Source organism: Streptomyces sp. NPDC019890, from assembly GCF_044903445.1.
Taxonomy (GTDB): Bacteria; Actinomycetota; Actinomycetes; order Streptomycetales; family Streptomycetaceae; genus Streptomyces.
Genome location: NZ_JBJDQK010000010.1, coordinates 57122 through 110950, shown reverse-complemented (window position 1 = coordinate 110950; position 53829 = coordinate 57122). Strand labels below are relative to the sequence as shown.

Sequence of the window (53829 nt, the reverse complement as noted above, 5' to 3'; positions counted from 1 at the left end):
GAAGGCCCGCAGCACATTCGGCCCGGAGGGCAGATAGGTGCGTCCCGCCGCGATTTCCGTGCGCAGGAAGTCGCCCATCGCGGCGATGCGTTCGGCCACCGGCGCGAGGGCGTCGGCCCACCCCGGTTCGACGATTTCTTTCAACGGTCGTGCCACGGAGCGTCACTCTACTGGTGCGGCGACCACGCCCCTCAACCCATGGCCGCAGCCCGTACACAGAGGACGTCGGGCAGATGCGAGGCGAGGAGTTGCCAGCTGTCCCCGTCGTCCGCGCTCGCGTAGACCTCGCCGTTGCGATTGCCGAAGTAGACCCCGGCCGGATCGGCGTCGTCCGTGCGCAGTGCGTCCCGCAGCACCGTGCCGAAGTGGTCACCCTCGGGCAGCCCGGCCGACAGCGCCTCCCAGCTGCCGCCCGCGTCGTTCGTACGGTAGACGCGACAGCGGCGTCCGGCAGGCACCCGGTCGCTGTCCGCCGTGATCGGGAAGACATAAGCCGTATCGGGACGGTGCGGATGGGCGGCCACCGCGAAGCCGAAGTCCGAGGGCAGGCCCGCGCCGATGTCGGTCCACTTGGCTCCCGCGTCGTCGCTTCGGTACACACCCCAGTGGTTCTGCAGATACAGCCGGTCCAGATCGCCCGCGTCCTGCGCGATCTTGTGGACGCACTGGCCGAACTCCGGGTTGGGGTCGGGCAGGAAGACGGCCGAAACCCCTTGGTTGGACGGCGCCCAGCTCGCACCGCCGTCCTTGGAGCGGAACACCCCGGCCGCCGACACCGCGACCGTCACCGCCTGCGGGTCCCGGTGGTCGGTCACCACCGTGTGCACCGCCTCACCGCCGCCGCCGGGCACCCACTTCGTACGGCTCGGATGCTCCCACAGCGGCCGTACGAGATCGAAGGTCTCCCCGCCGTCGTCCGAGCGGAACAGCGCGGCCGGCTCCGTGCCCGCGTACACCACGTCCGGCGCGGCGGGGCCGGCCGGATGCAGCTGCCAGACCCGCTCCACGGACGCCCCCGTGTCCTTGGGGAACTTCACGGCCGGTTTCGGTGGCTCGACCCAGGTCCTGCCCAGGTCGTCGGAGTGGAACACCGAAGGACCCCAGTGCTCGCTGTCGCCGCCGACCAGTAGCCGGGGCACGGCACGGCGTGCATCGATCCCGATCGAGTACACGGCCTGGGCATTGAAGTGGGGGCCGTCGAACTCCCATGTGCCGCCGCGCCGGTGGCCGATGAAGAGCCCTTTTCGAGTGCCTACGGTCAGAAGTACGTCGGTCATTGCCTTGTGCCTCCATGACGCCTTTGTCGCGGATTGCTTCGGTTATGGGGCAAGTCTGCACCCGCCCACTGACAGCTCAGTCGACGACGGAACCGCCGGTGATGTTGATCGCGGTGGCCGTCATCGAGCGGGCCATGTCGCTGGCGGCGAAGACGGCCGCATTCCCCACGTCGGCGAGCGATGCCGCCCTCCCCAGCAGGGTCTTCCCCGCGATCTCCTCGGTGATCGCGTCGGCCCAGTCGAAACCGGTGGGGATCGTCTCCGGCACCCCGCCGGTCTGGAGCGCGAGGACACGGATGCCGTGCGGGCCGAGCTCGGCGGCCAGATTCCGGCGGAGGGACTCCAGGGCCCCGAAGGCCACCTGGAGGCCGCCCATGAAGTGGTTGCGCGGTGGGTCGCCGTAGCCGCCGAAGGCGAGGATCACCCCGGACTTCTGCCGGATCATGTGCCGTGCCGCGGCCCTGGAGGTGAGAAACACGGTACGTACGGCGTTGTGCACCGGCTGTTCGAAGTCCGCGAGGGCCATCTCGGCGAGCGGCGTCCCCTGGACGTCCCCGTACGAGATCAGGTTGAACGAGATGTCGAGGCTGCCGGCCCGTTCGACCACGGCGTCGGCGTGCCGGTCGACCGCCGCTTCGTCGAGCGCGTCGACCTGATCGGTCTCGGCCGCGCCCCCCGCGGCGCGGATGGCCTCGGCCACCTCCTCCAGGCTCTTGCGGGTGCGTCCTGCGAGGTGGACGCGGGCACCCTCACGGGCGAAGGCACGGCCGACCGCACCGCCGATCGCACCTCCGCCTCCGTAAATGACGGCGTTCTTGTTCTCGAGCAGCACGATGCGCCTCCTCGGTACGGACCACTCAGTGCAGACCGGCCGCGGCCCCGGAACTCATCGGTGCCGCTGCTACCAGTTCACCGGAGGTGTCCGCCGCCCGCGTGCACCTGGGCGGGATCTCGTACAACCCGGGTCTCAGCGGTGTGCGGGGGTGTCGACCACGCGGAAGGTGGCGAGACCGGGGTCCGCCGCGCCCCGTACGTATCCGCTCGGTGCGGCGACGGTGCGATGGAAGAAGTCGACGAGCTCGGGGGTGATGACCTCGCCGGGCAGCACATTGGGGATGCCGGGCGGATAGGCGGAGAGCGTGTCGGCACTGATGCGGCCGACTGCCCGGTCGGCGGGAACGGCCCGGCTGGGGGCGAGGAAGGCCTCCCGGGTGGTCATGCGGACCGGGCCCGGTTCGGGCAGTCGCAGTCGCGGGGGCTCCGCGGACGGAGCGAGGAGATCCGGAAGGGCGTGCAGCGCCTGTACGAAACGGGCGGTGTCCGGGGACGAGCCCGCCCCGACCACGGCCACGACTGCCGCGTCCGTCGCCACCTCCACCAGGATCTGGTGGTCCTTCATGAGCTGCCAGCGCGCCTCGTGGCCACGGATCCCGCCGGTCCGGGTGTTGATCGCGACACGCAGCGGATCGGCGGCGGCGATGTCGGCGAAACGCCCGAAGTCGTCGCTCACCACCGAGAACCGGCCCGCCGCGCGCACCGCGGCGCGCATGACGTCGGCCGCCTCGACGGACGCGGCGATCGCGTCGGCCGAGTTGGCGAGAGTCTGCCGCGCGGTGTCCAGGGAGGCGAGGAGCAGGGAGCTGGCGCTGGTCGACTGGGTCAGGTGGAACACTCGGTCGACGAGCGGTTCCAGCACATCCGCGAACGGGCCGTCGGCGAGGTGCAGCATCGCGGACTGCGTGAGACTGCCGCCGAGCTTGTGCGTACTGGAGACGACGATGTCCGCCCCCTGCGCCAGGGCGTTGGCCGGCAGGTCCGGATGGAAGCCGAAGTGGGCTCCCCATGCCTCGTCGACGATGAGCGGTACGCCCGCGCGGTGCGACACCTCCGCCAGGGCCCGCACATCGGCCACTGCCCCGAAGTAGCTGGGCGTCACGACATATGCGGCGGCCGCCTCCGGGTGGGCGGCGAGCGCGCCGGCGAGATCGTCGGCGGTGATGCCGTGGGCGATGCCGAGCGACGGGTCGACGGACGGCTGGACGAAGGCGGCCCGCTGGCCCGAGAGGACGAGTCCGTCGATGACGCTCGAGTGCACGCTCCGCTGGACGACCAGGGTCTCGCCGAGGGCACGCGAGACCAGGGTGGCCATGCGATTGCCCTGCGAGGCTCCATTGGTGAGGAACCAGGTGCGCCGGGCGCCCCAGGCCTGAGCGGCCAGGACGAGCGCGCGGTCCAGGGGGCTGCCGGGACCGAGGTCGATTCCGTCGAGCAGCGGAGGGACGTCGAGCGCCAGTGGCGCGGATCCCACCAACTCGGCGAGCGCGCCGAAGCGATGGGGTGCCGCACTGTGTCCGGGGACGTTCAGCCGCAGCCAGTCGGTCTCGGAGTGCGCCCTGAGGGCCTCGGCATACGGGGCGATGAGCTGTGGCTCGGCCGAGGGTCGGACGTTGGCCGGAGGGGCGGTGCTCGTGGTCATGTACGAGACATTGGCAGCGCGCTGGACGTAGAAGAACCCTGCAGTTATCTGTAGATGTACAGAGAACTTCTACAGCTGGATGCACAGTGTTCGATCTTCGCCATCTCCAGGTGCTGCGGGCCATCGCCCGCGAGGGCTCGCTCGCGGCGGCCGCGCGATCCCTGCACCACAGCCACCCGACCATCGCGCACCACCTGACGACTCTTGAGGCGCACTTCGGCGCGCGGCTGGTCCACCGGGGGCCGCGCGGCACCGCGCTCACCGAGGTCGGTGAGGCCCTGCTGCCGCATGCCGAAGCCATCCTGGAACGGATGCTGCTCGCCGAGCGGGAGACGCGCGACGTCGTGGCGCACGGCTCGTGCGCCCTGCGCGTCGGTACGTTCCCCACGGCGGGCGCTCTGCTGCTGCCGCCCGCGGTCAGAACGCTGCACGAGGCCGGGGTGCAGGTCTCGCTCACCGAGGGGGAGCTGCCCGAGCTGCTGCGCGGGCTGCGTTCGCGCCAGCTGGATCTGTCGCTCGTCTTCTCGCAGCCGGGTGACCGCCTCGATCTGGAGGAGGAGTTCACGGTCCACCCGTTGCTCGAGGACCCGCTGCTCCTGGTGCTGCCGGTCGATCATCCGCAGGCCGCCCTGGAGCGCGTCCCGCTCGACGCCCTGCGTACGGACAAGTGGATCATGGGTACGACGGACTGGGACCCCTGCGACCGTGCGCTGTCGTGGGCGTGCGCGCAGCACGGCTTCGAGCCCGTGCACGGGATGCGGACCGACGACTATGCCGTGATGCAGGGGTTTGTCGCCGCCGGGATCGGCGTGGCGCTGGCACCGAGGCTGGGGCTGAACAATCCGCGTACCGACATCGCGGTCCGCCCGGTCGCGGGGCCGCCGCTGGTCCGGCAGATCGGCGTTGCGATGCTGCACGCGACAGCGGCGCGCAGCGCCGGGCAACTGCTCGCGGCACTGCGCGCCGAGTCGGTACGTATTCGGTCGCGCTGGTCGGGTCGCGCGGGTGAGGTCCATGCGTGAGGCTCACGCACGGCCCCGTGCGGGAGGTGTGTCAGGCCCCGTGCGCGAGCCCCTTGCGTGCGTGGCTCCTCAGCCGCGGATTTCCTGAGTGCAGCATTTCGCCCCGCCGCCCGCCTTGCGGAACTCGGAGAGATCCACGGGGACGGGCACATACCCGTGCGCCTCGATGCTGTCGATGAGTCCCGTCGCGTCCTGCGCGATCACCACATTGCGCCCGTCGGATATGGAGTTGAGCCCGAAGGCCAGCGCATCCTCGCGAGCGGAGACGACGGCATCGGGGAAGAGCGCCTTCAGGACCTTCTGGCTGCCCTCCGAGAAAGCACCCGGGTAGTAGGCGATATTGCTCTCGTCGAGAGCGAAGAGCGCCGTGTCCAGGTGGTAGAAGTGCGGGTCGACCAGGTGCAGGCTCACCGTCGGCGTGCCGAAGAATTCCTGGGCCTCGTGATGGGCGGCAGGCAGAGTGCGGAACCCGGTGCCGGCGAGGATGAATCCGCCGACGGGAGTGAAGTCGCCTTCTCCTTCGCAGGTGTGGGAGGGGACGCGCGTCTCGAAACCCGCGCCCTCGAACCAGGTGCGGTAGTGGGCGGCCTCCGGTTGCCGCTCCCGAGCGTGGAACTGGGCGCCGAACACCTTCCCGTCGAGTACGAGCGCCGAATTGGCCGCGAACACCATGTCGGGGAGATCGACGACCGGTTCGACCGTGTCGACGGTATGACCCAGCTCCCGATAAAGGGATACGAGCCCGTCCCACTGCTTGTGTGCCAATGCTGTGTCGACCGGCTCGACGGACGTCATCCAGGGGTTGATGGAGTACCGGACGTCGAAGTGCTCCGGAGGGCAGACAAGATACCGACGCTGCTTCGCTGTTCGGACGGACGGCATCCTCGTGTTCCTTTCCTTGGGCCGCGGGATGCCGACCACGCTAGAGATTGGTGACGGACAGCAACAAGATGAATGAGTTGCGTGTTCTCGCAACTATGTTGCGTATAAGAGGCCTGGAGCCACCACTTGTTACGTCAGGTCCGGCGCGATGCGTCCGGAGCCGGCCTCGGGGCTGCTCGGAAGAAGGTGCGTGAGCACGATGAAGGTGTTGGTGGCCTTCACAAAGGGCTCCGACCGGATCCGTTCGAGGACGTCCTCGAAATGTGCGACGTCGAGCGCCCTGATGTGCAGGATCGCGTCTGCCCGGCCGGTGACCGTCACGGCCGACTGGATCTCGGGGTGAATACGCACCACGTCCGCCAGCCGCCTGGGCGGAGCCGCGTCGTCGCAGAACACCTCCACATAGGCCTCGGTGTGCCAGCCCAGGGCCGAGGGCTTCACCACCGTGGTGAAGCCTGTGATCACTTCTTGCTCCCGAAGGCGGTCCACCCGGCGTTTCACGGCGGGCGCCGAGAGGCCGATCGACGCGCCGATCTCCCGCAGGCTCGCGCGCGCGTCGGCCATCAGCGCCGCGATGATCTTGCGGTCGAGTTCGTCCAGGTCAGCTCCGCGCCGGGACATGGCGTCATCTCCTCTCGCAGTTCGCGGTGATCCTGTCACCCCTTGCCCCGAAACGCGCGTGCGGGCTCCTCGCTGCGCACGCGCGGGGCCCCTTACGCGTCTCGTACGAGATTTATCGTATTACGGCGAGTGTCAAACTACGAAGGAATTCGTACAATGGAAACCCCGGATGAAGTGGAGCCGCCGCCGTGACCACCGCGACAAGCCCCCGCGTGCTCGCTCACCCCACCCGCGACGAGATCCGACTGGAGAACGTGCTCCATGCGCTCTCCGAGCCGATGCGGCTGCGTGTGGTGCGCGAGCTCGCGACGGCAGAGGGCGACCTGTCCTGTTCGCACTTCGACCTGCCCGTGACCAAGTCGACCACCACCCACCACTTCCGCGTGCTGCGTGAGAACGGCGTGATCCAGCAGATCTACCAGGGCACGGCCAAGATGAACGGGCTGCGCCGCGCCGACCTGGACGCGCTCTTCCCCGGCCTGCTGGACAGCGTCCTCGCCGCCGCGGGGCGACAGGCGGAGCGCCATGGCGACAGCTGACGCCGTCCCCGGGCGGCGGCGCCCGACGCTCCGCAGGCCGCCACGGCCTGCGCCACCGCCCGCTCGATTCAGCCGGCCATGCCGTCTCCCGCCGCAGTCAACAGCCCCGGCCAGTCGGCGATCTTGACGGACCCTCGGCCGAGCGTCACGCCCAGCGCCGACTCCGCCGCCTCGATCGCCAGCCAGCCCGGCCACTGGACGGGGCGGTGTCCCGACTCCCGCAGCGCCGCCAGCGGATCGGCGGCGACCGGACGCAGGGCGAGCACTGCCGCGTCGTCGAGCAGTGAGGCCACCGTCTCCTTGGCGCACGGCCGGTTGGTGCCGATCACCCCGGTCGGTCCACGCTTGATCCACCCCGCCACATACTCCCCGGGGGACGGAACCCCTTCCCGCAGCACCCGTCCACCGGTGTGCGGCACTGTCCCGTGCCGCTCGTCGAACGGCAGCCCGGCCAGCGGCACGCCCCGGTAGCCGACCGCCCGCAGCACCAGCTGCGCCGCGATCTCCTCGTACGCTCCGGTGCCCCGCACGCCGCCCTCGCCGTCCGGAACGGTGCGCTCGAACCGTACGGCCGCCACCCGGCCGGCGTCTTCGAGCAGCTCCACCGGGCGCAGGAAGAACCGCAGATGTATCCGGCGCTCCTGGCCCCGGGCGGGCTGCGCCGCCCAGCCGCGTACGACATCGAGATTGCGCCGGTTGACCGCGGGCAGGGCAGCGGCGGCCGAAGGGTCCGCGTACGCGGGGTCCAGTGCGAGATCGGCGGGCTCGACCACCACCTCGGCCGAGGGCAGCGCGCCGAGCTCCCGCAACTCCTTGGTGGTGAACTTCGCCTGTGAGGGGCCGCGCCTGCCCACCATGTGCACCTCGCGGACCCGGCTCAGCCCGAGAGCGCCGAGCGCCGCCTGCGGCACATCGGTGGGGCGCAGCTCGTCCGCACCCCGGGCGAGGATGCGGGCGACATCCACGGCCACATTCCCGACGCCGATCACCACGGCCGAACTCGCCCCGAGTGCAAAGCCGTTGCCCGCCGAGTCTGGGTGCGCGCTGTACCAGGAGACGAAGTCGGTGGCCGAGTGGCTGCCGGGCAGATCCTCGCCCGGAATGCCGAGCCTGCGGTCCCGGGCGGCCCCGACGCAGTACACGACCGCGTGGTAGAGGTCCAGCAGCCGCTCGGGACCGAGCCCGTGCGTGCCCACCTCCACATTGCCGATGAAGTCGATCCGCTCGTGCTCCAGCACGGTGCGCAGATTGTTCTGGAGGGACTTGATCTTCTCGTGGTCGGGCGCGACTCCGTAGCGCACGAGTCCGTAGGGGCAGGGGAGCCTGTCCAGTACGTGCACCCGCACGTCCGGTACCCGGCTCTGCTGGACGAGATCCTGCGCGGCGTAGACCCCGCTGGGTCCCGATCCGACGACGGCGACGCGAAGCACAGCTGCGCTCCTTCCCGCAGGGGGACTCCAGCATTGCACCGGTGTGCGCGGCTGGGGAGATGCCGCTGACGGGGTCCCTTGGGGCGACATGGCGCGCGTGCCGCCCTTGAGACTGATGATTTGCCTGGTTACGTGCTAATTGTGCAAGAAACTACGTTTCTTAACGCTAATGATCAGTATGACCCGGGTGGGCCGGTGCCCTGCCCGCCCGTCTGGGAGCTTCAGGGTCAGGGCATGGTCACCCGCGGCGCGGGATGCGCGCAGGCGCCGCACGACCTTCCCCCGCCCTGGTTCAATGTCCGGCTGACCTTTGCGGACGGCGCGTGGATCGACGTACTCGCAGTCGTCGACGGCGAACGGCTCGCCATCGAGGATCTGCGGGCGGACCCGCCGCTGCCACTGGAGAGCTTCGCGGCGCTCGCCGGCCGGATCGAGGACCCGCTGGGGCACGCGTGCGGGGTGACAGTGCCGGAGCCGCCCGACGGCCCCGCGAGCGCGCCGGAACGGTACGCCGGTTCGGGGGGCACGTTTCAGCCGAAATCGCAGCCGCCGGAGTGGGCCGCGGCCCCCGCCGCCGCGCCGACGGCCGTGCCGGGATGGGACGCCGTCCCGTCGGCCGCGCCGGTATCGGATTCCGGCCCTGCGGCCGCGCCGCGATCGGACGCCGTCTCAGCATCCGCTCAGGTATCGCACTTCGGCGCCACCGGCCCGCCCCGGTCAGCGGCGCCGGAAAGGGGCGCCGTTCCCGCATCCGCTCCGGTAACGGGCGACCCGCACGCGGGTGCTCCGCCGTCGGCCCGGCGGCGGGCGCGGCCGGCCGTGCCGCGTGGCAGAGGCGGCCGGCGGATCGCGGCCGACGCCTACCGGGCCGCGCAGCAGGACGGTCGCGACCCCGTGCTCGCGGTCATGGGTGCGACCGGCCGCAGCCGCCGCAAGGCGCTGCGCCTCATCGCGGGCGCCCGTGACGAGGGCTATCTCCCGCCCCGCCGCAGCCGCCGCCGGTCCAACCCCGCACAGGCGCCCGTCACATCGAGCGCATCCGGTTGATCTCGCTCGTCTGCTGGGCGATCACATCGCCGGCCATCTCCTCGATCAGGACGTTGTTGCCCTCCGAGAGCACCTCCGTGGCCATGTTGAGCGCCCCCTGATGGTGAGTGATCATCAGCTTCAGGAAGAGTTCGTCGAACGCCTTGCCCTTCGCGGCGCGCAACTGCGCCAGTTGGGCCGGGGTGGCCATCCCCGGCATCGCCGCCCCGCCGTGGTTGTGGCCGCTCTTCCCCTTCGCCCCGCCGTTGTTTTTCAGCCAGCCCTGCATCGCGCCCATCTCCGGCTTCTGCGCCGCGGCGATGCGCTCCGCCAGTCGTTTGACCTGCGTGGATCCCGCGCGACTCGGCGCCAGGGCGGCCATCTCCAGTGCCTGGCCGTGGTGCGTGATCATCATCTGTGCGTAGGAGAAGTCGGCCGAGTTGGGGGAGTCGTCGGGTGCGGCCTTCGCGGCCTCTTCCGCCGAGAGTGTCTTCGCCGGCTCGCCCGGTTTGCCCGGCGCCACCACTGACGGTCCGGCACCCCCCTTGGCCTCGGCGGGAGCGTCGGAGCCCGACTCGCAGGCGCCCAGGGCGAGTACGGCGGCAGCAACCGCGGCCAGGGCGAGCGCCCTGCGGACACGCGCGGTCCTACGGCGGTTCAACACTGAGACCTCCTGGGGCACTTGGGGTGTCTGGGGACCGTCCTAGCATGCTTCCGCACGGTGATGATCAAAAACTTTCATTACGTCTCTGTTGCCATCTGTTGAGATGAGCATGCAAAGGACGATACTGCCGAGGTCCGTGAACCGTTCGACTGCGAACGGATACAAGGGAGGACGCAGTGACCCTGTTGCACACCACCCGAGTGCGGCGCAGACGTCTGGGCGTGGCGGCAGCCGCGGCCGGACTCCTCGCCACTCTGCTGACGGCCGGACCCGCGGCCGCCACGCCGGACCCCGGGGACACCCCCGCCCGGGGAAAGGTCTTATCGGGACAGGCCGCCGACACCAAGGCGGCCATCAAGAGCGGCGAGATACCCCCGGTGGACGCGGTCGTCCACAGCGACAATGTCGAACACCTCATCAACATCCCCAAGGACGCCCTCAAGGGCACCAACTCCGACCTGGCCTTCCAGGGCAAGTACGCCTACGCCGGCAATTACGACGGCTTCCGGATCTTCGACATCAGCAACCCGAGGGCCCCCGAGACCGTCGCGCAGGTCCTGTGTCCCGGGTCGCAGAACGATGTCTCCGTCTCCGGTGACCTGCTCTTCCTCTCCACCGACTCCTCGCGCAGCGACAACTCGTGCAACAGCACCACGCAGCCCGCGACGGAGAAGTCGTCCTGGGAGGGCATGAAGATCTTCGACATCAGCGACAAGCGCAACCCGAAGTACGTCGCCGCCGTCGAGACCTTCTGCGGTTCCCACACGCACACGCTGGTGCCGGAGCGCCGCAACGTCTACATCTACGTCTCCTCGTACTCGCCGAGCGCGACCTTCCCGGACTGCCAGCCGCCGCACGACGGAATCTCCGTCATCAAGGTGCCGCGCAAGGCCCCCGAGAAGGCGGCGGTGGTGAACTTCCCGGTGCTCTTCCCGGGTGAGGGCCCGGACGGCGGCGGAAACCCGGGATCGCCCACCAACCCGGGCGTCTCCAAGACCACCGGCTGCCACGACATCACGGTGCTCCCGTCCAAGGACCTGGCTGCCGGCGCCTGCATGGGTGACGGCATCCTGTTCGACATCAAGGACCCCGAGCACCCGAAGGTCATCGACCAGGTCCAGGACAATGTGAACTTCGCGTTCTGGCACTCGGCGACCTTCAACCAGAGGGCCAACAAGGTCGTCTTCACCGACGAGCTCGGCGGCGGCGGCGCGGCCACCTGCAACGCCACGGTCGGCCCGAACCGCGGCGCCGACGGCATCTACGACATCGTTGGCAGAGGCGACCATCGCAAGCTGGTCTTCCGCAGCTACTACAAGATCCCCCGCCATCAGGCGGACACCGAGAACTGCGTCGCCCACAACGGCTCGCTGATCCCGGTCAAGGGCCGCGACCTCATGGTCCAGGCCTGGTACCAGGGCGGCGTCTCGGTCTGGGACTTCACCGACTCCGCCAAGCCCAAGGAGATCGCCTACTTCGAGCGCGGCCCGCTGAGCGCGGACACGCTGGTGGGCGGCGGTGCCTGGTCGGCGTACTACTACAACGGCTACATCTACGCGAACGACATCGCCAAGGGCTTCGACGTGCTGAAGCTCGACGACCGGCGGACCAATCCGGCGAAGCGGGTGCGGCTGCACGAGCTCAATGTGCAGACCCAGCCCGACTACTTCGACCGCGACTGATCGAGCAGGTCCCGGGAATCCGGGGCGCCGACATACGTTCCGCCGGGCGGCTCCCCGCCCGGCGGAACGCCGAGCTCCCAGTCCAGCCCGTACCGTTGGAAAAGGTCCGTGCGCAACCGGGCGCGCGGCATGGGCACTCCCGGCAGCAGAATCGCGAAGACCGCGCCCATCAACTGGGCCCGCAGCAGCGGATAGTCGGCGTCGACGTCATGCGATCCGTACCGCTCCACCGTCTCGCGCAGCAGGGCGGCGAGCCGCTGCTGCTCCGGGCACTGCACAAACCCCTCGGCCTGCAGTACCCCGGACATGTGCGTCCGCATCAGTACGGGATGGTCGACCGCGAGTCCGAGAATGGCGTCGATCGCCCTGGCCAGCAGCTCCCGCCCGTCGTCGGTGCGCGGCTCGCGCTCCAGCGCCGCCGCCAGCGTGAGATGCATCAGGCGGTGCACGGCCGACTGCAGGAGCTGGCGTTTCCCCGGGAAGTAGTACGAGACAAGGCCGCGCGCCGAACCCGCCCTGTCGGCGATGTCGGCCAGCGTCGTCGCCTCGTACCCGCGCTCTCCGACCAGCTCCACGGTCGCCTGCAGAAGCCGCTCCCGGGAACGCCGACGAAGCTCTTCATTGACCGATGCGCTCCGCGGGGACATGCTTGACTCCTGCGTTGACTGGCTCTGAGCCAATATACTCAGGGTGTCCCGCTGTAGGGCCCTCAGGGCCTGGTCAGCGGGCGTGCTGCCCGAACCGGGCGACGCGGGGGATCGTCCGGTTCGGGTGGTTTTGTCATGCCTTCAGTGTGCCTCTGTGCCTCGATTCGAAGCTCTGGCCCCCCGTCTTCCAGCCAGCGAGTCCGTTCAGTCGATGAGCCCGAGCACCGGGCGCAGCCCCGCCGGACGCTCGTCCACCGGCAGATGGTCCACGAAATGGACGGCACACCCGAGATCCGCGGCCCCCGCGTCCGCGGTCCTGTCGTCGCCGACCATCAGGACCTCGCCCGGGGTCCGGCCCAGCGCCTCGCACGCCGCGCGGAAGAGCCGCACATCGGGTTTCTGCACACCGTGCTCGTACGACAGGGCATACGCGTCCACCCACACGTCCAGGCCGTGGGCGCGGAAGACCGGCCGCGGATCCCAGCCGATATTGCTCACCACCGCGACACCCACACCCCGCTCCCGCAGTGTGCTCAGCACCTCCGCCGCATCGGGGTAGGGGCGCCAGGCGGCGGGCTTCATATGGCGTTCGTAGAGCGCGTCGTACAGACCCGGATCCGGCAGCTCCACCTGGCGGGCGAGACCGGTGTAGGCGGCCCGGTGCCGCTCCGCGCTCTCGTCGCGGGTCCGCCACAACTCGGCGAGATGCGGCGGCATCCGGCGCGGGAACGAGCCGCCCGGGAGCGCGCCGGTGTCCGCCAGCTGATCGGCGTACCGGGCCAGTTCGGCCTGGGGCAGACTGCTGCCCCGCTCGTCCAGCACTGCGCGCAGCCAGTCCCGTACCGGTTCGATCCGAAAGAGTGTTCCGGAGAAGTCGAAGAGCACACCCTTGATCGCCATAAGTGCGATCATTCCGGGGTCAGCGCTCCCGGTTCAAGACCACACGTTCGTACGCGGCGATCGAGAGGGCAACCCAACAGGCGCCGATCAGCCAGCCGCCCAGCACGTCCGACGGCCAGTGCACGCCAAGGTAGAGCCGGGTGAAGCCCACACCGGCGACGGAGACGGCCGCCGCCGCCACGCTCAGTCGCCAGAGCCACTTTTCCGCTCCGTACCGCCTGAGCAGCCACAGCAGCAGCCCGCAGGTGACCGTGGCGGTCACGGCATGGCCGGAGGGGAAGGCCGCGTAGTGGGCGGAGTCGACCGGATCCAGCCAGTGCGGCCGCTGCCTGCCGACGGCGGACTTCAGCCCCTGCTGGAGGAAGCTGCCCACCGCGCTCGTCGCGGCGACCCACCCCGCGAGCAGCCACTCCCGCTTCCGCAGCAGCCAGATGACGGCAGCGGCGGTCAGTGCACGCATCGTCCAGGGGTCCCACACCCAGTCGGTGAGCACCCGGTTGACCCGGGTGAGTGCCGGCTCGTGCACCGCCCAGTGGTGCAGCCCGTCCGCGACCGTGCGGTCGAAAGAGATCAGGGGGGAGAAAGACACCGCCACCAGGATCAGCAGCGCGGCCGACAGGACGGCGAGCACCACGCAGGTTCTGGCAGCCGCGGAGAGGGAGGGGCGCGGAGGCGGAGTGGGGGGCGCCGGTCGCGGTAGGTGCATGGGGGAGATCATCGCTGCCGAGCGTCGCGGAAGGCTAGCGGGTGTCTTTTGGATCAGGCCGGATCAGTGAGCGGGGTCTGGCGATGGGGGCACCTCCCGTGCCCGAAGGGCTACGGGGGAGCATCGCAAGGCGGAGGATGGGGGTCCCCCCGCCGAAGGCAGGGGGAGAGTCCATGCGGAGCGTAGGCGACTGACGACAACGCAGCGTGGGGGTACCTCCCGTGCCCGAAGGGCTACGGGGGAGTGCCGTGCCAGGGCACGCGAGCCCGGCAAGATCCGAAAGACACCCCCTCAGCTCAGCGCGCGCAGCCCCGGTCCGAAGGCCACCAGCAGCGGGACGACGGGGACCAGCGCGGCTGCCGCGGTGAGCCCCAGCCGATGGCGCGGGGTCAGTCGCGGCGCCGGGGTCAGCAGCCGGTTCACCCGCTGCGGCAGCTGGGCGTCCGGAGTGGGGCAGGGGCCGAACACCCCGCGGTCCTCGTTGAGTTCGACCAGGGCAAGCGCGATCGTCAGCCGGCCGAAGCGCCTGGAGGCGACGTCGTCGGCGGCCAACTCGACCAGCCGGTGCATCTCGTCGCGGAACGCCGCGAACACCGGGATCTGCGGAAAGCCGCCTGCGAGCGCGGCGGAACAGTGCAGCAGCCAGTCGTGCCGGGCCCGGGCGTGTCCCTGCTCGTGCGCCAGTACGGCATCGAGCTGACGGCCCTTCAGGCGCCGCAACGCGGCCGTCGTGATGACCAGTTGGGGTGCCGCTCCCGACAGCCACCAGGCGTCCGGCCGCTTGCCCTCCAGGACGACGAGAGGCTCGCTGCCCGGCTCCTCACCCGGCAGCCGCGGGGAGCGCACCAGAAGTTCCCTGCGCCGCTGCTTGCGCCGGACACGGGCGCGGTGGATCTCCTGGGTGAGCTTCGCGCCGGTCCACAGGCCGCCGCAGGCCAGGATCACGGCGAGGACGGCGGCCCACGGCTCGTCCGCGCCGAGGGCGTAGGCCTCGACGACGGCATGCGGCGCGGACGCGAAGACATGACCCCGTACGAGCTGCCAGGCGGCCGCCGCGCTGAATGTCATGGAGAGCGCGAAGCACAGCAACACGGCCGCCACGACGCACTGCCAGACCCACAGGGCAAGCACGGGCTCGCGCTCCGGCCACTCCGCGCGCGCCACGAGCCGCGGGGCCACGACGGCGGCCAGGGCGCCGAGCAGCAGCAGCGCGAGGGAGACCCACATGGCGCCAGCCTATGAGCGCGGTGCTACCTGCGGGTATGGCCTTGCACGCCAAGTGATGTACGACACGGTTGCGCTGCCGCTGTCAGCGTGGCGCTCAGAGAGCGAGCAGCATCGCCAGCATGGCGAGGCCCATGGCGAGCCGGCAGGCCGGCGCCAGCTCGGGGCGCGCGCCCCAGGAGACCGTCACCGCACCGCCCGCGGGGGAGGTCACGGGTACCAGCCGGACGCCCGAACGCAGCACATACACGGCGTAGTACGCCAGCAGCGCGCCGGTGAGCAGCGGGACCCCGGCGGCCGAGTGCCCGGCATGGACCCCACCGCCGGTGGTCATCGCCACCGCCATGTAGATCATCGCGAGCGAGCCCACGGCGTGGTGCACATGGTGGCTGCCGCGGTGCGCGGGCCGCAGGGCGCGCAGTGCTGCCGCGCCGAAGACCGCCGCGTACACCACCCACGCCCAGCCGGGCAGCGCGAACACGGCCGCCGGCACCGCCATCACCGCCATCCCCAGGCTCATCAGCGCCTCGCCGCCGGCCGCCGCGCGGGTCTCGCCGGAGCAACTGCGCATCCGCACCAGGCAGTACGCGGCCGTCGCCCCGCACAGCGTCACGAGCAACCAGCCGGACAGCGCGGGTCCGTGCACGGTGCACCTCCCCCTTCGGCGGTGTCGAGGGGTCGATGCCCGGCCGCCGTGGGGCTCACGCGAGCGCACGGGGGTGCAGGGGGAGCACGGGGCGTGGTGCGCGCCCGTGAACAGTGCTTCAGGGGCGGTGGCGCAGCGGATGGTCGGCGGGGACCTCGACAATCGCGATCCGGTGGCCGTCCGGGTCGGCGATCCACATTTCGATCAGCCCCCACGGCTCACGCCGGGGCGGCCGCAGCACCTCTACGTCCTGCCCCACCAGCTCGGCGTGCACCGCGGCCGCGTCCGCCACCTGGAGCCAAAGCTCGGGCCCGGTCGCCGCGGGTGCCTCCGAGCGCCCCGACACCTCGAGAAACCCGCCGCCCAGGAAGTACACGGTGCCCCGCTCGGGGCCCGTCCCGAACTCGCGGTAGACCGGCAGGCCGAGTGTCTGCCCGTAGAACCGCCGGGACCGCTCGGGGTCGGTCGGGCGCAACAGGATCCGGCTGCTCAGCACATGCACCATAAGCAAACCCTAGGTCCTGCCCGGGATAGTCTCGGGACACTTGTGCCGAGCCGAGATGGGAAGACCGCACCATGGACACCGCACCGCCCCGGGACTCCGCCGCTCTCACCTACCGCGACGCCGTCGAGGCCGACGTCCCGGCGCTCGTCCCGCTGATCGAGTCCGCGTACCGCGGCGACGCGAGCCGGGCCGGGTGGACCACCGAGGCGGACATCCTCGAAGGGCGGCGCACCGATCCGGAGGGCGTCCGCGCGGTCATAACGGCCCCCGGCAGCACCCTCCTCGTCGTGGAGCGTGACGGTCGGGTGATCGCCTGCTGCCAGCTCGAACACCGCGGTGAGGCCGCCTACTTCGGCATGTTCGCGGTCCGCCCCGAGCTGCAGGGCACAGGCTTCGGACGGCGGATCCTCGCCGAGGCCGAGCGCACAGCGCGCGAGCGCTGGAGTGTGCGCGAGATGCACATGACCGTGATCTCGGTCCGTGAGGAACTGATCGCCTGGTACGAGCGCCGCGGCTACCGCCGTACGGGAAGGATGAGCCCCTTCCCGTACGGCGAGGAGCGCTTCGGCATCCCGCAGCGCGACGATCTGGCCTTCGAGCTCCTGGTGAAGGACCTGTAAGGCCCTGCAAGCCTCCGAGGTCTTTACATAAGGACGGCAGCGAGGCCGCTCAGGCCGTGAAACGGCCGGTGCGCCGGATCTCGGGGAAGTCGGTGGTCGCGCCGTCCAGCTCAAGGGCGCGCACCAGCCGCAGGTGCTCCTGGGTGTTCACCACCCAGCCGATGACCTGCAGCCCCTCGCCGTGCGCGTGCTCGACGGTCTCCAGGGTCAGCCTGCGGATGTTCAGTGCGAGCGACGCGGCGCCGACCGCCTTCGCCCGGTCCACGATGTCGGCGCCCCAGCGGCTGGCGATGAGCACCGTCCGCGCCCCCGGAACCAGCTTGGCGATCTCGGCGATCGCGTCGTCGTGGAAGGACGACACCTCGACGCGGTGGACGAGATCGCGGCTGAGCATCACCTCGGCGAGCACCCGCGCCGCGGCCACGTCCTTGATCTCCGCCTGGAGCGGCGCCCGCACCGCGTCCAGTACCTCCTCGAAAACCGGCACCCGCTCGCCGTCCCCGGCGTCGAGCTCCCGCAGCTCGGCGAGGGTCTTGTCCGCGATGGGGCCGGTTCCGTCGGTCGTGCGGTCCACGTCGGCGTCGTGCATGACGGCGAGCGCGCCGTCCTTGCTCAGGTGCAGATCCAGTTCGATGGCGTCCATACCGGACTGTTCGGCCCGGACGAAGGAGCGCAGGGTGTTCTCCGGCTCGACGCCCATGACCCCGCGATGACCGATGGTGAGGAAAGTCAAGATTCTCTCGCTTCCGTCGACGGCGGCTCCCGCGCGGCGCATCCCGGCAGCCGCACGGCAAGCACGCAGCCTAACGGCCTGCCTCTGTGATGGAACCGGTCTCGCGCGGCGGAGTGGAGTGGTCCGCTCTGGCTCCCGCGATCCCCAGGACGAAACCGGTGATCAGGGCTGCGGCAAGGACGGCACGGGTGCTCACGCGGCGGGCTCCGGGGCGATTTTGGCGAGATACGGACCCTCCCGTCCTACCGGTGGCGGGCTGCCCGTCGCGAACCGCGTCACCCGCCAGTGGGCGCGTCCTGCGCGGCTTGACGCCCCGCCGAGCCCGCCCCGCCGAGCCTCGCCCACGTACCTCTTCATCGGTATGGGCCGCCGACAACCGTAAAACCTTCGGCGATCATGGGGGTGGGGCAGGATAATTTCCCAAGGTTCTACTTGTACGGAAGAACCACCGACATATACGGTGTCTTGACGCGAGGTTCTCCTGTGGAGGAAGTGACATGACGGAAATTCTTGTGCGGGAAGCTGCCGAAGGGCGCATATCCCACCCTGCACCGGTGATCGAGCACCCGGCCTGGCCGAAGCTCAAGAATGCCGTCGAGGAGATCCGGCCCTGGCAGTCCAAGGACGGCTCCATCGACTTCGACGCCGAGGGCGCTCCCTCGCGCGTCACGGTCGAGGCGGCGCTCGACCGCGTGCTCGACGGCGTGGATGAGCTCTCCCCGCTGGTCCCGCACGACGCCGCGTACCACCGCGCGCTCGTCGCCGATCTGCACAAGTGGGCCGACAGCGGCTTCGGTGTCCCCGACTTCCTTGACTCGCTGCTCGCCTTCCAGCCCGCGGCCTCGCGCGCCGACGGACTGCAGCATCTGGTCCTCTTCCCCATGTACACGCAGAACGGCAACCCGGACCGCAACCTCGAAGCGGTTGTGCTGCGCATGGTCTGGCCCGAGTGGCTCGCCGAGCTCGAGCGCACCCGCTACGACAACCCCCTCTTCTGCGGCATCACCTTCGAAGACTTCACCGCCGGCTACGACACCAACTCCGCGGTGCTCTTCCCGGAGACCATCGCCGTGCGCGAGGCCCCCGAGCGCTTCAGCTGGGGCGGCATCTTCTGCGACCGTGAAGCCGCCCGCTTCCGCTCCGTCACCAGCGAGGCCGTGAGGGTCCTCGGCCTCGAACTGCCCGACGACATCCGCGAGATGGTCGGCGACCAGGAGCGCTGCCAGCAGGCGTTCGTGCTCTGGGACATGGTCCACGACCGCACCCACAGCCATGGCGACCTGCCCTTCGACCCGTTCATGATCAAGCAGCGCCAGCCGTTCTGGATGTACGGCCTCGAGGAGCTGCGCTGCGACCTCACCGCCTTCAAGGAGGCCGTGAAGCTGGAGGCCGAAGGCAACCAGCACGGCCGCGACGTGCAGTACGCGGTGCTGTTCGACCGGATGTTCCGCTTCCCGGTCACCGGCGACCGGGTGCGCAACTACGACGGCCTCGGCGGCCAGCTGCTCTTCGCGTACCTCCACAAGCACGATGTGGTGCGCTGGACCGACAACACGCTGCAGATCGACTGGGACCGCGCGCCGCAGGTCACCAACCAGCTCTGCGCCGAGATCGAGAAGCTCTACAAGGACGGCATCGACCGTCCCAAGCTGGTGCACTGGTTCGCCGCGTACGACCTGGTCTCGACCTACCTCGCACCGCACCCCGGATCCCGCTGGGCCAAGGGCCCCGACGCACTGGATCTGTCACAGCCTCCGCGCAAGCTCGTCGACGACGTGCTTCCCGACGAGTTTCCGCTCAGCATGTTCTATGAGGCGCTCTCCAAGAAGCTCAAGGCTGTGATCGCCTCCACCAAGGGGATCACTGCGGCGGGCGCCGAGCGGATCGCCGCGTGAGCGCTCGTACGGAGGAGACTGGGACCATGAACAGAAACGGCAACGGGCCGCTCGACGGTGCCGTCGTGGCGGTCGCCGGAGCGGCGGGCCCGGCCGGCCGCGCAAGCTTGCTGCGGTTGGCGGAGGCCGGCGCGACAGTGGTCGCCTCCGACGCGGACGCGGAGCGTCTTGCCGAGGCGGTCGACGCCGCACGGTACGCACACGGCGGGGCGACCGTCACCGGCGACACCGTCGACCTGCTCGATCTCAACGCCACCAGGGAGTGGGCGGTCAAGACCGAGAAGGAGTTCGGCAGGATCGACGGACTGGTCCATCTCGTCGGCGGCTGGCGCGGCAGCGCCTCCTTCGCCGAGACCAACCTCTCCGACTGGGTGCTGCTCGAGAAGCTGCTGATCCGTACGGTCCAGCACACTTCGCTCGCCTTCCACGACGGACTGCTGCGCAGCGACCGGGGTCGCTTTGTGCTGGTCAGCGCCGCGGGTGCGAGCAAGCCCACGGCCGGCAACGCCGCGTACGCCGCATCCAAGGCGGCGGCGGAGGCCTGGACGCTCGCACTGGCCGACGCTTTCCGCAAGGCGGGGGGCGAAGAGGGTCCCAAGGCCGCGGCTGCCATCCTGGTCGTCAAGGCTCTGGTGCACGACGCCATGCGCGCCGAGCGCCCGAATGCGAAGTTCGCGGGCTTCACAGACGTCAAGGAACTGGCCGAGGCCGTTGCCGGAGTCTGGGACCGGTCCGCCCGGGAAGCGAATGGACAGCGTCTGTGGCTGACCCCCAAACCGTGAAGACCGACGCCCGGCGCCACCATGACCCCGAGGTACGCGGCTTCGCGAGTGACAATTACGCGGGCGCCCACCCCGAGGTTCTTGCGGCGCTCGCCCTCGCCAACGGCGGTCACCAGGTCGCCTACGGCGGGGATGCGTACACGGAGCACCTCCAGCGGGTCATGCACAGCCACTTCGGGGCCACGGCGGAGACCTTCCCGGTCTTCAACGGCACCGGCGCGAATGTCACCGCGCTCCAGGCACTCACGGATCGCTGGGGTGCGGTGATCTGTGCCGAGTCGGCGCACATCAACGTCGACGAGGGCGGCGCGCCGGAGCGCATGGGCGGGCTGAAGCTGCTGACCGTGCCGACGCCGGACGGCAAGCTCACGCCCGAGCTCATCGACCGGCAGGCGTGGGGCTGGGAGGACGAGCACCGGGCGATGCCGCAGGTCGTCTCGATCGCTCAGAACACCGAGCTGGGCACGGTCTACACGCCCGCCGAGATCCGGGCGATCGTCGAGCACGCCCACGAGCGCGGCATGAAGGTCCATCTGGACGGGGCCCGGATATCCAACGCCGCGGCGTCGCTGGATGCCCCCATGCGGGCGTTCACCAACGCCGTCGGCGTCGATGTGATCACCTTCGGCGGCACCAAGAACGGCATGCTGTTCGGCGAGGCCGTCGTCGTCCTGAACCCGGACGCGGTGAGCCATATGAAGCATCTGCGCAAGCTGTCGATGCAGCTCGCCTCCAAGATGCGGTTCGTGTCGGTGCAGTTGGAGGCGCTGCTGGCGCGCGACCTGTGGCTGCGCAACGCGCGGCACGCCAACACCATGGCCCAGCGTCTCGCCGCCGGCGTGCGCGCGGTCGACGGTGTGGAGATCCTCTACCCCGTCCAGGCCAATGCAGTCTTCGCCCGCCTGCCCCACGATGTGAGCGCCCGGCTGCAGAAGCGCTTCCGCTTCTACTTCTGGGACGAGGCCGCCGGCGACGTCCGCTGGATGTGCTCCTTCGACACCACGGAGGACGACGTCGACGCCTTCGTGCAGGCGCTGAAGGAAGAGATGGCTCCCTAGCCGGCTCTGTGAGTGCATAAATATGCTGCCGACCGGAAATCGATTGACTTCCGGTCGGCCGCTTCCATAGGGTCGGCAGGCATGCAACTGATCCAACAGGTGCCTGAACTGTCCGCTTACCTCGTGGCCGACGAGGTAATCGATCATGAGCACCGGCTCGTGCGCAGGACGGCCGCCCGCCTTCGTGTCGAAGCAGGTGATGCATACGCATACGCCAAGGCGGCCTTCGAGTTTGTGCGCGACACCATCCCGCACTCGTACGACGCGGGCGACACGCGGGTCACCTGGCGCGCCTCCGACGTGCTGGAGCAGCGGACCGGCATCTGCTACGCCAAGTCCCATGCGCTGACCGCGCTGTTGCGTGCCGGGGGCATCCCCGCCGCCCTGTGCTACCAGCGGCTGGATGGCGTGGTCCACGGGCTCGTCGCCCTCAGGCTGCCGGGGCGGGGGCGCTGGTCGCGGCAGGACCCCCGCGGCGGTGAGCCGGGAGCCGGTGCGCAGTTCTCGCTCGACGAGGAGCGGCTGGCCTTTCCCGTACAAGCAGAGTCCAATGATGTGGACTATCCGGTAGCATATGCTGCACCACACCCGATGGTGCTGCATGCGCTGCAGAGTGCGTCGGACCGGGAGTCGCTCTGGCTCCACCTCCCCACCGAACTGTGAGGCATCCTCGGCCATGACACTCACGATCACCGTCTCCGACCAGGTCAGGGCCATCGCACCCGGCTTCGTCCACCTGGCCGTCGAGGCGCGCGGCCTGGTCAACGGGCCCAGCAGTGACGACAGTTCGGCCCTGCTGGACAGTGCCGCCCGCCGGCTCGCCGAGCGACTGGACGGCCGCGCCCCGCACGAGGACCCGCACATTGCCGCCTGGCGGGAGGCGTACGCCGCCTTCGGCGCCAAGCCCTCCCGTACGCGCAACTCCGCCGAGGCGCTGGCCAAGCGCGCCCTCGCGGACGGCGGACTGCCGCGCATCAATGTGCTGGTCGACCTGTACAACGCGATCAGCGTGGCCCATCTGATCCCGGTCGGCGGCGAGGACACCGACCGCATCAGGGGCGGGATGAGGCTCGTGCGCGCCACCGGCGACGAGCCGTTCGGCACCGTCGCGGGCGGCGAGGAGACCCTGGAGCACCCGGAGCCGGGCGAGGTCGTCTGGTGCGACGACGAGGGCGTCACCTGCCGCCGCTGGAACTGGCGTCAGGGCGTACGCACCCGGCTCACCGAGAAGTCCGTCAACGCGCTCTTCCTGCTGGAGGCGCTGGCCCCGACCACGACCGGCGAGCTCGAGGCCGCTGCCGCCGAACTCGCCGAGTGGCTGGAGAAGTTGAGCCCCGGGGCGCAGATCACCGTCCACCCGCCCCGGTAACCGGTGTGACGTTCAGGTCCTGTCCGGACCTAGCCTGCCTCGCGGACCTCGGCCGGAGTCGGCGCCGTACCTCCGAGGTGCGCGGGCACCCACCAGGTGTCGCTCGCGTCCTTGGGGCGTACGGGATAGGCGCGCTGCGCGGCTTCGAGTAGATCCTGCACCCGCTCGCGCAGCCGCCGCGTGATCGCGCCCGCGTACTGGTCGGTGGGTGCCTCGACCGGCGCGCCGACGCGGATCGTCACCGGGATGTGGCTGCGCCTAAAGTTGCGCGGCCGGCCCTTGGTCCAGATCCGCTGGGTGCCCCACAGCGCCATCGGGATCAGCGGCACGCCGGCCTCCTGGGCGAGGCGTGCCGCACCCGACTTGAAGGACTTGAGCGTGAACGACTGCGAGATCGTCGCCTCCGGGAAGACCCCGATGATCTCGCCCGAGCGCAGCGACTCGAGCGCGTGCGCGTACGCCGTCTCACCCTGCGTGCGGTCCACCGGGATGTGCTTCATTCCGCGCATCAGCGGGCCGGAGATCTTGTGCCGGAAGACCGACTCCTTCGCCATGAAGCGCACCAGTCGCTTCTGGGGGAGCGCCGCGAGTCCGGTGAAGATGAAGTCCAGATAGCTGATGTGGTTGCTGACGAGCACGGCGCCGCCCGAGCGCGGGATGTTCTCCGAACCCTGAGTGTCGATCTTCAGGTCCAGCGCCTTGAACATGGTTCGAGCGGCGCCGATGACCGGCCGATAGACGAGCTCTGCCATCTGGAGAAGACCCTTCTGTTGTGCGCCCGGGAAGGGTTTCTCCCGGCGGAAGTTACGCAGCCGTAGGTTTTCGGCGTTGGGCAGATCGTGCCCCATGTGCGGCGTGCTGGCCAGCCCTGGCGCCTGCGGCGGGCGAGATTCTTGTCACGTCGCTCTTTTCACCTCATGGCCAGCTTTTCACATCATGGCCGGACAGTGGGTTCAGGGTCGGACCGCGGTCGCCCGGCGCAGCAGCACATACATCTCGCACCCCAGGCAGTACCCGAAAACTGCGTTGAGGAACGCGGCGGCCAGCGCGCATCCGGTGGCGGCGAGCCCGAGCCACTCCGGCCCCCAGAAGTAGCCGGCCAGGCCGAGCAGGGCGAAGGCCAGCCCCACGCCCTGCGCGAACCGCGGCGGCGCGGGCGACTCGAGCTCCGTCGGAGCCACGAGCCGCGGCCGCACCGTGGTGCGGAAGAGCCATCCGTACGGAGAGCGCTGCACGCCGAACACCACCCCCGCGGCGAAGGCGAGCGCCTGCCAGGCGAGCAGGAGGCCGCTGCCCGTGACGAGAACCGCGGCGAGTACGACTGTGGTGACGGCGGCCCCGAAACGCGGCCCCCTGACGTCGATGTCCATACGGGACAGCATCCCGCAGCCGGTCCGCAGGGCGGGCGCGGGAATCTTTGCTGTCGTGTGAACGCTGGAACCGTGGATGACTGGACTCGTGGTGTGTGTGGTGGTGCTCGCGGCGGCGAGCGCCTTCGGGCTGTGGCAGCGGCGAAGCGGCGGGAGGCTGAAGGTGCGCGGTCGGGACGCGGAGGTACGGCTCGGCGCGGCCGAGTTGGGCGCGGAGCTGGGGCGGCGGGCGACGCTCGTGCAGTTCTCCAGCGCCTTCTGCCAGCCGTGCCGGGCCACCCGGCGCACCCTCGCCGACATCGCGCGCATGGTGGACGGAGTCAGCCATGTCGAGATCGACGCGGAGGAGCGGCTCGCCCTGGTGCGGGAGCTCGGCATCCTCAAGACGCCGACCGTTCTGGTGCTCGACGCGGGCGGCAGGATCGTCACCCGGGCCTCCGGGCAGCCCCGCAAGGCGGATGTGATCGCGGCGCTGGGACAGGCGGTATGACGTCCCGTGACACGTGTCGCACATTGTGGAACGCACTTGACTGCACGCGCCATGCATCGTCACGCTGACGCTGTGCTTCCAGAAATCCTTCTCCATGGGCGGGCCCACGTCGACCTCGTGCGGACCGCGAGCGCGCGCTGTCCGGCTGTCTGAGACAGCCCGGCCGCCCCGCTCGCACCCATGCAGAAGGACAACTCCATGACGGCTTCGCCCGATCTCGGCACCACTCAGTCGGCCTCTCCCGACCTGCTCCGCTCCGTCTTCCGGCAGCATGCCGCGGGCGTCGCGGTGATCACCGCCCAGGGTGAGAACCCCGTCGGATTCACCGCCACCTCGCTCAACTCGGTTGCCGCCGAGCCTCCGTTGATCTCCTTCGGAGTGGGTGCTTCCTCCTCCAGCTGGCCGGTCATCGCCAGGGCCGGGCACATCGGCGTACACATACTCGGCGAGCATCAGCAGGAGCTGGCCGCCACCTTCGCGCGCAGTGGCGCCGACCGCTTCGCGCCGCCGACCGCCTGGCGCACCGGTCCCGAGGGCGTGCCGCTGCTCGACGGCGTACTGGCCTGGCTGGTGTGCCGGATCATCGACCGGGTGCCGGCCGGGGACCACCGCATCGTCATCGCCGAGGCCGTCGTCGGCGACCCCGCGGGCGCCGGCCGTCCGCTGCTCTATCACCAGGGACGCTTCAACACGCTGAGGCACTGAGAGTTCCCGGAAGGCCGCGGTTACGCAGCGTTGGCAAGGTCACAGTCCAAAGCGCTTGCTTAGCGGGATTGCAACGGGTGTACTGGTCGTACTGGCGAGTAATATTTCGTTCGGAGCGCGGCCTGCCCCGACCGGAATCCGCCCCATCAGACGCCTATGCTGCGTGCACAAGGCAGCCCAGTAGAGACGATGCAGTAGGAGAGCCGGCGTGAGCTTGAGGATCGTTGTCTGTGTGAAGTACGTGCCCGACGCCACCGGCGACCGGCACTTCGCCGATGACCTGACCGTCGACCGCGACGACGTCGACGGCCTGCTGTCGGAGCTGGATGAGTACGCGGTCGAGCAGGCACTGCAGATCGCCGACGAGGCGGACGACGCGGAGATCACCGTGCTCACCGTCGGCCCCGAGGACGCCAAGGACGCGCTGCGCAAGGCGCTGTCCATGGGCGCCGACAAGGCCGTTCACGTCGAGGACGACGACCTCCACGGCACCGACGTCATGGGCACCTCGCTGGTGCTCGCCAAGGCGATCGAGAAGACCGGCTACGACCTGGTCATCTGCGGTATGGCGTCGACCGACGGCACCATGGGCGTGCTGCCGGCGATCCTCGCGGAGCGCCTGGGCGTCCCGCAGGTCACGCTGCTCTCCGAGGTCTCGGTCGAGGGTGGCGCTGAAGGAACAGTCAAGGGCCGCCGCGACGGCGACACCGCCAGCGAGCAGCTGGAGGCGTCCCTGCCGGCCGTCGTGTCCGTGACGGACCAGTCGGGCGAGGCCCGTTACCCGTCCTTCAAGGGCATCATGGCTGCCAAGAAGAAGCCGGTCGAGTCGCTGGACCTGGAGGACCTCGAGATCGACGCCGACGAGGTCGGCCTCGAGGGCGCCTGGACCGCGGTGGACTCGGCGGCCCAGCGTCCGGCCCGTACCGCCGGCACGATCGTCAAGGACGAGGGCGAGGGCGGCAAGCAGCTCGCAGAGTTCCTCGCGAGCCAGAAGTTCATCTGAGCTTCGGCCATATCCCCAACCGCCCCCAGATACTTCGCATTCGCAGGAGAGCAATCCCATGGCTGAAGTTCTCGTCTACGTCGACCACGTGGACGGCGCCGTCCGCAAGCCCACCCTGGAGCTGCTGACCCTGGCCCGCCGCATCGGTGAGCCGGTCGCCGTCGCCCTCGGCTCCGGTGCCGAGGCCACCGCCCCCGCGCTCGCCGAGCACGGCGCGGTCAAGGTCCTGACCTCCGACGCCCCGGAGTTCGCCGACTACCTCGTCGTACCGAAGGTGGACGCGCTGCAGGCCGCCTACGAGGCCGTCTCGCCGGCCGCCGTGCTCGTCCCGTCCTCCGCCGAGGGCAAGGAGATCGCGGCCCGCCTCGCGGTCCGTATCGGCTCCGGCATCATCACCGACGCCGTCGACCTCGAGGCCGGCGACGAGGGCCCGGTGGCGACGCAGTCCGCGTTCGCCGCCTCCTTCACCACCAAGTCCCGTGTCTCCAAGGGCACTCCGGTCATCACGGTCAAGCCGAACTCGGCCGCCGTGGAGGCCGCTCCGGCCGCGGGCGCCGTCGAGGCGCTCGCCGTCACCTTCTCCGAGAAGGCCACCGGCACCAAGGTCGTCTCGCGCACCCCGCGCGAGTCCACCGGCCGCCCCGAGCTGACCGAGGCCGCGATCGTGGTGTCCGGCGGCCGTGGCGTCAACGGCGCCGAGAACTTCCACATCATCGAGGCGCTGGCCGACTCGCTGGGCGCCGCTGTCGGTGCCTCGCGTGCCGCGGTGGACGCCGGCTGGTACCCGCACTCCAACCAGGTCGGCCAGACCGGCAAGTCGGTCTCCCCGCAGCTGTACGTCGCGTCCGGCATCTCCGGCGCGATCCAGCACCGGGCCGGCATGCAGACCTCGAAGACGATCGTGGCCATCAACAAGGACGCCGAGGCCCCGATCTTCGACCTGGTCGACTACGGCGTGGTCGGCGACCTGTTCCAGGTCGTCCCGCAGCTGACCGAAGAGGTGAAGTCCCGCAAGGGCTGATCCTGCGGAAGTCTTGTCGGCCGGGGCCGTGCGGTGATCTCCACCGCGCGGCCCCGGGCCGTTTCCGCGCCTTGGTGCCTAGGGGGTCCGCCGGCCCGTGCGGGTTCATCGGTTCGCGCCGCAGTGACCACCACCGTGGCGTAGCGCATCGTGAAGCTGCCTCCCACCGCGTCGACGGCGGCGCCTATGCCCGCCAGTACCTCGTCCCGCATGGCCGGCGGGAGCTGGGCGTGGCCGCCGGTAGTGGGCAGCTGGTCCAGCCACTCGTCCCGGGTGTAGGACCGCTCCCAGTCGAATCGCCACTGCTCCGGGGCGCCGAACGCGCCCACCTCCCGTATCCCGTCGGCTGCCCTGGTGCACAGCACCGAGTACCCGTCCACGGCCGGCATCGTCCATTGGCGAGCAGCGAGCGAGTCGGGCATCACCCGGCGATAGACCTCGGCGAAGGATTCCGCCAGTTCGGGCGGAGGTTGGCCCGCGTTCCAGAACACGGCCAGCCGGCCGCCGGGCCGCAGCGCCTTCCCCGCCCTGGCCGCTCCCGCAACCGGGTCCACCCAGTGCCAGGTCTGCCCGGAGACGACCGCATCGAACTCCCTGCCGGCCGGGTCCCAGGCTTCGAACGCCGACACCTCGACCTCGAGTCCGCGCCGTCGCGCCAGGTCGGCCATCCGCGCGTCGGAGTCGACCCCCAGCACCCTGCAGCCGGCCGCTTCGAACATCCGGGACGCGATGCCGGTACCGCAGCCGACGTCGAGAACTTCGAGAACGCCGGGGCCGGGGCCGGCGGCGACGATCCGGTCCACCAGGGCTTGGGGGTAGCTGGGCCGAGCCCGGTCGTAGCGTTCGGCGTCCGAACCGAACGACTCCGCTACCACGCGATGTTGATGAGGCTCGTGTGCGGAAAGAGGCGCTCGCTCCGGCGGTATAGTGGGCATGCGCCCACTATGAATGGGCATGTGCCCACTCGTCAATCGGAACGGGGTGGGCGAGAGGTGGGAGGAGGCGCACGATGCCGACAGGGGTGGCCATCCGCGACGCGCGCGAGCAGCTGTTCGACGCGGCCGAGCGTGTCCTGCTCCGGGACGGGCCGAGCGCGCTGACCAGCCGGGCGGTCACCATGGAGGCAGGCTGCGCCAAGGGCGTCCTGCACCGGCACTTCGCCGACTTCGACGCCTTCCTCGCCGAGCTCGTGCGGGACCGCATCGCCCGGATCGACGGCCAAGCCGCCGCCCTGCGCAACTCCGCCGGGACCGGCACCGTCGCCGACAACCTCACCGGTGCCCTGACGGGCCTGTTCGGGTCGGTCGCTGTGGCGATCGTCGGCCTCGTCACCTCCCGGGACGACCTGCGCGCCCGGCTCCGCCAGGCCACGCCGACCGGTATCCCGGTACTGACGGAAGCTACGGCCATGATCGCCTCGTACCTCACCGCCGAGCGCGAACTGGGCCGCATTGCGGCGGATGCCGATGTCGACACCCTCGCTCCCACGCTGATCGGGGCCGGTCACATGCTCTTCGCCGACCGGAAAGGCGCCCCGCCGCACGGTGGCGCTGTCCGCAAGGTCGTGACCGCGGTCATCGCCGGCGTGGTGCAGGAACCGCTGCGGTGAACGGCCCAACCGCAGCCCGCACCCGAGGTTGGGGCCCGGTTTCGAGGGATCATTGACGCAGGTCGCGGCCGCACATTAACTTCGCCATACGGATTCTTGATTCCGTGCAGCGGAAAGCTTGAGAGTGTGGAGGATGCAGGATGGGTCAGCAGGAGAAGGCGGCAACGAGCCTCGCCGGCGCGGTCAGCGAGGGCATCAGCGCCTCCCTCGCGCCGGTGGACGCGGAGCTCGCCCGCCGTTACCCGGGCGACCCCGGCACCCGCCAGCCCGTCCACACCGTCTATGTACCGGGCGACGTCTTCGCCGCCGACACGATCCGCTCCTGGGGCGACCGGGCGCTGGCCGCGCTGGACGAGCACGCCCCCGACGCCGCGTCCCTCGCCGCAGTGCTCGGCCTCTCCGACGAACTCGCGGCCCCGGTGTACGACCGCGTACGGGCCAAGCTGGAGCGCGAGCCCGTCGAGGACCTGCGCGTCGACTTCGAGGACGGCTACGGCGGCCGCACCGACGCCGACGAGGACGCGCACGCGGCCCGCGCCGCCCGGCTGATCACCGACGCGTACGCCCACGGCACGGCCGCTCCGTACATGGGTATCCGCATGAAGTGCATGGAGGCCGCGGTACGCGACCGGGGCATCCGCACGCTCGACATCTTTCTCACCGGCCTGATGGAGGGCGGCGGACTGCCCGAAGGACTGGTCCTGACGCTGCCGAAGGTGACGTACGCCGAGCAGGTCACCGCGATGGTCCGGCTCGTCGAGGAGTTCGAGAAGGCCCGCGGTCTGGCGCCCGGCCGGATCGGCTTCGAGATCCAGATCGAGACCAGCCAGTCCATCCTCGCCGCCGACGGCACCGCCACGGTGGCCCGGATGATCGATGCCGCCGAGGGCCGGGCCACCGGACTGCACTACGGCACCTTCGACTACAGCGCCTGCCTCGGGGTCTCCGCCGCCTACCAGGCCAGCGACCACCCGGCCGCCGACCACGCCAAGGCGATCATGCAGGTCGCGGCCGCGGGCACCGGCGTACGCGTGTCCGACGGCTCCACCAACGTCCTCCCGGTCGGTACGACGGAGAAGGTCCACGACGCCTGGCGGCTGCACTACGGCCTCACCCGTCGCGCCCTGGCCCGCGCCTACTACCAGGGCTGGGACATGCACCCGGGCCATCTGCCGACCCGCTACGCCGCCGTGTTCGCCTTCTACCGCGAGGGCTTCGAGCAGGCCGCCGCGCGCCTCGCCGCGTACGCCAACCACGCGGGCGGGGACGTCATGGACGAGCCCGCCACCGCCAAGGCACTCAGCGGCTATCTGCTGCGCGGCATCGACTGCGGCGCTCTCGACACCGCCGAGGTGGCCCGCCTCACCGGGCTCAGCCGCGCCGATCTGGACGGCTTCGCCGCGCCGCGTCGCGGGGACCTCACCGCGACGGCCAAGTAGCCACAGCCGAGCAACAGTTGGCGGCCGTGTCACTGCTGCCCCTTTGGTCTGTACGCGACCACAGTCGCAACAAGGATCGGGGCAGCGGTGGCATCGGGGGAGAACGAGCGGCTCGCCGGCCGTTGCCGGGTGATCGAGCAGCTGGGCGATGGCGGCGACAACGACCAGCCGGTGCCGGGTCTGCCGGTCTGCTGAGGCTAGCGGTCCGCAGGCGGCGGGATCTCGCCCGAGCCGCGCGGGATCAGCACCGTCTCCAGCGCCACCTGCGCCGGCTCGTCGTCCGCGCCGTCAAGGCGGCGGAACAGCCGGTCCGCGGCGGTGCGCCCGAGGGTCGCGGCGTCCTGGGCTATGACCGTGATGCCCAGCAGATCGGCGAGTTCGATGTCGTCGAACCCGACCAGGGCGACCGGGCGCTCGTGCTCCGCCAGGACCCGTACGGCCGTCACCGTCACTCGGTTGTTGCCCGCGAACACCGCGGTGACCGGCTCCGGCCCGGTCACCATCTCGCTGACGGCGGCCCGCACCCGCTCCGGCACGGTCGAGCCCAGCGACACCCACGACTCGTCCACATCGAGCCCGGCGTCCTCCATCGCGGCGCGATAGCCGCGCAGTCGCTCGACGGCGGTGTGGATCCGCGGCTGGTCGCCGATGAAGCCGATACGACGGTGGCCGTGCGCGATCAGATGGGCCACGCCCGCCCGCGCGCCGCCGAAGCTGTCGGACAGCACCACATCGGCGTCGATCTGCCCGGGCGGGCGGTCCACGAACACCGTCGCGATGCCCGCCTTGATCTCCGGCTCCAGATAGCGGTGGTCGTGACCCGCCGGGATCACGATCAGCCCGTCGACCCGGCGGGCGCACAGCGCGAGCACCAGCTCCTGCTCGCGGTCGGGGTCCTCGGCGCTGGAACCGTTGATCAGCAGCGCGCCGTGGGCGCGGGCGACCTCCTCGACGGCGCGGCTCAGCGGACCGTAGAAGGGGTCGGCGAGATCTTCGAGGACCAGGCCGATGGAGGCGGTGCGGCCCTTGCGCAGCACGCGCGCACTGTCGTTGCGGCGAAAGCCCAGGGCCTCGATGGCCTCCTGCACCCGGCGCTCGGTGTCAAGGGTGACACCGGGCTCACCGTTGACCACTCGGGAAACCGTTTTGAGGCCGACTCCGGCCCGCGCTGCGACGTCTTTCATGGTGGGCCGATTGCCGTAGCGGGGCTCGGGACCTCGGGGGCGCCCGTGCGATGCCAGGTGATGGTCGGTCTCGGCCACAGTGCGCTGTCCTGTCGTCGTCGGAGTGTGCAAGGGTGTGGCGTCGAGCATAGGCCCTGGACAACGTTGTCAGGGGAATGGAGACTGTTACCGAAGCCGCAGGTCCCGACAGCTCCCATGGGGGATCCCACACCAATGCATACCGACCTCGTCGCCGCGCTCGACATCGGCGGCACCAAGATCGCCGGCGCGTTGGTGGACCGCAGCGGCAGAATTCTTGTGCGGGCGCAGTGTCCGACACCTGCCCAGGAGGACGGCGAGACGGTGATGCGCGCCGTGGAGTCGGTTCTTGCCGAGCTGGCCGTCTCCCCGCTCTGGGCGCGCGCCGGCGCCGTCGGCATCGGCAGCGCCGGTCCGGTCGACGCCTCCGCCGGTACGGTCAGCCCGGTCAACGTCCCGGGCTGGCGCGGCTTTCCGCTGGTGTCGCGGGTGCGCCGGGCGGCCGACGGGCTGCCCGTCGAGCTGGTCGGCGACGGCGTCGCGATGACGGCGGCCGAGCACTGGCAGGGCGCGGCCCGAGGCTATGACAACGCCCTGTGCATGGTGGTCTCGACGGGTGTCGGCGGCGGTCTGGTCCTCGGCGGCAAGCTCCACCCGGGGCCGACAGGCAACGCCGGGCACATCGGCCACATCAGCGTCGACCTGGACGGGGACCTGTGCCCCTGCGGGGGCCGCGGCTGTGTCGAGCGCATCGCCAGCGGCCCCAACATCGCCCGCCGGGCGCTGGAAGGCGGCTGGCGGCCCGGCCCGGACGGCGACACCTCGGCAGCCGCGGTGGCCGCCGCCGCCGAGGCCGGGAACCCGGTCGCGGTCGCTTCCTTCGAGCGGGCGGCACAGGCGCTCGCCGCGGGGATCGCCGCCACCGCGACCCTGGTGGAGATCGAGATCGCGGTGATCGGCGGGGGAGTCGCGGGCGCGGGCGAGGTGCTGTTCGCGCCGCTGCGCCGCTCCCTGCGGGACTACGCCACGCTCTCCTTCGTGCAGCGGCTGACCGTCGCACCGGCCCTGACGGGCACGGACGCGGGTCTGGTGGGTGCGGCGGCTGCCGCCTCGCTCGGCAGACAGGGCGAGGCGGCAGCGGTGGTCAGCGGCCGGTCCTGAGGCCGACTCAGAAGGGCACGTGAGCAGCTGATCCTGAGGTCGGCCCAGTCGGCGTGGTCGGAGTCGATGCCGTCCCCGCCGTCGGTGACCACGAGGCGAACCACCTTCGCACCACTCACGTCCGCCGAAATCGGCTGCGCGGGTGTGGCGTTGGTCAGTACGCCCGTCGAGGCGGCCTGCACGCCGGCCGGTGCGGGTTCGGCCGGGGCGTCCAGGGCGACGGCCGGAGCGCCGAGGTCCGCCGTACCGAGCAGCATGGCGGCCAGCGCTCCGACGACTCTGAGCGGGTGGTGCGGGTGGGAAGGTGACGCATCGTACCGTTCCTCCCTACTCGCGCAGATTTGGGGTGGCGTGATGCACGTGTCGGGCGCGAGCGTTTCCGGTAGGGCGTGTTGGAGTCTGTTGGAAGCGATGGGGTAACGGTTGTTCGATTTCTCGCCAAAACCCTTGACGACGCCACTTTTGGGGAGTGAGATCCAATCCTCGCGTTGAGTTGTGTTGGGTTGCACCCCGGAGGAGGGGACATGGCGCAGTCATCGTTCAACGGTTCTGTGGCGCCCGGGAGCGTGGCAGGACATCGGATGTCCCGACGGAATCTGTTGCGCGGTGCGGCGGCGGGCGCAGGTGCGATCGCGCTGCCCTCGCTGCTCGCCGCATGCGGCAGTGGACCCGGCGGGGACGGCAAGACCATCCACCTGGGGTCCAACTCGTCCGACCCGGTGCCGAAGAAGGCCTTCGCCGACGCCTTCTCCGCATACGAGGAACAGGCGAAGGACGGACGGAAGATCAAGGTCAACACCGTTGACCACAACACCTTCCAGGAAAACATCAACCGCTATCTGCAGGGCAAGCCGGACGATGTCTTCATGTGGTTCGCGGGCTACCGCATGCAGTTCTTCGCCAAGAAGGGGCTGCTGCACGACATCAGCGACAACTGGGCGGGCTACCAGGGCTTCTCGGCGGCGCTGAAGGCCCAGTCGACCGGCGAGGACGGCAAGCAGTACCTCACGCCGTACTACTACTACCCGTGGGCCGTTTTCCACCGGAAGAGCGTCTTCGAGCAGCACGGCTACACGGCGCCCAAGACTCTTGACGAGTACATAGCCCTCGCCAAGCAGATGCAGAAGGACAAGCTCGTCCCGATCGCGTTCTGCGACAAGGACGGCTGGCCCGCGATGGGCACATTCGACTACATCAACATGCGCACCAACGGATACGAGTTCCACAAGAACCTGATGGCGGGCAAGGAGGCCTGGACCGACAAGCGCGTCAAGGACGTCTTCGACACCTGGCGCAGCCTGCTCCCGTACTGCCAGCCCGGAGCCAACGGCCGCACCTGGCAGGAGGCGGCCACCAGCCTGCAGAAGAAGCAGGCGGGCATGGCCGTCTTCGGACTCCCGCACCCCGGCGCCCAGTTCCCCAAGGCCGAGCAGGCCGACATCGACTTCTTCCCGTTCCCGGTCATCAACCCGGAGCACGGCCAGGACGCCGTCGAGGCGCCCATCGACGGCTTCCTGCTCGCCAAGAAGTCCAAGAACCTCAAGAACCAGAAGAACATGGAGAGCGCCAAGGACCTGCTGAAGTGGCTGGCCACCGGCAAGGCGGAGGACATCTACCTCGCCAGTGACCCCAACAACATCGCCGTGAGCGACGAGGCCGACATCTCGAAGTACTCCCCGCTGCAGAAGAAGGCCGTCGAACTTGTCTCCGGCGCCAAGCAGATCTCGCAGTTCCTGGACCGCGACACCCGGCCCGACTTCTCGTCGACCGTGATGATTCCGGCCATCCAGACCTTCATCAACAAGCCGAAGGACGTGGACGGGTTGGTCAACAGCATCGAGAGGCAGAAGAAGACCATCTTCGCCGCCGAAGACTGAACCGACCACGGCCGACGTCGACTTGGAGCCACCGCCCGTGCCGCTGCTGCAAACCCCCGGGGGACAGCCCCCTGATCCTCGCCCCCGGCCCTCCCGGCCTGGGGGGACCACCAGCCAGGAACCGCAGGCCGCCCGGGGCCGGCGAGCGGAAACCCTGGGGCGAACGAGAGTGAGTACCTCGCGGCGTGCCGCACGACGAGGGCCGCGGCGGTTCACCCGCCGCGACCTCGCGGTCCTCGGCGTGCTGCTGGGCATACCGATCCTGCTCGACGTGTTCATCGTGTGGGGACCGACTCTCGCCTCCGTCGTGCTCTCCTTCACGAGCTGGGACGGCATCGGAGACATCTCCTGGGTCGGCACGAAGAACTACGAGACCCTCTTCACCGGCTATCCGCAGTTCTGGCCGGCCGCCCGCCACAATCTGCTCTGGCTGGCCTTCCTCGGCCTGGTCGCAACACCGTTCGGACTGCTGCTCGCCGTGCTCATCGACAGAGGCGTACGGTTCAGCCGCTTCTACCAGTCCACGCTGTACATGCCGGTGGTGCTCTCGCTCGCCGTCGTCGGCTTCATCGCCCAGCTGGTCTTCTCCCGCGACCAGGGCGCGCTCAACGCGATCCTCGGGAACACCGGCAATCCCACCGACTGGCTCGGCGATCCCGATCTGAACCTCTGGATGATCCTGCTGGCCGCCGCCTGGCGGCACACCGGCTATGTGATGATCCTCTACCTGGCCGGCCTGAAGGCCGTGGACCCCTCGCTGAAGGAGGCCGCGGCCATCGACGGGGCCGGCGAGCGGCAGACCTTCTTCCGCGTCGTCTTCCCGACCCTGCGGCCCGTCAATGTCATTGTCGGCGTCATCACGGTCATCGAGGCGCTGCGCGCCTTCGACATCGTCTATGCCGTCAACAAGGGCAGAAATGGCCTGGAGCTGCTCTCCGTCCTCGTCACCGACAACATCATCGGCGAGGCCAGCCGGATCGGATTCGGCTCCGCGATAGCCGTGGTGCTGCTGCTCGTCTCCATGGGATTCGTCGTGACGTATCTGGTCCAGGAGATCCGTGGGGAGAAGAACCGATGACGCTCGACACCGCCCCGGCGACCGCCGCCACAGCCGCCCTGGCCGCAGCGCCCGGCAAGCGCCGTCTGCGCCCCGGCCGACTCGGCGTGCACGCCTTCCTGATGACCGTCTCACTGGCGTTCCTGGCACCGCTGCTGCTAGCGGTGTACGCCTCACTCAGGCCGTACGACGAAACATCCGAGCACGGGTACTTCTCGCTGCCGAAGAAGCTCTCCTTCGACTACTACCAACAGGCCTTCAGCGACTCGGGGATGACGAAGTACTTCGTCAACACCCTCATCATCGCGGTGCCCGGAGTGCTGCTCGCGCTCTTCTTCGCCTCGTTCGTGGCCTTCGCGGTCGCCCGGCTGAGGATGCGCGGCTCGATCGTGCTGCTGATGCTGTTCACGGCGGGCAATCTGCTGCCCCAGCAGGTGATCGTCACTCCGCTGTACGTTCTGTTCAACCGCATCCCGCTGCCGTACTGGATGTCCGACTCGATGACGATGTTCGACTCGTACTGGGCCGTCATCTCCGTCCAGGTCGGTTTCCAGATCGGCTTCTGCGTCTTCGTCCTCGCCAACTTCATGCGCACGCTGCCCCAGGAGATTCTCGAGGCGGCGATCGTGGACGGCGCGAGTGTGTGGACGCAGTACTGGCGGATCACGCTGCCGCTGTGCCGCCCGGCCCTCGCTGCCCTCGGCACGCTCCAGTTCACCTGGATGTACAACGACTTCCTCTGGGCGCTCGTCTTCATCTCCGACGGCGACAAGCTCCCGATCACCTCGGCGCTGAACAACCTCCGGGGTCAGTTCTTCACCGACTACAACCTGCTCGCCGCGGGTTCGGTGATCGTCGCGCTGCCCACGCTGCTGGTCTTCCTGCTGCTGCAGCGGCACTTCATCGCCGGTCTCACCCTGGGCTCGACCAAGGGCTGACAGCCGTGGCAGAGCCCCCGCCCCCGACCGGGACGGGGGCCGCGCCGTGCCCAGGCCCTGTCCGGCCGATCCTGCCGGCCTCGCGCTGATCGACCGGACAGGGACCTTAGACGTCCGCGGTCTGCTGGTGCACGATCACCAGAAACGCATCCGTGTCCAGGTCCATCACGACCTCCGCGGCCAGGCCCTCGTCCTGCCGGGCCCTGGCGAACTCCTCGGCCGGCCAGCTCCCGCGCGGACCCCCGGCGGGAAACTGCTCCAACACCGTACGGCGCATCCCGCACCCCCTTGTCATTTCCCTGGTCTCGCCAACTCCAACGACGCTCCGCGCCCGGTTGTCACGGCCGGGCGAAGCCGTCGACTCGCTGGGTGAGACGCACCAGGGCGCCGCACGGTGGTGGTGAACCGGCAACGGCGAGGACACAGTTGTGTCCGCGACTGCGCCCCCGATCAACCGGGCCGGTTGCCGTCACGGGTTTCCGTGGCAGGGTGTTGCGGGCAATCCACTGTGGGCTACGGAAGAGGGGGAACCGTGATCGTCTGGATCAACGGTGCGTTCGGAGCGGGCAAGACGAGTACCGCGCGCGAACTGATCGATCTGATCCCGAACAGCACGCTGTACGACCCCGAATTGATCGGCGGCCATTTGCGCCGGCTGCTGCCGCAGAAGCGCCTCGCCGAGGTCACCGACTACCAGGATCTGCCGATCTGGCGACGGCTGGTGGTGGACACCGCGGCGGCGCTGCTCGCCGAGCTCGGCGGTGTACTGGTGGTGCCGATGACCCTGCTGCGGCAGGAGTACCGCGACGAGATCTTCGGCGGGCTCGCCTCCCGCCGGATCCCCGTACGGCATGTGCTGCTGCGACCGGACGAAACGATCCTGCGCGCGCGGATCGCGGCCCGCGAGGAGCCCGGCATCCCGGACGCCGACCAGCGGGTGCGGCAGTGGGCGTGCGAGCACATCGAGCCGTACCTCGCCGCCCTCGACTGGATCGGCGCCGACGCGCATGTCGTCGACACCAGCAGGATCGATCCTCTTGAGACGGCGCAACGGATAGCCAGGGCGATACGGAACGGGGAAGCCGCGGTCTGCGAGATCGTCCAGACGCCCGAGCCGACCGCCGAGACGCTGGCCGCCGGAGTGCTTCTCTTCGACGAGCAGGACCGGGTGCTGCTCGTCGACCCCACCTACAAGCCGGGCTGGGAGTTCCCCGGCGGTGTCGTCGAGAAGGGCGAGCCGCCCGCCCGGGCCGGAATGCGTGAGGTCGCCGAAGAACTCGGCATAGAACTGGCCGAGGTGCCCAGGCTGTTGGTGATCGACTGGGAGGCGCCACGCCCGCCGGGATTCGGCGGGCTCCGGCTGCTCTTCGACGGCGGCACGCTCGACAGCGGCAGGGCCGGGCGGGTGCTGCTGCCGGGCTCGGAACTGCGCGGCTGGCGGTTCGTCGGCGAGCAGGAGGCGGCCGAGCTGCTGCCGCCGGCCCGCTACGAGCGGCTGCGCTGGGCGCTGCGGGCCCGCGAGCGCGGAACGGTGCTCAACCTGGAGGCCGGGGTCCCCGTCGGCTGAGGCGAGCAGTACGGCCGCGGCGTCCTCGGTGAGGGGATCGCCGTGGCCGAAGCAGACCGTGGCCGAAGCAGACTGTGGAAGGACCGAGCGGGGCAAGGCAGCGCATTGATGCCTGTGCCTGCGCACGGTCCACAGTGAAGATGCCCAGCATCACCTGCCCCACCGCGGCGATGCAGTCGCCGGTGAACAGCACGCCGTGGCGGGGCAGATGGATGCCGATGGACCCGTCGGTGTGGCCGCGGGCGTGGATCACCACGGCCCCGTCGCCGAAGTCCAGCGTCGCTGAGCGCTCAATCCTTCTTGGATTCGGCGTAGTTGACCAGGAACAGAGCCTCGGCGACCGACAGCCGCTCCAGCTCCTCGGGCGAGACGGACTCGTTCACCGCGTGGATCTGTGCCTCCGGCTCGCTCAGGCCGATCAACAGGATCTCCGCATCGGGGTAGAGCGCGGCCAGCGTGTTGCACAGCGGGATCGAGCCGCCCATGCCGGAGGCCTGCATCTCCTCGCCGGGGTACGCGATGCGCATCGCCTCGGCCATCGAGGTGTACGCGGGGCTCGTGACGTCCGCCTGGAAGGGCTGGCCCTGGCCCACCTGCTCCAGCGTGACCCGGGCGTTCCACGGCGTGTGCTTCTCGATGTGCGCGAACAGCAGCTTGGTCGCCTCGGCAGCATCCTGTCCCGGCGGCACCCGCAGGCTGATCTGCGCCCGGGCGCTCGCCGGGATGGAGGGAGTCGCGCCCGCCACCGGGTGGCAGTCGATACCGATCACGGTGACCGCCGGACGCGCCCAGATGCGGTCGGCGACCGTGCCGTTGCCGGTCAGGCCGACACCGGCGAGTACCTTGGCGTCGTTGCGGAACTCGTCCTCGGGGTACTGCAGTCCGTCCCACTCCGCCTGGGCCGGAAGGCCGTCGATCACCGTCGAGCCGTCCTCGGCACGCAGCGAGTCCAGTACGCGGATGAGCGCGGCCAGCGCGTCGGGTGCAGCGCCGCCGAACTGGCCCGAGTGCAGATTGCCCTCGAGGGTGTCGATCCGGACGCGGATCATCGTCATGCCGCGCAGCGTCGCCGTCACAGTCGGCAGGCCGACCCGGAAGTTCCCGGTGTCGCCGATCACGATGGCGTCCGCCGTCAGCAGCTCGGGGTGCGCCTCGGCGTACTGCTCCAGGCCGCCCGTGCCCTGCTCCTCCGAGCCCTCGACGATCACCTTCACGGAGACCGGGATGCCGCCGTTCGCCTTCAGGGCGCGCAGCGCGAGCAGATGCATGATGAAGCCGCCCTTGCAGTCGGCGGCGCCGCGGCCGTACCAGCGGCCGTTCCGCTCCGTCAGCTCGAACGGCGGGGTCACCCACGCGGACTCGTCCAGCTTCGGCTGCACGTCGTAGTGCGCGTAGAGCAGTACGGTCGGCGCGCCCTCAGGGCCGGGCAGCAGACCGTAAACCGACTGCGAGCCGTCGGGGGTGTCGAGGAGCGCGACGTCCTGGAATCCCTCGGTGCGCAGGGCGTCGGCCACCCAGTTCGCGGCGGCCTCGCACTCGCTCTTCGGCGCCACGGCCTCGTCCGCCACCGACTGGAAGGCCACCAGCTCCGTCAGCTCCGCCTTGGCGCGGGGCATCAGTGAGGCAATGGTCCCGGCGATCGGATTCGCGGTCATGGGCACGCTCCTTGTGGGTGCGACGTTGTGCGATGTGTGTACTACGAAGGTGTGGTTGATCCTCCCACGGGCCGGAAGCGACCGCGCCGTAGGATGCCGTCGAGGCATGGGTCACGCAACGGATCGGGAGCATAAGCAGATCGTGAGCAGCGAGAACGCAGACGCCGTGGGCGCGCAGGGCGAGCCGGTGTGGGATGTCGTCGTGGTCGGCGCCGGGCCCGCCGGGGCTTCGGCGGCCTATGCGGCCGCGGTCGCGGGCCGTCAGGTGCTGCTCCTCGAGAAGGCCGAACTACCGCGCTACAAAACCTGCGGCGGTGGCATCATCGGCCCGTCGCGCGACAGTCTTCCGCCCGGCTTCGAGCTGCCGCTGCTGGACCGGGTGCATGCGGTCACCTTCTCGCTGAACGGCAGGCTGGCGCGTACGCGCCGCTCGAAGCGGATGCTCTTCGGGCTCATCAACCGCCCCGAGTTCGACGCGGGCCTCGTGGAGCAGGCGCAGAAGGCCGGTGCCGTGCTGCGTACCGGCGTGACCGTCTCCCGGGTCGAGCAGCACGGACCCGCCGTGCCCGACCGGCGTACGGTCGCCGTGGTGCTGGCGAACGGGGAGACCGTGCTTGCCCGGGCGGTCGTCGGCGCGGACGGCAGCGCCAGCCGGATAGGCGCGCATGTAGGGGTGAAGCTCGACCAGGTGGACCTCGGCCTGGAAGCGGAGATTCCGGTGCCGGAGACGGTGGCCGAGGACTGGGCGGGGCGGGTGCTCATCGACTGGGGGCCGATGCCGGGCAGTTATGGCTGGGTGTTCCCCAAGGGGCGGACGCTGACGGTCGGCGTGATCTCGGCTCGTGGCGAGGGCGGCGCGACCAAGCGCTATCTGGAGGACTTCATCGCGCGGCTGGGGCTTGCCGGGTTTGAGCCGGCCATCTCGTCAGGGCATCTGACCCGTTGCCGCAGCGACGATTCGCCGCTGTCGCGGGGGCGGGTGCTGGTGTGCGGGGACGCGGCCGGTCTCCTTGAACCGTGGACCCGGGAGGGGATCTCCTTCGCGCTGCGGTCGGGGCGGCTCGCGGGGGAGTGGGCGGTCCGGATCTCGGAGGCCCATGACGCGGTGGACGCCCGCCGTCAGGCGCTGAACTACGCCTTCGCGATCAAGGCCGGGCTGGGTGTGGAGATGGGGGTCGGGCGGCGGATGCTCGCCGTCTTCGAGCGCCGTCCGGGTCTGTTCCATGCGGCGATCACCGGCTTCCGGCCGACGTGGAAGGCGTTCGCGGACATCACGCGCGGCGCTACGTCGCTGGCGGGCATTGTCCGCACGCATGGGGTGGCGCGGCGCGCACTGGAGTCACTGGACCGCCGCGGCTAGCCGTACGGCCGCGGGGCTTGCGGGGCGTCGCGGGCCGGCGGGGACGGGGCCGGGCCGAGCCGTTGACCGTCCGGTCCGACGGGCCGCCGTCGGCGCTGGCCTCGCGGGCTGGCGGACCGCGGCCGGTGGACCGCGGCGCCTGCGGGGCGTCGCGGGGCGCGGGGCCGCGGCAATGCGTGGGGCGGCGGGGTGATGCGTGTGACCCGGCGGGGCCGTGCGGCCGGTTCGGCGCGGCGTGCGCCGAGGGGCGAGCGCCATGGCGCGTACCGCCCGCCCGCACTCCGCGCGGATCACTTCGTCACGGTGATCCGGAAGACCGGGTGCTTGTGCGCCGCCGCGAGCAGTTCCTCGTCCGTGGACTTGGCGTTGACGTCGCCGAAGAACCGTCCGACTTCCCAGCCCCAGCGCTCCAGGTACGTGCGCAGCAGCGTGGGCTTCTCCTCGTCGGGCAGCTCCACGGCGGTGAACTGCTGGGTTTTGCGCCCGACTTGGAGCTGCCCGCCGCCCGCCGCCCGTAGATTGCGGACCCACTGGGAGTGGCCGCGGGCGGAGATCAGGTACGGGCCGCCCTCGTAGGGCAGCGGGTTGACCGGGATGCGCCGCCATTCTCCGCTCGTGCGCCCGCGTACGGACAGCTCCGCGGTGCCCATGAGGCTGATGCCGCGCCGGGCGAGCCAGCCGATGGCGCCGTTCATGATGCTGTCGAAGCGGCCGGGCTTGATGTAGTGCACCTGCGACATGGTGGTCTCCCTACGACCGAGCTTATCGACTTCGTTGCGAGAGCAGTGCTCTCGGTTGTGAGCAGTGTGCACCGGATCGGTGATCCAAAGCAAGAGCACTGATCTCGTTGTTGGGCAGTGCTCCGAAACATGCAAGACTGCACCCCATGACCACGATCCGTGGGGCCAGGGAACGGGCCCGTATCGAAGTCACCGCAGCCATCAAGGACGAGGCTCGCAAACAGCTCGCGGCCGAGGGCGCGGCCAAGCTCTCCCTGCGCGCCGTCGCCCGCCAGCTCGGCATGGTCTCCTCCGCCCTCTACCGCTACTTCCCCAGCCGTGACGACCTGCTGACCGCCCTCATCGTCGACGCCTACGACGCGGTCGGCGCCGCAGCCGAGACCGCGCTCGCGAACGCCCCCGACCCCGACCCCGACGACCACCCTGCCCGCTGGACCGCGACCTGCTCCGCCGTCCGTGCCTGGGCCCTTGCCCACCCCCACGAGTACGCACTCATCTACGGCTCCCCGGTCCCCGGCTACACCGCCCCCATGGACACCGTCGGTCCCGCATCCCGCGTCGGCCTCGTCCTCATCTCCATAGCCCGCGACGCCCACCGCGCGAGCGGCATCGCGCTGCCGCCACTCGCCGACGAGCTGCGCGCCGAAGCGCACCGGCTCACCTCCGAGATCGCGCCCGATCTGCCGCCCGCCGTGGTCGTAGCCCTGGTGGGTGCCTGGTCGCAGCTGTTCGGGCTGATCTCCTTCGAGCTGTTCGGCCAGTTCAACCGGATCGTCGAGGACCGGGACGCCTTCTTCGCGCATGCCGCGGGCCGCCTCGCGCACGAGGTCGGTCTGCGCCGCCGTCCCGCGGCCGGCACCCAGCGCGGCAGCGGCGCGGAATCCTGAGCCGACGCGGAATCCCGAGGCCGCACCCGCTGCCCCGTACTGCGGGGGGAGTACGTCTGATCGCCCCGCCCGGCTGACGCCCGCGCGCCCGGCCCCGGTCTAGCGTGGCGGCTATGGAAGAGCAGCGCGCCGGCAACTGCGGTGGTCCCCCCTGGGCACGGGGCGGGCCACCGCGGCTGCGGCACTGGGAGGCACGGCGGAAAGCCACCGGGGTGCCCTGGCTCTCCACCGTCGCCCTGACCGTGTTTGTGCTGGTAGGCACGGCCTTCTCGGCGAGGAACCAGCCGGACCGTGAGCCGATCGACGCCCTTGCGCGGCTGCTGATGGTCGTGGGCCCGGCCTTCCTCCTGCTGCGCAACCGCTGGCCGGTCGTCTGTGTCTTCGGCGTCTGCGCCACCGTGCTCGTCTACTTCGCCGGGGGCTACCCCTACGGCCCCCTCTTCTTCGTCGTCGCGGTGGGCGCCTTCGCCGCGATCACCTCCGGTCACCGGCGGGCGGCCTGGTGGGCGGTCGGCGGGCTCTGGGTGGGCCATCTGCTGGTGGCCCACTGGCTCTACCGCTATCTGCCACCGCGCGGCGACGACGCCGCGCCCTGGGGGCAGGAACTCGTGATCGCCGCCTGGGTGGTGGCGATCCTCGCGGCCTCGGAGCTCGTACGCGTACGCCGCGAGGTGTGGGCCAGGGAGCGCGTGGAGCGGGCCGCCGCCGAGAAGCGCCGCGCCGACGAGGAGCGGCTGCGGATCGCCCGCGAGCTGCACGACGTCCTCGCGCACTCCATCTCGGTCATCAACGTCCAGGCGGGCGTGGGCCTCGCGCTGCTGGACACCAACCCCGAACAGGCCCGCACCGCGCTGACCACCATCAAGGCGGCGAGCAAGGAGGCCCTGGGCGAGGTCCGCCAGGTCCTCGACACGCTGCGGGCGCCCGGCGAGGCCCCCCGCGCGCCGGCCCCAGGCCTCGACCGGCTCCCCGAGCTCGTCGAACAGGCCGCGAGCGCGGGTCTGAGTGTGGAGGTCGAGACGGAGGGGGAGCGTGCGGCGCTGCCGCCCGGCACCGACCTGGCCGCCTTCCGGATCGTCCAGGAGGCCCTGACCAATGTCGTACGGCACTCGGGGTCGCGCACCGCGCGGGTGCGGATCGCCTACGCCCCGGGCCGGGTCGTGCTGCGGATCGACGACGTGGGCCCGGCCACCGGCTCGGACGCCGGCGGCAGCGGCAACGGCCTCGTCGGAATGCGGGAGCGGGCGGCCGCGCTGGGTGGCACGATCGAGGCGGGTCCGCGCCCGGACGGTGGTTTCCGGGTCCTGGCCGACCTCCCTGTGCAGCCGAAGGAGACGATGTGATCCGGGTACTGCTCGCCGATGATCAGTTGTTGGTCAGGGCCGGGTTCAGGGCGCTGCTCGACGCCCAGCCGGACATCGAGGTGGTGGGCGAGGCGGCCGACGGCGAGGAGGCGGTGCGGCTGGTGGCCGAACTGCGCCCCGACGTCGTGCTGATGGACATCCGGATGCCGCTGCTGGACGGCCTCGCCGCGACCCGCCGGATCACCGAGGACGAGCGGCTGAACGGAGTGAAGGTGGTCATGCTGACCACCTTCGAGCTCGACGAGTACGTCTTCGAGGCGATCCGCTCCGGCGCCTCGGGCTTCCTGGTGAAGGACACCGAGCCGGAGGAGCTGCTGCGTGCGGTACGGGCGGTGGTGCACGGGGACGCGCTGCTCTCCCCGGGCGTGACGCGCCGCCTGATCGCGGAGTTCGCCGCACGCTCCAAGGCTCCCGGCGATGCCCAGGGCCTTGCCGAGCTCACCGAACGCGAGCGCGAGGTGATGGCCCTGGTCGGCATCGGCCTGTCCAACGAGGAGATCGCCCGCCGGCTTGTGGTCAGCCCGCTCACCGCGAAGACCCATGTGAGCCGCACGATGGTGAAGCTGGGCGCCCGCGACAGGGCCCAACTGGTCGTGCTGGCCTACGAGTCGGGGTTGGTGCGGCCCGGCTGGCTGGGCTGACCGGGCTTGATCGGCTGACCGGGCCTGTCCGCAGTGTCACAGGGCGGCGGCCGACGGACAAGAACTCCCGTCGGCCGCCGCCCCCTTGAGCACGGTTCCGGTCAGTCCCCGACCGTCACCCGCTCCGGCTCCGTCTCCGGAACGGACTTCGCCACCAGGACGCTCTCCTGGGAGCGCCGGGTACGAAGACCTGTCAGCGTGATCAGCAGTCCGGCCGCCGCGATCGCCGTCACCACCACCAGGCCGGGGCGGAAACTGTCCAGCACCTCCTGCGAGGAGCGGCCCGTGCCCCCGCCCGCTGTGATCACCGCGGTGACGACGGCCAGGAAGATCGCCCCGCCGACCTGGATCGAGGTGTTCAGCAGGCCGGAGACCATGCCCTGCTCATGGTCCTCCACCCCATTGGTGGCCTGGATGTTGAGCGAGGGGAAGACCAGCGCGCAGGCCGCGCCGAGCAGCAGCATCGACGGCAGGATCACGGCGGCGTAGCTCGGCGTGAGGTCGATCTGCAGGAAGAGCGCATACGCGATCACCAGCAGGCTGAAGCCGACGGCGATGATGCGGGGCGTGCCGAACCGGTCCACGACCGGGCCGATCTTCGTCGAGGAGAGCGCCACCAGCGTGCCCGCCGGAAGGAAGGCAAGTGCGGTCTGCAGCGCGGACCAGCCGAGCAGGGACTGCATGTACTGCGTGACGAGGAACTGGAAACCGACGTACGAGCCGAAGAAGAAGGCCGCGCCGAGGTTCGCCCGTATCTGGCTGCCCGAGCGCAGCACGCCCAGCCGGATCAGCGGGTACGAGCTGCGTCGTTCGATGGTGATGAAGACGGTGAGCAGCACGGCGACGGCCAGGAACGAGAGCAGGGTGCGCACGGAGGCCCAGCCCGCCTCGGGAGCCTGTACGACGGTGAAGACGAGCAGCAGCATCGAGGCCGTGCCGATGACGGCGCCCGGCAGGTCGTACCCCTTGCCGGAGTCCTCACGGCTGCTCCGCGGAATCAGCTTGAGGCCGGCCGCCAGTGCCATCAGGGCGATGGGTGCGGGCAGCAGCATCGTCAGCCGCCAGCTCACCTCGGTGAGCAGCCCGGACAGCACCAGGCCCATGGAGAAGCCGGTGGCGGCGCAGGTGGTGTAGATGGACAGGGCGCGGTTGCGCTGGGGGCCTTCCTTGAAGGTCGTGGTGATGATGGAGAGCCCCGCGGGCGCGGTGAACGCCGCGCTGAGCCCCTTGACGAAACGGCTGGCGATCAGCAGGGGCCCGGAGTCGACGAGGCCGCCGAGCAGCGAGGCGAGCGCGAAGACGGCGAGCGCTATCAGGAACACGCGGCGCCGGCCGAGCAGGTCGGCGGCGCGTCCGCCGAGCAGCAGCAGGCCGCCGTATCCGAGGATGTAGCCGCTGACGATCCACTGCAGGGTCGAGGTGGACAGGCCGAGATCGGAGCCGATCGAGGGCAGGGCGACGCCGACCATGGAGACGTCGAGGGCGTCGAGGAACATAGCGGCGCAGAGCACGAGCAGGGTGCCCCACAGCCGTGGGCTCCAGCGCTCCTGCGTCACGGGGGCATTGAGCGGAGTGGTCATGGGGAGGACAGTACATGCACATGCATTGAATGCAAGTGCATTTAATTCCGATGCAACAAGTCCGACTTTTCTGCTAACGTGCGGCCATGGCGGCGAAGAAGTCCGAGCGAGCGCTCGAGGAGGAGTGGCGGGACGTCCTCGCGCTGCATGCCCGTACGATCTGCGAGCTCGACCGCGAGCTGCATCAGCACGGGCTGGGCGCCAGCGACTTCGAGGTCCTCGATGTGCTCGCCGAAGAGCACGCGGGCAGCGGCGACTGTTCGCTGCGGGTGCAGGAACTGGCGTCCCGCGTCCATCTGAGCCAGAGCGCGCTGTCGCGGCTGGTCGCCCGCCTGGAGAAGGACGGTCTTGTCACCCGGGGGATGTGCAGTGAGGACCGGCGGGGTGTGCGGGTCGCGCTCACCGACGCGGGCCGGGCCCGCCATGCCGAGGTGCAGCCGCTGCAGCGTGCCGTGCTCTCCCGGATGCTGCCGGACCCGTCGGCGTAAGACGCCTGAAGGGCCCTACGACCAGGTGATGGCGGAAAGCTCGCGCCACAGCTTCGCGAGCTCCGCGTCGCCCGTGACGGACACAGCGGTCAAGGGCAGCCGGTTCCAGAGCGTCAGATACAGCTGCTCGGCCCTGCCGCTCAACTCGCAGTCCGCGGGACCCTCTTCGCTGGGCTCCGTGCGGGGCGCGTCCGTCGACACCCACACGGTCCACACGTCATCGGTGTCGATCGGCCGCACGCGCAGTGAGCGCGGCGCCTCGGAGCGCACCCGGCTCCGGGAGCGGGCGTGGAAGCCGGTCAGCAGCTCGGCGATGCCGTCGGCCGCGAGCTCCGCGGCGATCGGACTGGGCTTGCCGCCCAGCGCCGACTCCGCGTCCGTGCGGTGGATCGCGGTCTCGTGCGCCTGCCGCCGGGCCCAGAACGCGAGCGGCGACGGCGCGGGCAGGAAGGTCCAGCACTCCACATCCGCGGGCGCCTCGCTCAGCGCCGCCACCAGCAGACCGTGCCCCTCCCTGAACCACTCCACCAGCTCGTCACCGTCGAGCTCGGACCGTTCGTCGGCGGCGTGGTATTCGGTATGGCCCTCGGTGATGAAGGCGGTCGCCCACCGGTGGACCATCCCGACGTGCCGCAGCAGGTCCCGCACCTGCCAGCCCGGGCAGGTCGGCACTGCCGCGTCGGGACCCGCTTCGACGGCGGCGGTGGCCAGCAACTGGCCCTCCCGGACGAGTGACTTGATCAGCTCGGCGGTATCCATGCGGGAGTCGGGGGTCTCCATGCGAGAGATTGTGCCACTGCGCTCACACTTCCTGGAGGTGTGCGGAGTGCGGGCACGATTCCAGCGGTGACGACCCCTGCGGTGATGACTCCTGCGGTGGCGAATCCAGCGGTGGCGAGGCGTTCCGGGCCGCGTACCCGATGACTGCCGCTCCGCCCGCGAGAGCGGCCACGGTCGTCAGCGCCACCGGCAGCGAGAAGGCGTCGGCGAGGAATCCGATCGCGGGCGGCCCGAGCAGCATCCCGCCGTAGCCGAGCGTCGACGCGGCGGCGACCCCGCCGGGTCCGGCGAGCGCGCCCGCCCTGGCCACCGCCACCGGGAAGATGTTCGAGAGGCCGAGCCCCGTGACGGCGAAGCCGAGCAGTGCCAGCCAGGCGGTGGGGGCGAGTGCGCCGAGCAGCATCCCGGCCGCCGCCGTGGTGCCGCCCGCGGCGAGCGTACGGGTCTGGCCGAGCCGCTCGAGCAGCGCCGTTCCGGAGAGCCGGCCGACCGTCATGGCCAGCGCGAAGAGGGAGTACCCGGCCGCGGCGATGCCCGGGTGCGCGTGCAGGTCCTGTTCCAGGTGGAGTGCGCCCCAGTCGGCCATCGCGCCCTCTCCGTATGCGGTGCAGAGCGCGATCACGCCGAAGAGGACGACGGTCCTGTGTGTACGGCCCTTCAGCCGGTGCGGCGCCCGATCCTTGGCCGTCCGCCGGGCGACCGGCGCCGGGTGGCGCAGCAGAACACGTCCCGCGACGGCGCTGACGAGCAGGCCGACGGCGGTGAGTGCAAGCAGATGCGCGGTGGGGGAGAGGCCGCCCGCGACCAGCCCGCCGAGGCCCGCGCCGACCATTCCGCCGAGGCTGAACGCAGCGTGGAAGCTGGGCATCACGGGCCGCCGCAGCGTCGTGACCAGATCCACCGCCGCGCTGTTCATCGCGACGTTGATCCCGCCGTACGCGGCCCCGAAGACCAGCAGGACGAGGCTGAGGGCGAGCGCCGAATGCGTGAGCGGCGGAAGCGCGATGCTCAGCGACATCAGTACGCCGCTGACGACTGTCACCGGATGGCTGCCGAAGCGGCGGCACAGCCGGCCGGTCAGCGTCATCGTCACCACGGCGCCCGCCGAGACCCCGAGCAGGGCGAGTCCCAGGTCGCTCGCCGAAGCGCCGGTCTGTTGCTTGATCGCGGGGATGCGGACCACCCAGCCGGCGAACAGAAAGCCGTCGAGGGCGAAGAACACGGTCAGGGCGGTACGGAGGCGGGACAGGGGGAGTGCGGCGGTGTTTCCGTCAGGTCTCCCCGGTGCGGCCGTCCGTGGTTTGTTTAGTAGCGGCACAAACTCAGGATAGGGGCCGGAGGCCGATCCGTACAAGACGGCTGCCGAGCCTCCGGATCATGGGAGACTCACCTCCATGAACGGCAAGGCGACGACCACCAGAAACAGGCTGGAGAGGGGCCGCGGCGCGCTCGGCCCCGCCCTGGAACTGGTTCACACGGGCCGTGCCCCCACCCGGGCCGTGCTCACCGCCGAGCTCGGCGTCACCCGCGCCACCGCGGGCGCGGTGGCCGCGGAGCTCGAAGCACTCGGACTGATCAGGGTCGACTCCAGGCCCGGTGCCGCCGCAGGCTCCCAGGGCCGGCCCTCGCACCGGCTCGCCGTCGACGACAAGGGCCCCGTCGTCCTCGCCGCCCAGGTGCATGCCGACGGATTCCGCGCAGCCCTCGTCGGCCTCGGCGGCCGGACCGTCGCCACCGCACCCGGCTGCGTCACCGTCTCCGCCGACCCGGCCCAGGTGCTGGGCGAGGTCGTCGACGCGGGCGCCGCACTGCTGCGCGAGAGCGGCCGTCGCTGCGTCGGCGCCGGCCTCGCCGTGCCGTCCGCCGTCGCCGAGCCGGAGGGCACCGCCCTCAACCCGCTGCACCTCGCCTGGCCGGCGGGCGCTCCGGTGCGCGACATCTTCGCCGAGCGGGTACGCACCGCGGGCATCCTGGGCCCCGCCTTCACAGGCAACGACGTGAACCTCGCGGCGCTCGCCGAGCACCGGCACGGCGCGGGTCGCGGCGCCCAGCATCTGCTCTGCGTCGCCACCGGCCACCGCGGCGTCGGCGGCGCACTCGTCCTCGACGGCCGTCTGCACACCGGGAGTTCGGGCCTCGCCCTGGAGGTCGGCCATCTCACCGTCAACCCCGAGGGCCGCCCCTGCCACTGCGGCAGCCGCGGCTGCCTCGATGTCGAGGCCGACCCGCTCGCCTTCCTCACCGCCGCGGGCCGCGACCCCGGCCCCGAGGTCTCGCTGCTCCAGCAGTCCCGTGAGCTGCTGCGTACGGAGTACGACGACCCGTCGGTGCGTACCGCGGGCGAGGAGCTCATCGACCGGCTCGGCCTCGGGCTCGCCGGGCTCGTCAACATCCTCAACCCCGACCGCATCATCCTGGGCGGGCTGCACCGCGAGCTGCTCGAGGCCGACCCCGAGCGACTGCGTGCCGTGGTCGCCGACCGCAGCCTGTGGGGACGCAGCGGCGGGGTGCCGATCCTGGCCTGCACGCTGGATCACAACAGCCTCGTAGGAGCAGCCGAGTTGGCGTGGCAGCCGGTACTCGACGATCCACTGGCCGCACTCGGCTGACGGCACCGCAGGGTCGTAGGGTGGCCGGGAAGCGGTGGACCGCGGCACCCGTACGACAGCGGAGATGGCCCATGCGGACTGTTCTCCGGCAGAACCGGATCACAGACGACGACGCCATGAGCGGAGACGAGGAGAAGCCTCCGCTCCCCGGCGTCCCGGCAGGCGGGGACACCCGTCCGGGGGGACGATGGACGCCTCACGGCACACGAACGGGTAGTCGACGACCTATGACCCACGAGCCCTCCGGCGCGGCCGACCATCCGCACCGGTTCCAGGAACTGCGCCGCAAGATCCTCGCGTCGCCCCTCGGGCTCGCCTGGTACCGGGGACGCGAACTGGAACTGATGCACCGCGCCATGGGCTTCGCCGCACTGGGCTTTCTGACCCTGGTCCCCCTGCTGATCGTCGTGGCGGCGGCGGACCCGGCGAGCGGACAGGGCTTCGCCCGCTGGCTGGGCCAGGCGCTGGGGGTCTCGCAGGCGTCCCAGGATGAGGTGGAGCGGCTGTTCGGCGGGCCGGTGGAGGTGCTGCAGCGCACGACCGCGTTCGGTCTCGCCGCGCTCGCCGTCTTCGGCCTGACGTTCGGCTCGGCCGTGCAGACCGGTTACGAGAAGGTCTGGGACCTGACGACCGCCCGCTGGCACACCATGTGGCGGCACGTCGTCTGGCTCGCCCTGCTCGTCGCCGCTCTCCTGGCCTTCGTCAGCACGCCCCTGCCGGCGGACTCCCCCGCGGCCACGGTGTTCGGCGCCCTCGGCGACCTGCTCGGCACCATCCTGTTCTTCTGGCTCTCCCAGCGCGTGCTGCTCGGCGGCCGGGTCCGCTGGCGCGCCCTGCTGCCCGGGTCGGTCGCCACGGCCCTGGGCATGCTCGGCCTGCGGGTCTTCTCGCAGCTCGTCTTCTCGCCGCTGATCGCATCGAACGCCGTCACCTTCGGCCCGTTCGGGACCGTGCTGGTCATCCAGTCCTGGCTCGTCGGCGTCGGAGTGGTCGTCTACGGGGGTGCGTTGGTGGGACGCATTTACCACGAAGAGCGCCTACGGCGACGGCTGAAACGCAAGCCGGAAAGCCTCGCCTAGGCCCCCTGGGAAGCCCAACCGGTCGCGGGTACATCCCCCAAGGACCGTGCGGCCGTGGCTCACCACTGCCGGCCGCGCGCGAGTTCCGCACGCTGCGGGGCGGACAGATGCAGCACCTGGAAAACGTCACCGATCGCCTCGGGCGCGTCCTCGGCCCACAGTGCGAAGTGCAGCAACTCCCAGTGCCGGGGATCGACGGCGACGGCGGCAGCGACCACCCCGTCCGCGCACGCCAGCTGTCGATGCGCCGCGAGCGCCTGCTCCACGGCGAGCGCAGGACGTTCCTTCTCCGGTATCCGCACCCGCCGCCGCGTGGCGGCCCGCGGCACGGCCCCGGCCGCAGGCCCCTCCTCGTACGCCAGTCCCGTCCAGTGCTGTACGACGGGACGCCCGAAGTCATGGACGATGCCCTGGAATCCGGGCCCCCACAGAAAGCTGTTCATGCCTTCGGGGGCGGCCCACAGGTAGAACGGCGCGTACTGATTCACCGGCGAGCCGCCCGCGCGCTCGCGCATCAGATAGGCCTTGAGGCCGAGGCCGGGGAAGTCGTCGAGGAGATGCCCCTTTGTCGCGACCCGACGGCGGATGATCTCCATGTCATAGTCGGCGGGCAGCGTGACCTCGTACTGCATGGCATGCATGTGGTGCTCCGTTCCGCTACGGGGAATCGGTACAGGGAGTGAGCAGCGCGAGCAGCCCGCGGACGCCCGCGTCGAAGGCGGTGGCCGAGCCGGACGCGCGGGCCAGCACATAGCCGCCCTGCACGGTCGCGACGATCGTCGCCGCGATCTCGGCGGGCACCAGCGCGGCGCTCAACTCGCCGCGCTCCCGGCCCTCCTGGACGATCCCGGCCAGCCGTCCGCGCAGCCAGTCGAGGGTCTCGTCGACCGGGGCGCGCAGCTCGTGGTTCGCGATGACCTCCGGGTCCATCGTCAGCCGCCCGACCGGGCAGCCGCGCAGCACATCGCGCTCACGCAGCAGATATGCGCTGATCCGCTCGTACGCCGTGCCGTCACCGCCCAGGACGGCTTCGGCACTCGCGCGCATCTCCTCGGCCGTGCGCCGGATCGCCGCCAGCGCCAGATCGGGCTTGCCGGCGAAGTGGTGGTACATGCTGCCCTGGCCGGCGCCGGCCTGCTCTTGGATCGCCTTGGGGCTGGTGCCCACATAGCCGCGCTCCCACAGCAGCTCGCGGGTGGCTTCGATCAGCCGCTCGGGTGTGCTCATGACGTCACTGTACATACTAGTAGGTACAGAATCCATGGCGGGGTTGGCAGGGGGCAGGGAAGCCTTCGGGAGCAGCCGGGAAAGCCGTGCGTACTCCCGGGGTGGTACGCGCACTGCCGCTGGCCGTACGACGACTTCGGCCACCTCCGGGCGGCAGCCTCGGAAGCGACAAGGAACCCACCATCGCCACCGAGGAGCTGACTCAGATGAACACCCTGGCGTACGCGGACGGGCCCGGCCCGTGGATCCTGCTCTTCCCGCTGATCTGGGCGGCCGTCGTCGTCGGCGTTGTCACCACGCTGCGCCGCACCGGCGTGTGGCGCAGCCGCCGCGGCCCATGGCCGGGACCGCGCCCGACGCCCGGCGAGCAGTCGCCGATCGCGTTGCTCGGCCGCCGTTTCGCCGCAGGTGAGATCGACGAGGACGAGTACTGGCGCCGACTGTCCGTCCTGGACGAGCAGTTCGGCCGTACGGGCAAGGGCGGTGCAGTGTGACCACCACCGCCGTCAGCACCCGGGCCGCGGCCCGGGTCGTCGACGCCGTGAAGGTCTACGGCAGGGGCGACACCGAAGTGAGGGCCCTGGACGGGGTGAGCGTCGACTTCCCGGTCGGCCGCTTCACCGCGATCATGGGGCCCTCGGGCTCCGGCAAGTCCACGCTGATGCACTGTGCCGCCGGGCTCGACACCCTCACCTCGGGCTCCGCCCTCATCGGCGACACCGACCTCAGCGCTCTCGACGACCGGGGACTCACCCTGCTGCGGCGCGACCGCATCGGCTTCGTCTTCCAGGCATTCAACCTCATCCCCACCCTCACCGTCGCCGAGAACATCACGCTCCCCATCGACCTGGCAGGGGAGCGGGCCGACCGTGAGTGGCTGGAGGCCCTCGTCGACACGGTCGGGCTCCGCGACCGGCTGCACCACCGGCCGGGCGAGCTCTCCGGTGGCCAGCAGCAGCGCGTCGCCGTGGCCCGCGCCTTCGCCGGCCGGCCCGATGTCGTCTTCGCCGACGAGCCGACCGGCAACCTCGACTCCCGTTCGGGCGAGGAGGTGCTGCGGCTGCTCGGCCGCACGGTGCGCCAGACGGCCCGTACGGTCGTGATGGTCACCCATGACCCGGTCGCGGCCGCCCACGCCGACGAGGTCGTCTTCCTCGCCGACGGACGGCTCGTCGACCGGATGGAGGCCCCCACCGCCGATCGTGTGCTCGACCGGCTGAAGGCCTTCGACGCCTCCGGCACCAAGGGGGCGACGACATGAGCGGCAGCCGTGCGT

General features: G+C 70.5%; 58 protein-coding genes and 3 pseudogenes (2 of these 61 only partly in view). 31 read left to right on the top strand and 30 right to left on the bottom strand.

Annotated elements, in window-relative coordinates; translation table 11 throughout:
* From ACI2LP_RS25630 to ACI2LP_RS25615, 4 genes are all read right to left on the bottom strand, one after another.
* Positions 1 to 144 carry the beginning of a uracil-DNA glycosylase gene (locus ACI2LP_RS25630; protein WP_404727014.1) on the bottom strand. The gene continues 519 nt to the left of window position 1, outside the view, so the window shows 144 of its 663 coding nt (coding positions 1-144); its start codon is at positions 142 to 144; its stop codon lies beyond the left edge, outside the window.
* A gap of 47 nt (positions 145 to 191) precedes the next feature.
* Positions 192 to 1277: a WD40/YVTN/BNR-like repeat-containing protein gene (locus tag ACI2LP_RS25625; protein WP_404726846.1), complete on the bottom strand. Its 1086-nt coding sequence runs from the start codon at positions 1275 to 1277 to the stop codon at positions 192 to 194.
* Positions 1278 to 1353: 76 nt separating this feature from the next.
* Positions 1354 to 2109 (bottom strand): SDR family NAD(P)-dependent oxidoreductase, encoded by a 756-nt coding sequence (locus ACI2LP_RS25620; protein ID WP_404726845.1) that lies wholly within the window; start codon positions 2107 to 2109, stop codon positions 1354 to 1356.
* 135 nt (positions 2110 to 2244) lie between these two features.
* Entirely contained in the window at positions 2245 to 3753 is a 1509-nt protein-coding gene (locus tag ACI2LP_RS25615; RefSeq protein WP_404726844.1) for an aminotransferase class I/II-fold pyridoxal phosphate-dependent enzyme, read from the bottom strand.
* 86 nt (positions 3754 to 3839) lie between these two features.
* On the opposite strand from ACI2LP_RS25615, the gene ACI2LP_RS25610 reads away from it, so the two are divergent.
* Positions 3840 to 4775 (top strand): LysR family transcriptional regulator, encoded by a 936-nt coding sequence (locus ACI2LP_RS25610; RefSeq protein WP_404726843.1) that lies wholly within the window; start codon positions 3840 to 3842, stop codon positions 4773 to 4775.
* A gap of 69 nt (positions 4776 to 4844) precedes the next feature.
* On the opposite strand, the gene ddaH is transcribed toward ACI2LP_RS25610, so the two are convergent.
* Together ddaH and ACI2LP_RS25600 are read right to left on the bottom strand one after the other, a co-directional pair.
* Positions 4845 to 5657: a dimethylargininase gene (gene ddaH, locus ACI2LP_RS25605; RefSeq protein ID WP_404726842.1), complete on the bottom strand. Its 813-nt coding sequence runs from the start codon at positions 5655 to 5657 to the stop codon at positions 4845 to 4847.
* Between the two features lie 129 nt (positions 5658 to 5786).
* The gene (locus ACI2LP_RS25600; protein WP_404726841.1) at positions 5787 to 6278 is read right to left on the bottom strand and encodes an Lrp/AsnC family transcriptional regulator; all 492 of its coding nucleotides are present in this window, start codon (positions 6276 to 6278) and stop codon (positions 5787 to 5789) included.
* Between the two features lie 188 nt (positions 6279 to 6466).
* Between ACI2LP_RS25600 and ACI2LP_RS25595 the strand changes: the two genes are divergently transcribed.
* A complete protein-coding gene (locus ACI2LP_RS25595; RefSeq protein WP_404726840.1) occupies positions 6467 to 6817 on the top strand; it encodes an ArsR/SmtB family transcription factor in 351 nt (116 codons plus the stop codon).
* A 68-nt stretch (positions 6818 to 6885) separates the two neighbouring features.
* Here the strand turns inward: ACI2LP_RS25595 and ACI2LP_RS25590 are convergent, their stop codons facing one another.
* Positions 6886 to 8247 (bottom strand): FAD-dependent oxidoreductase, encoded by a 1362-nt coding sequence (locus ACI2LP_RS25590; RefSeq protein ID WP_404726839.1) that lies wholly within the window; start codon positions 8245 to 8247, stop codon positions 6886 to 6888.
* A 234-nt stretch (positions 8248 to 8481) separates the two neighbouring features.
* On the opposite strand from ACI2LP_RS25590, the gene ACI2LP_RS25585 reads away from it, so the two are divergent.
* Positions 8482 to 9294, top strand: a complete 813-nt coding sequence (locus tag ACI2LP_RS25585; RefSeq protein WP_404726838.1) for a DUF6214 family protein — start codon at positions 8482 to 8484, stop codon at positions 9292 to 9294.
* Here ACI2LP_RS25585 and ACI2LP_RS25580 read toward each other — a convergent pair.
* Positions 9272 to 9937, bottom strand: coding sequence for a DUF305 domain-containing protein (locus tag ACI2LP_RS25580; protein ID WP_404726837.1), 666 nt, complete (start codon positions 9935 to 9937; stop codon positions 9272 to 9274). The genes ACI2LP_RS25585 and ACI2LP_RS25580 overlap by 23 nt on opposite strands.
* Positions 9938 to 10113: 176 nt before the next feature.
* On the opposite strand from ACI2LP_RS25580, the gene ACI2LP_RS25575 reads away from it, so the two are divergent.
* Complete coding sequence (locus tag ACI2LP_RS25575) at positions 10114 to 11619, top strand: LVIVD repeat-containing protein (protein WP_404726836.1); 1506 nt, start codon at positions 10114 to 10116, stop codon at positions 11617 to 11619.
* On the opposite strand, the gene ACI2LP_RS25570 is transcribed toward ACI2LP_RS25575, so the two are convergent.
* The 6 genes from ACI2LP_RS25570 to ACI2LP_RS25545 form a co-directional block, all read right to left on the bottom strand.
* Positions 11601 to 12266: a TetR/AcrR family transcriptional regulator gene (locus ACI2LP_RS25570; protein WP_404726835.1), complete on the bottom strand. Its 666-nt coding sequence runs from the start codon at positions 12264 to 12266 to the stop codon at positions 11601 to 11603. The genes ACI2LP_RS25575 and ACI2LP_RS25570 overlap by 19 nt on opposite strands.
* 204 nt (positions 12267 to 12470) lie before the next feature.
* The gene (locus tag ACI2LP_RS25565; RefSeq protein WP_404726834.1) at positions 12471 to 13166 is read right to left on the bottom strand and encodes an HAD family hydrolase; all 696 of its coding nucleotides are present in this window, start codon (positions 13164 to 13166) and stop codon (positions 12471 to 12473) included.
* Between the two features lie 19 nt (positions 13167 to 13185).
* Positions 13186 to 13872: a phosphatase PAP2 family protein gene (locus ACI2LP_RS25560; RefSeq protein WP_404726833.1), complete on the bottom strand. Its 687-nt coding sequence runs from the start codon at positions 13870 to 13872 to the stop codon at positions 13186 to 13188.
* Between the two features lie 291 nt (positions 13873 to 14163).
* Positions 14164 to 15099, bottom strand: coding sequence for a M56 family metallopeptidase (locus ACI2LP_RS25555; RefSeq protein WP_404726832.1), 936 nt, complete (start codon positions 15097 to 15099; stop codon positions 14164 to 14166).
* A 94-nt stretch (positions 15100 to 15193) separates the two neighbouring features.
* Complete coding sequence (locus ACI2LP_RS25550; RefSeq protein WP_404726831.1) at positions 15194 to 15742, bottom strand: DUF5134 domain-containing protein; 549 nt, start codon at positions 15740 to 15742, stop codon at positions 15194 to 15196.
* A 118-nt stretch (positions 15743 to 15860) separates the two neighbouring features.
* Positions 15861 to 16247 carry a VOC family protein gene (locus ACI2LP_RS25545; protein WP_404726830.1) on the bottom strand — a complete coding sequence of 129 codons (387 nt, stop codon included), beginning with the start codon at positions 16245 to 16247 and terminating at the stop codon, positions 15861 to 15863.
* A 71-nt stretch (positions 16248 to 16318) separates the two neighbouring features.
* Here ACI2LP_RS25545 and ACI2LP_RS25540 point away from each other — a divergent pair, with 71 nt between their 5' ends.
* Positions 16319 to 16867 (top strand): GNAT family N-acetyltransferase, encoded by a 549-nt coding sequence (locus ACI2LP_RS25540; RefSeq protein ID WP_404726829.1) that lies wholly within the window; start codon positions 16319 to 16321, stop codon positions 16865 to 16867.
* 49 nt (positions 16868 to 16916) lie between these two features.
* Here the strand turns inward: ACI2LP_RS25540 and ACI2LP_RS25535 are convergent, their stop codons facing one another.
* Positions 16917 to 17567, bottom strand: a complete 651-nt coding sequence (locus tag ACI2LP_RS25535) for a glycerophosphodiester phosphodiesterase (RefSeq protein ID WP_404727013.1) — start codon at positions 17565 to 17567, stop codon at positions 16917 to 16919.
* Between the two features lie 103 nt (positions 17568 to 17670).
* Positions 17671 to 17796, bottom strand: coding sequence for a hypothetical protein (locus ACI2LP_RS25530; RefSeq protein ID WP_404726828.1), 126 nt, complete (start codon positions 17794 to 17796; stop codon positions 17671 to 17673).
* 301 nt (positions 17797 to 18097) lie between these two features.
* On the opposite strand from ACI2LP_RS25530, the gene ACI2LP_RS25525 reads away from it, so the two are divergent.
* The 5 genes from ACI2LP_RS25525 to ACI2LP_RS25505 all read left to right on the top strand — a co-directional run bounded on the left by ACI2LP_RS25525 (position 18098) and on the right by ACI2LP_RS25505 (position 22704).
* Positions 18098 to 19495, top strand: a complete 1398-nt coding sequence (locus ACI2LP_RS25525; protein ID WP_404726827.1) for a DUF6421 family protein — start codon at positions 18098 to 18100, stop codon at positions 19493 to 19495.
* Positions 19496 to 19521: 26 nt separating this feature from the next.
* Positions 19522 to 20277 (top strand): SDR family NAD(P)-dependent oxidoreductase, encoded by a 756-nt coding sequence (locus ACI2LP_RS25520; protein ID WP_404726826.1) that lies wholly within the window; start codon positions 19522 to 19524, stop codon positions 20275 to 20277.
* A complete protein-coding gene (locus tag ACI2LP_RS25515) occupies positions 20256 to 21335 on the top strand; it encodes a threonine aldolase family protein (protein WP_404726825.1) in 1080 nt (359 codons plus the stop codon). The genes ACI2LP_RS25520 and ACI2LP_RS25515 overlap by 22 nt, the downstream gene beginning before the upstream one ends.
* An 81-nt stretch (positions 21336 to 21416) precedes the next feature.
* The gene (locus ACI2LP_RS25510) at positions 21417 to 21998 is read left to right on the top strand and encodes a transglutaminase family protein (RefSeq protein ID WP_404726824.1); all 582 of its coding nucleotides are present in this window, start codon (positions 21417 to 21419) and stop codon (positions 21996 to 21998) included.
* Positions 21999 to 22011: 13 nt separating this feature from the next.
* Entirely contained in the window at positions 22012 to 22704 is a 693-nt protein-coding gene (locus tag ACI2LP_RS25505; protein WP_404726823.1) for a B3/4 domain-containing protein, read from the top strand.
* 29 nt (positions 22705 to 22733) lie between these two features.
* Here ACI2LP_RS25505 and ACI2LP_RS25500 read toward each other — a convergent pair whose 3' ends face one another.
* Complete coding sequence (locus ACI2LP_RS25500; protein ID WP_404726822.1) at positions 22734 to 23456, bottom strand: lysophospholipid acyltransferase family protein; 723 nt, start codon at positions 23454 to 23456, stop codon at positions 22734 to 22736.
* A 201-nt stretch (positions 23457 to 23657) separates the two neighbouring features.
* Positions 23658 to 24074: a DUF4395 domain-containing protein gene (locus ACI2LP_RS25495; protein WP_404726821.1), complete on the bottom strand. Its 417-nt coding sequence runs from the start codon at positions 24072 to 24074 to the stop codon at positions 23658 to 23660.
* A gap of 76 nt (positions 24075 to 24150) precedes the next feature.
* Between ACI2LP_RS25495 and ACI2LP_RS25490 the strand changes: the two genes are divergently transcribed.
* From ACI2LP_RS25490 to ACI2LP_RS25475, 4 genes are all read left to right on the top strand, one after another.
* Positions 24151 to 24564 carry a TlpA family protein disulfide reductase gene (locus ACI2LP_RS25490; RefSeq protein WP_404726820.1) on the top strand — a complete coding sequence of 138 codons (414 nt, stop codon included), beginning with the start codon at positions 24151 to 24153 and terminating at the stop codon, positions 24562 to 24564.
* 198 nt (positions 24565 to 24762) lie between these two features.
* Positions 24763 to 25269, top strand: a complete 507-nt coding sequence (locus tag ACI2LP_RS25485) for a flavin reductase family protein (protein ID WP_404726819.1) — start codon at positions 24763 to 24765, stop codon at positions 25267 to 25269.
* A gap of 208 nt (positions 25270 to 25477) precedes the next feature.
* Complete coding sequence (locus ACI2LP_RS25480; protein WP_404726818.1) at positions 25478 to 26272, top strand: electron transfer flavoprotein subunit beta/FixA family protein; 795 nt, start codon at positions 25478 to 25480, stop codon at positions 26270 to 26272.
* Between the two features lie 58 nt (positions 26273 to 26330).
* On the top strand, positions 26331 to 27293 hold the full coding sequence (locus tag ACI2LP_RS25475) for an electron transfer flavoprotein subunit alpha/FixB family protein (protein WP_404726817.1): 963 nt from the start codon (positions 26331 to 26333) through the stop codon (positions 27291 to 27293).
* A 110-nt stretch (positions 27294 to 27403) separates the two neighbouring features.
* Here ACI2LP_RS25475 and ACI2LP_RS25470 read toward each other — a convergent pair.
* Positions 27404 to 28228: pseudogene (locus ACI2LP_RS25470) on the bottom strand (class I SAM-dependent methyltransferase); the annotation flags it as partial.
* A 74-nt stretch (positions 28229 to 28302) separates the two neighbouring features.
* Between ACI2LP_RS25470 and ACI2LP_RS25465 the strand changes: the two are divergent.
* Positions 28303 to 28902 (top strand): TetR/AcrR family transcriptional regulator, encoded by a 600-nt coding sequence (locus ACI2LP_RS25465; RefSeq protein ID WP_404726816.1) that lies wholly within the window; start codon positions 28303 to 28305, stop codon positions 28900 to 28902.
* Positions 28903 to 29042: 140 nt separating this feature from the next.
* A complete protein-coding gene (locus tag ACI2LP_RS25460) occupies positions 29043 to 30341 on the top strand; it encodes a DUF6986 family protein (protein WP_404726815.1) in 1299 nt (432 codons plus the stop codon).
* A gap of 197 nt (positions 30342 to 30538) precedes the next feature.
* Here ACI2LP_RS25460 and ACI2LP_RS25455 read toward each other — a convergent pair whose 3' ends face one another.
* Positions 30539 to 31525 carry a LacI family DNA-binding transcriptional regulator gene (locus ACI2LP_RS25455; protein ID WP_404726814.1) on the bottom strand — a complete coding sequence of 329 codons (987 nt, stop codon included), beginning with the start codon at positions 31523 to 31525 and terminating at the stop codon, positions 30539 to 30541.
* A 213-nt stretch (positions 31526 to 31738) separates the two neighbouring features.
* On the opposite strand from ACI2LP_RS25455, the gene ACI2LP_RS25450 reads away from it, so the two are divergent.
* Positions 31739 to 32704, top strand: coding sequence for an ROK family protein (locus tag ACI2LP_RS25450; RefSeq protein WP_404726813.1), 966 nt, complete (start codon positions 31739 to 31741; stop codon positions 32702 to 32704).
* Between the two features lie 23 nt (positions 32705 to 32727).
* Here the strand turns inward: ACI2LP_RS25450 and ACI2LP_RS25445 are convergent.
* Positions 32728 to 32889, bottom strand: a pseudogene (locus ACI2LP_RS25445) (NPCBM/NEW2 domain-containing protein); the annotation flags it as partial.
* Positions 32890 to 33285: 396 nt separating this feature from the next.
* On the opposite strand from ACI2LP_RS25445, the gene ACI2LP_RS25440 reads away from it, so the two are divergent.
* The 3 genes from ACI2LP_RS25440 (at position 33286) to ACI2LP_RS25430 (ending at position 36576) form a co-directional block, all read left to right on the top strand.
* On the top strand, positions 33286 to 34581 hold the full coding sequence (locus ACI2LP_RS25440) for an ABC transporter substrate-binding protein (protein WP_404726812.1): 1296 nt from the start codon (positions 33286 to 33288) through the stop codon (positions 34579 to 34581).
* Positions 34582 to 34750: 169 nt separating this feature from the next.
* Complete coding sequence (locus tag ACI2LP_RS25435) at positions 34751 to 35659, top strand: carbohydrate ABC transporter permease (RefSeq protein ID WP_404726811.1); 909 nt, start codon at positions 34751 to 34753, stop codon at positions 35657 to 35659.
* The gene (locus ACI2LP_RS25430; protein ID WP_404726810.1) at positions 35656 to 36576 is read left to right on the top strand and encodes a carbohydrate ABC transporter permease; all 921 of its coding nucleotides are present in this window, start codon (positions 35656 to 35658) and stop codon (positions 36574 to 36576) included. The genes ACI2LP_RS25435 and ACI2LP_RS25430 overlap by 4 nt, the downstream gene beginning before the upstream one ends.
* Positions 36577 to 36682: 106 nt before the next feature.
* On the opposite strand, the gene ACI2LP_RS25425 is transcribed toward ACI2LP_RS25430, so the two are convergent.
* Positions 36683 to 36853 carry a hypothetical protein gene (locus ACI2LP_RS25425; RefSeq protein ID WP_404726809.1) on the bottom strand — a complete coding sequence of 57 codons (171 nt, stop codon included), beginning with the start codon at positions 36851 to 36853 and terminating at the stop codon, positions 36683 to 36685.
* Between the two features lie 255 nt (positions 36854 to 37108).
* Between ACI2LP_RS25425 and ACI2LP_RS25420 the strand changes: the two genes are divergently transcribed.
* Positions 37109 to 38143 carry an NUDIX domain-containing protein gene (locus ACI2LP_RS25420; protein ID WP_404726808.1) on the top strand — a complete coding sequence of 345 codons (1035 nt, stop codon included), beginning with the start codon at positions 37109 to 37111 and terminating at the stop codon, positions 38141 to 38143.
* On the opposite strand, the pseudogene ACI2LP_RS25415 reads toward ACI2LP_RS25420, so the two are convergent.
* Positions 38123 to 38426, bottom strand: a pseudogene (locus tag ACI2LP_RS25415) (MBL fold metallo-hydrolase); the annotation flags it as partial. The gene ACI2LP_RS25420 and the pseudogene ACI2LP_RS25415 overlap by 21 nt on opposite strands.
* A gap of 7 nt (positions 38427 to 38433) precedes the next feature.
* Positions 38434 to 39798: a dipeptidase gene (locus ACI2LP_RS25410; protein ID WP_404726807.1), complete on the bottom strand. Its 1365-nt coding sequence runs from the start codon at positions 39796 to 39798 to the stop codon at positions 38434 to 38436.
* A gap of 106 nt (positions 39799 to 39904) precedes the next feature.
* Here ACI2LP_RS25410 and ACI2LP_RS25405 point away from each other — a divergent pair, with 106 nt between their 5' ends.
* Positions 39905 to 41158: a geranylgeranyl reductase family protein gene (locus ACI2LP_RS25405; protein WP_404726806.1), complete on the top strand. Its 1254-nt coding sequence runs from the start codon at positions 39905 to 39907 to the stop codon at positions 41156 to 41158.
* Positions 41159 to 41448: 290 nt separating this feature from the next.
* Here ACI2LP_RS25405 and ACI2LP_RS25400 read toward each other — a convergent pair whose 3' ends face one another.
* Complete coding sequence (locus ACI2LP_RS25400) at positions 41449 to 41898, bottom strand: nitroreductase family deazaflavin-dependent oxidoreductase (protein WP_404726805.1); 450 nt, start codon at positions 41896 to 41898, stop codon at positions 41449 to 41451.
* Positions 41899 to 42044: 146 nt separating this feature from the next.
* Between ACI2LP_RS25400 and ACI2LP_RS25395 the strand changes: the two genes are divergently transcribed.
* The 3 genes from ACI2LP_RS25395 to ACI2LP_RS25385 all read left to right on the top strand — a co-directional run bounded on the left by ACI2LP_RS25395 (position 42045) and on the right by ACI2LP_RS25385 (position 44790).
* Positions 42045 to 42785 (top strand): TetR/AcrR family transcriptional regulator, encoded by a 741-nt coding sequence (locus tag ACI2LP_RS25395; RefSeq protein WP_404726804.1) that lies wholly within the window; start codon positions 42045 to 42047, stop codon positions 42783 to 42785.
* 113 nt (positions 42786 to 42898) lie between these two features.
* On the top strand, positions 42899 to 44128 hold the full coding sequence (locus tag ACI2LP_RS25390) for a histidine kinase (protein ID WP_404726803.1): 1230 nt from the start codon (positions 42899 to 42901) through the stop codon (positions 44126 to 44128).
* The gene (locus ACI2LP_RS25385) at positions 44125 to 44790 is read left to right on the top strand and encodes a response regulator (RefSeq protein ID WP_404726802.1); all 666 of its coding nucleotides are present in this window, start codon (positions 44125 to 44127) and stop codon (positions 44788 to 44790) included. Before ACI2LP_RS25390 ends, ACI2LP_RS25385 begins: the two co-directional genes overlap by 4 nt.
* A gap of 101 nt (positions 44791 to 44891) precedes the next feature.
* Here the strand turns inward: ACI2LP_RS25385 and ACI2LP_RS25380 are convergent, their stop codons facing one another.
* Entirely contained in the window at positions 44892 to 46370 is a 1479-nt protein-coding gene (locus tag ACI2LP_RS25380) for an MFS transporter (RefSeq protein WP_404726801.1), read from the bottom strand.
* An 86-nt stretch (positions 46371 to 46456) separates the two neighbouring features.
* On the opposite strand from ACI2LP_RS25380, the gene ACI2LP_RS25375 reads away from it, so the two are divergent.
* Positions 46457 to 46858 (top strand): MarR family winged helix-turn-helix transcriptional regulator, encoded by a 402-nt coding sequence (locus tag ACI2LP_RS25375; protein WP_404726800.1) that lies wholly within the window; start codon positions 46457 to 46459, stop codon positions 46856 to 46858.
* Positions 46859 to 46873: 15 nt separating this feature from the next.
* Here ACI2LP_RS25375 and ACI2LP_RS25370 read toward each other — a convergent pair whose 3' ends face one another.
* Together ACI2LP_RS25370 and ACI2LP_RS25365 are read right to left on the bottom strand one after the other, a co-directional pair.
* Positions 46874 to 47617 carry a maleylpyruvate isomerase family mycothiol-dependent enzyme gene (locus ACI2LP_RS25370; protein WP_404727012.1) on the bottom strand — a complete coding sequence of 248 codons (744 nt, stop codon included), beginning with the start codon at positions 47615 to 47617 and terminating at the stop codon, positions 46874 to 46876.
* 43 nt (positions 47618 to 47660) lie between these two features.
* Positions 47661 to 48956 carry an MFS transporter gene (locus ACI2LP_RS25365; RefSeq protein ID WP_404726799.1) on the bottom strand — a complete coding sequence of 432 codons (1296 nt, stop codon included), beginning with the start codon at positions 48954 to 48956 and terminating at the stop codon, positions 47661 to 47663.
* A gap of 76 nt (positions 48957 to 49032) precedes the next feature.
* On the opposite strand from ACI2LP_RS25365, the gene ACI2LP_RS25360 reads away from it, so the two are divergent.
* Entirely contained in the window at positions 49033 to 50247 is a 1215-nt protein-coding gene (locus tag ACI2LP_RS25360) for an ROK family protein (protein WP_404726798.1), read from the top strand.
* Positions 50248 to 50474: 227 nt separating this feature from the next.
* Positions 50475 to 51326 carry a YhjD/YihY/BrkB family envelope integrity protein gene (locus ACI2LP_RS25355; protein WP_404726797.1) on the top strand — a complete coding sequence of 284 codons (852 nt, stop codon included), beginning with the start codon at positions 50475 to 50477 and terminating at the stop codon, positions 51324 to 51326.
* A 59-nt stretch (positions 51327 to 51385) separates the two neighbouring features.
* Here ACI2LP_RS25355 and ACI2LP_RS25350 read toward each other — a convergent pair whose 3' ends face one another.
* Positions 51386 to 51967 carry a DUF4865 family protein gene (locus ACI2LP_RS25350; protein ID WP_404726796.1) on the bottom strand — a complete coding sequence of 194 codons (582 nt, stop codon included), beginning with the start codon at positions 51965 to 51967 and terminating at the stop codon, positions 51386 to 51388.
* A 16-nt stretch (positions 51968 to 51983) separates the two neighbouring features.
* Positions 51984 to 52568: a TetR/AcrR family transcriptional regulator gene (locus ACI2LP_RS25345; protein WP_404726795.1), complete on the bottom strand. Its 585-nt coding sequence runs from the start codon at positions 52566 to 52568 to the stop codon at positions 51984 to 51986.
* Between the two features lie 191 nt (positions 52569 to 52759).
* On the opposite strand from ACI2LP_RS25345, the gene ACI2LP_RS25340 reads away from it, so the two are divergent.
* The 3 genes in view from ACI2LP_RS25340 to ACI2LP_RS25330 are tightly spaced (each overlapping or abutting the next) and all read left to right on the top strand, a layout consistent with a single transcriptional unit that may run on beyond the window.
* Positions 52760 to 53047 carry an SHOCT domain-containing protein gene (locus tag ACI2LP_RS25340; protein ID WP_404727011.1) on the top strand — a complete coding sequence of 96 codons (288 nt, stop codon included), beginning with the start codon at positions 52760 to 52762 and terminating at the stop codon, positions 53045 to 53047.
* Positions 53044 to 53814, top strand: a complete 771-nt coding sequence (locus ACI2LP_RS25335; RefSeq protein WP_404726794.1) for an ABC transporter ATP-binding protein — start codon at positions 53044 to 53046, stop codon at positions 53812 to 53814. Before ACI2LP_RS25340 ends, ACI2LP_RS25335 begins: the two co-directional genes overlap by 4 nt.
* Positions 53811 to 53829, top strand: partial view of an ABC transporter permease gene (locus ACI2LP_RS25330; RefSeq protein ID WP_404726793.1) — the 5' end (the start) only. Its footprint extends 2579 nt past the window's final position; only the first 19 of its 2598 coding nucleotides appear in the window; its start codon is at positions 53811 to 53813; its stop codon lies off the right edge, out of view. The genes ACI2LP_RS25335 and ACI2LP_RS25330 overlap by 4 nt, the downstream gene beginning before the upstream one ends.

Excerpts from the sequence above, each read along its gene's own strand:
- ACI2LP_RS25625 (WP_404726846.1), bottom strand. The coding sequence starts at position 1,277 with ATGACCGACGTACTTCTGACCGTAGGCACTCGAAAAGGGCTCTTCATC.
- ACI2LP_RS25615 (WP_404726844.1), bottom strand. The coding sequence starts at position 3,753 with ATGACCACGAGCACCGCCCCTCCGGCCAACGTCCGACCCTCGGCCGAG.
- ddaH (WP_404726842.1), bottom strand. The coding sequence starts at position 5,657 with ATGCCGTCCGTCCGAACAGCGAAGCAGCGTCGGTATCTTGTCTGCCCT.
- ACI2LP_RS25600 (WP_404726841.1), bottom strand. The coding sequence starts at position 6,278 with ATGTCCCGGCGCGGAGCTGACCTGGACGAACTCGACCGCAAGATCATC.
- ACI2LP_RS25585 (WP_404726838.1), top strand. The coding sequence starts at position 8,482 with ATGGTCACCCGCGGCGCGGGATGCGCGCAGGCGCCGCACGACCTTCCC.
- ACI2LP_RS25570 (WP_404726835.1), bottom strand. The coding sequence starts at position 12,266 with ATGTCCCCGCGGAGCGCATCGGTCAATGAAGAGCTTCGTCGGCGTTCC.
- ACI2LP_RS25565 (WP_404726834.1), bottom strand. The coding sequence starts at position 13,166 with ATGGCGATCAAGGGTGTGCTCTTCGACTTCTCCGGAACACTCTTTCGG.
- ACI2LP_RS25560 (WP_404726833.1), bottom strand. The coding sequence starts at position 13,872 with ATGCACCTACCGCGACCGGCGCCCCCCACTCCGCCTCCGCGCCCCTCC.
- ACI2LP_RS25555 (WP_404726832.1), bottom strand. The coding sequence starts at position 15,099 with ATGTGGGTCTCCCTCGCGCTGCTGCTGCTCGGCGCCCTGGCCGCCGTC.
- ACI2LP_RS25545 (WP_404726830.1), bottom strand. The coding sequence starts at position 16,247 with ATGGTGCATGTGCTGAGCAGCCGGATCCTGTTGCGCCCGACCGACCCC.
- ACI2LP_RS25540 (WP_404726829.1), top strand. The coding sequence starts at position 16,319 with ATGGACACCGCACCGCCCCGGGACTCCGCCGCTCTCACCTACCGCGAC.
- ACI2LP_RS25535 (WP_404727013.1), bottom strand. The coding sequence starts at position 17,567 with ATGGGCGTCGAGCCGGAGAACACCCTGCGCTCCTTCGTCCGGGCCGAA.
- ACI2LP_RS25525 (WP_404726827.1), top strand. The coding sequence starts at position 18,098 with ATGACGGAAATTCTTGTGCGGGAAGCTGCCGAAGGGCGCATATCCCAC.
- ACI2LP_RS25520 (WP_404726826.1), top strand. The coding sequence starts at position 19,522 with ATGAACAGAAACGGCAACGGGCCGCTCGACGGTGCCGTCGTGGCGGTC.
- ACI2LP_RS25510 (WP_404726824.1), top strand. The coding sequence starts at position 21,417 with ATGCAACTGATCCAACAGGTGCCTGAACTGTCCGCTTACCTCGTGGCC.
- ACI2LP_RS25505 (WP_404726823.1), top strand. The coding sequence starts at position 22,012 with ATGACACTCACGATCACCGTCTCCGACCAGGTCAGGGCCATCGCACCC.
- ACI2LP_RS25500 (WP_404726822.1), bottom strand. The coding sequence starts at position 23,456 with ATGGCAGAGCTCGTCTATCGGCCGGTCATCGGCGCCGCTCGAACCATG.
- ACI2LP_RS25495 (WP_404726821.1), bottom strand. The coding sequence starts at position 24,074 with ATGGACATCGACGTCAGGGGGCCGCGTTTCGGGGCCGCCGTCACCACA.
- ACI2LP_RS25490 (WP_404726820.1), top strand. The coding sequence starts at position 24,151 with ATGACTGGACTCGTGGTGTGTGTGGTGGTGCTCGCGGCGGCGAGCGCC.
- ACI2LP_RS25485 (WP_404726819.1), top strand. The coding sequence starts at position 24,763 with ATGACGGCTTCGCCCGATCTCGGCACCACTCAGTCGGCCTCTCCCGAC.
- ACI2LP_RS25475 (WP_404726817.1), top strand. The coding sequence starts at position 26,331 with ATGGCTGAAGTTCTCGTCTACGTCGACCACGTGGACGGCGCCGTCCGC.
- ACI2LP_RS25465 (WP_404726816.1), top strand. The coding sequence starts at position 28,303 with ATGCCGACAGGGGTGGCCATCCGCGACGCGCGCGAGCAGCTGTTCGAC.
- ACI2LP_RS25460 (WP_404726815.1), top strand. The coding sequence starts at position 29,043 with ATGGGTCAGCAGGAGAAGGCGGCAACGAGCCTCGCCGGCGCGGTCAGC.
- ACI2LP_RS25455 (WP_404726814.1), bottom strand. The coding sequence starts at position 31,525 with ATGAAAGACGTCGCAGCGCGGGCCGGAGTCGGCCTCAAAACGGTTTCC.
- ACI2LP_RS25450 (WP_404726813.1), top strand. The coding sequence starts at position 31,739 with ATGCATACCGACCTCGTCGCCGCGCTCGACATCGGCGGCACCAAGATC.
- ACI2LP_RS25440 (WP_404726812.1), top strand. The coding sequence starts at position 33,286 with ATGTCCCGACGGAATCTGTTGCGCGGTGCGGCGGCGGGCGCAGGTGCG.
- ACI2LP_RS25430 (WP_404726810.1), top strand. The coding sequence starts at position 35,656 with ATGACGCTCGACACCGCCCCGGCGACCGCCGCCACAGCCGCCCTGGCC.
- ACI2LP_RS25425 (WP_404726809.1), bottom strand. The coding sequence starts at position 36,853 with ATGCGCCGTACGGTGTTGGAGCAGTTTCCCGCCGGGGGTCCGCGCGGG.
- ACI2LP_RS25410 (WP_404726807.1), bottom strand. The coding sequence starts at position 39,798 with ATGACCGCGAATCCGATCGCCGGGACCATTGCCTCACTGATGCCCCGC.
- ACI2LP_RS25405 (WP_404726806.1), top strand. The coding sequence starts at position 39,905 with ATGGGTCACGCAACGGATCGGGAGCATAAGCAGATCGTGAGCAGCGAG.
- ACI2LP_RS25400 (WP_404726805.1), bottom strand. The coding sequence starts at position 41,898 with ATGTCGCAGGTGCACTACATCAAGCCCGGCCGCTTCGACAGCATCATG.
- ACI2LP_RS25395 (WP_404726804.1), top strand. The coding sequence starts at position 42,045 with ATGACCACGATCCGTGGGGCCAGGGAACGGGCCCGTATCGAAGTCACC.
- ACI2LP_RS25390 (WP_404726803.1), top strand. The coding sequence starts at position 42,899 with ATGGAAGAGCAGCGCGCCGGCAACTGCGGTGGTCCCCCCTGGGCACGG.
- ACI2LP_RS25380 (WP_404726801.1), bottom strand. The coding sequence starts at position 46,370 with ATGACCACTCCGCTCAATGCCCCCGTGACGCAGGAGCGCTGGAGCCCA.
- ACI2LP_RS25375 (WP_404726800.1), top strand. The coding sequence starts at position 46,457 with ATGGCGGCGAAGAAGTCCGAGCGAGCGCTCGAGGAGGAGTGGCGGGAC.
- ACI2LP_RS25370 (WP_404727012.1), bottom strand. The coding sequence starts at position 47,617 with ATGGATACCGCCGAGCTGATCAAGTCACTCGTCCGGGAGGGCCAGTTG.
- ACI2LP_RS25360 (WP_404726798.1), top strand. The coding sequence starts at position 49,033 with ATGAACGGCAAGGCGACGACCACCAGAAACAGGCTGGAGAGGGGCCGC.
- ACI2LP_RS25355 (WP_404726797.1), top strand. The coding sequence starts at position 50,475 with ATGACCCACGAGCCCTCCGGCGCGGCCGACCATCCGCACCGGTTCCAG.
- ACI2LP_RS25350 (WP_404726796.1), bottom strand. The coding sequence starts at position 51,967 with ATGCATGCCATGCAGTACGAGGTCACGCTGCCCGCCGACTATGACATG.
- ACI2LP_RS25345 (WP_404726795.1), bottom strand. The coding sequence starts at position 52,568 with ATGTACAGTGACGTCATGAGCACACCCGAGCGGCTGATCGAAGCCACC.
- ACI2LP_RS25340 (WP_404727011.1), top strand. The coding sequence starts at position 52,760 with ATGAACACCCTGGCGTACGCGGACGGGCCCGGCCCGTGGATCCTGCTC.